Below are 57,230 nucleotides of genomic sequence, written 5' to 3' on the forward strand. Positions count from 1 at the left end.
CACGCTGATCTCCGTGGAGGGCGACCACTGGCTGCTGCACCTGGACCCGGCCCACAGCGCGCTGTTCAACGCCACGCAGCAGCGCCGCCTCAACGATGCGTTGAACCAGTATCACCAGCGCACCCTGACGCTGAGCATCGAGCTGATCAAGCCTGAGCAGGAGACGCCGGCCCAGGCTGCGTCCCGCCGCCGTGCCGACCGTCAGCGCGAAGCCGAGGAGTCGATCCACGGTGATCCGTTCATCCAGCAAATGATGCAACAGTTCGGCGCCGTGGTCCGTCACGATACTATCGAACCTGTCGAGGCCCCGGTGACCCAGGGCTCATAACTGAAAGCGCCAGGCCGAACGGGCCGGGCGCGGTGTTTATCCAAGTACTTTCGAGGTGATTCCCATGATGAAAGGTGGCATGGCCGGCCTGATGAAGCAGGCGCAGCAGATGCAGGAAAAAATGGCCAAGATGCAGGAAGAACTGGCCAACGCCGAAGTCACCGGCAAGTCCGGCGGCGACATGGTGACCGTGGTCATGACCGGTCGCCACGACATCAAGCGTGTCAGCATCGACCCGAGCGTGGTCGAAGGCCTGAGCGAAGACGACAAGGAAATGCTCGAAGCCCTGTTCGCCGCCGCCGTCAATGACGCAGTGCGCAAGATCGAAGCCAACAGCCAGGACAAAATGTCCGGCATGACCGCTGGCATGCAACTGCCGCCGGGCATGAAACTGCCGTTCTGACTCGCCATCCCGGTCGGGATGGGCTACACACAATGCCAGGCATCGCGCCTGGCATTTTTGTTTGTGCTCGGGAAATGTGGCGTCTGTACGATTGCTTTCGCGAGCAAGCCCGCTCCCACAGGGCACTGTGGTGGACATAGATATTGATGTCCCCCCGGAACAGTGTGGGAGCGGGCTTGCTCGCGAAAGCGGCGCCGCGGTCCAACGGCAAAAACATCGAACACACCCCCTTCAAAAGAGTCTGCTTCCTATAGGTCCCACTCAACGATCAAGGAGACGCTTCCATGTCACAAGCATCGACCACCCACCAGCGCATCGTCCTCGCCTCCCGCCCCACAGGTGCCCCCACCCCGGACAACTTCCGTCTGGAGCAGGTGACGTTGCCGGAGCTGGAGGAGGGGCAGATCCTGCTCAAGACGTTGTTTCTCTCATTAGACCCTTACATGCGTGGGCGCATGAGTGATGCACCTTCCTACGCCGCGCCGGTGGAAATCGATGAGGTGATGACCGGTGGTGCTGTCAGCCGGGTCGAGCGTTCGATGCATCCGAAGTTTCAGGAGGGGGATCTGGTGGTGGGCGCGACGGGGTGGCAGAGCCACACGGTCAGCGATGGCCGCAATGTCATTCCGATCCCATCCGGGCTGCCCAGCCCGTCGATGGCGCTGGGGGTGCTGGGCATGCCGGGCATGACCGCGTACATGGGCTTGATGGAGATCGGACAGCCCAAGGCCGGGGAAACCCTGGTAGTCGCAGCGGCCTCGGGTGCAGTCGGCTCGGTGGTCGGCCAGGTGGCGAAAATCAAGGGCCTGCGGGTGGTCGGTGTGGCCGGTGGCCCCGAGAAATGCAAGTACGTGGTCGATGAGTTGGGGTTCGACGCCTGTGTCGATCATAAGCGCGATGACTTTGCCGACGCACTGGCCCGGGCTTGCGACCAGGGCATCGACATCTATTACGAAAACGTCGGTGGCAAGGTGTTCGACGCCGTGGTGCCGCTGCTCAACGCCAAGGCGCGCATTCCCCTCTGTGGCCTGATCGCGTCCTACAACGAGCATGAAGCCCCCAGCGGCCCGGATCGCTTGCCGCAATTGCAGCGCACCTTGCTGACCAAGCGTGTGCGGATCCAGGGGTTTATCGTGTTCGACGACTTCAGTGGCCGTCAGCCGGAGTTCATCAGCGCCATGGCGCCTTGGGTGCGTGACGGCAAGGTCAAGTTCCGCGAAGACGTGGTCGATGGCCTTGAGAATGCACCACAGGCCTTTATCGGCCTGCTGGAAGGGCGCAACTTCGGCAAGCTGGTGGTGCGGGTGGCGCAGGATTGAGTATTTGACGCTAATCGGAGGCGCGGGTATAAACCGCGTCTCGTTGTTATGTCGGACATTTCCTCCATGAGCTTCAGCCCTTTGATTCGCCAACTGATCGACGCCCTGCGAACTTTGCCGGGTGTGGGTCAGAAAACTGCTCAGCGCATGGCGTTGCAATTGCTTGAGCGTGATCGCAGCGGCGGTTCGCGTCTGGCTCTGGCCCTGAGCCAGGCCATGGAAGGGGTAGGGCATTGCCGCTTATGCCGCACCCTCACGGAAGACGACCTTTGCCCGCAATGCGCCGACCCGCGTCGGGACGACAGCCTGCTGTGCGTCGTGGAAGGTCCCATGGATGTGTACGCCGTGGAGCAGACCGGTTTTCGCGGCCGTTATTTCGTGCTCAAGGGGCATTTGTCTCCGCTCGACGGCCTGGGGCCGGAAGCCATTGGCATTCCGCAACTGATGGCGCGGATCGAAGAGGCCGGGACTTTCACCGAAGTCATCCTCGCCACCAATCCGACGGTCGAAGGCGAAGCCACCGCCCACTACATTGCCCAACTGCTGAACAACAAGGGCCTGATCGCTTCACGCATCGCCCATGGTGTGCCGCTGGGTGGCGAGCTGGAACTGGTGGACGGCGGGACGCTGGCGCATTCGTTTGCCGGGCGCAAACCGATCGCGTTGTAACAGCCACCCAAAAGCCAGTGGGAGCGGGCTTGCTCGCGAAGGCAGTGTGTCAGTCAACATAAGTGTCAGCTGATCCACCGCTTTCGCGAGCAAGCCCGCTCCCACAGGTTTGAGCGCGGTGTGCCGGTTATCTTTCGCTCAGCGAAAACTGCGTCAGGCAGAACGTCGGTATCCCCATGTCTTCCAGACGCTGAGAGCCAAGCAACTCCGGCAGGTCGATGATCGCCGCTGCCTCGTGGACCTTGGCGCCCATGCGGCGGATCAGGTTGGCGGCGGCGATCAGCGTGCCGCCGGTGGCGATCAGGTCATCGAACATCACCACCGAATCACCCTCGCACAGGCTGTCGGCGTGGACTTCAAGAAAGGCTTCGCCGTATTCGGTCTGGTAAGCCTCGGCCAGCACATCCGCCGGCAGCTTGCCTTGTTTGCGGAACAGCACCAGGGGCTTGTTCAACTGATAAGCCAGGATTGAGCCGATCAAGAAGCCTCGTGCATCCATCGCGCCGATGTGAGTGAACTCGGCCTCGACATAACGGTGGGCGAAGCTGTCCATCACCAGCCGCAGCGCGGTGGGGGACTGGAACAGTGGGGTAATGTCGCGAAAGATCACGCCCGGCTTGGGGAAATCGATCACGGGGCGGATCAGGGATTTGATGTCGAAGGAGTCGAAGACCATCGTCTAGGTGTCCTGGCAGGCTGCAAACGCCGGAGTATAGCGCGGCAAGGCGAACCCTGGGCCGCGCCTGCTCATCAGCCTTCGATCGAGCCACCCGCCAGGGCGCAGAGCTGGATCGGGTCGAGAATATGGATCTCCTTGCCTTCGGCGGCGATCAGCTCGTTCTGCTGGAAACGGGTGAATACCCGGGACACGGTTTCCACCGCCAGGCCCAGGTAGTTGCCGATTTCGTTACGCGACATGCTCAGGCGGAACTGGTTGGCCGAAAACCCGCGGGCGCGGAAACGTGCCGAGAGGTTGACCAGGAACGTGGCGATGCGTTCGTCGGCGGTTTTCTTCGAGAGCAGCAGCATCATTTGCTGATCGTCGCGGATCTCCCGACTCATGACCCGCATCAACTGACGGCGCAGTTGCGGCAGTTGCAAGGCCAGCTCGTCCAGGCGATCAAACGGGATCTCGCACACCGAAGTGGTTTCCAGCGCCTGGGCCGAGACCGGATGGCTCTCGGTGTCCATGCCCGACAGACCCACCAGCTCGCTGGGCAGGTGGAAGCCGGTGAGCTGCTCTTCGCCGCCATCGCTCAGATTGAAGGTTTTCAAGGCGCCCGAGCGCACGGCATAGACGGAATCGAAGGTGTCGCCCTGGCGAAACAGGAATTCACCTTTTTTCAACGGTCGGCCCCGTTTAACGATGTCGTCCAGCGCGTCCATATCCTCCAGATTCAATGAAAGTGGCAGGCAGAGGGGAGCCAGGCTGCAATCCTTGCAATGGGCCTGGTTGTGAGCGCGCAATTTGACTGGCTCGGACATTACTTAAATCCTTGTGGGAAACACACATAAGCCGTAAGGGTAACCCAGCGCAGGTACTCCGGCCAGTGGCGTTTCGTCGTCAAATTGTCGCGCTCAGATGACTCGGGAGAAGCGCTGTCGATTATGTCCTTCCAGATAGGCATCAAAGACCATGCATACCGAGCGCACCAGCAGGCGCCCAGCGGGCAGGACCTTGATGTGGGTGCTGTCTAATTCGATCAGGCCGTCTTCGGCCATCCCCTGCAATTGCGGCCACAATGGTGCGAAGTAGCCGCGAAAATCGATGTTGAACGTTTGTTCGATGTCGCTGAATAGCAGATTGAAATGGCAGATCAACTGCTGGATCACCGCGCGCCGCAGCCGATCGTCGGCATCGCACAGCAGCCCGCGACTGGTCGCCAGTTGGCCGTCGGCCAGGGTGTTCTGGTAATGGTTCAGGTCGCTGCTGTTCTGGCAGTACAAATCGCCGATCTGGCTGATGGCTGACACGCCAAGGCCGATCAGGTCGCAGTGTCCATGGGTGGTATAGCCCTGAAAGTTGCGTTGCAGGGTGGCGTCTTCCTGGGCAATCGCCAGTTCGTCGTCGGGCAGGGCGAAGTGGTCCATGCCGATATAGCGATAACCCGCCGCGGTCAGCTGTTCGATGGTGCCTTGCAGCATCGCCAGTTTCTGCGCCGGGCTGGGCAGATCCTGGCTGTTGATACGGCGCTGGGGCATGAAGCGTTCCGGCAAGTGGGCGTAGTTGAACACCGAAAGCCGGTCCGGCTGCAGATGGATGACTTCCTGGACCGTGCGGGCGAAGTTTTCCGGGGTCTGTTTGGGCAGCCCGTAGATCAGGTCGATGTTGATCGAACGGAACTGCAAGGTCCGGGCGGCTTCGATCACCGCGCGGGTTTCTTCCAGGCTTTGCAGGCGATTGACGGCGCGTTGCACGGCCGGGTCAAGGTCTTGCAGGCCAATGCTGACCCGGTTGAAACCCAGTTCCCGCAGTAGGCCCATGGTGGACCAGTCGGCTTCCCGGGGATCGATTTCGATACTGTAGTCGCCGCCATTGTCCTCCAGCAGGTTGAAGTGTTGGCGCAGCGTGGCCATCAACTGGCGCAATTCGTCATGGTTGAGGAACGTCGGGGTGCCGCCGCCCAGGTGCAACTGCTCAACGCGCTGAGAAGGGTCCAAATGGCAGCCGATCAGTTGGATCTCTTGCTCCAGGCGTTGCAGATAGGCATGGGCGCGGCTGCGGTCCTTGGTGATGACTTTGTTGCAGGCGCAGTAGTAGCAAATGTTCGCGCAGAACGGCACATGCACATACAGCGACAGTGGCCTCAGGGCTTTGCGGCTTTCGCGCAGGGCGTGGAGCAGGTCGAAGGTCCCCACCTGGCTGCCGAACTGCGCTGCGGTCGGGTACGAGGTGTAGCGGGGCCCCGCCAGATCGTAACGGCGGATCAGGTTTGAGTCCCAATGAATGGCGTCGAGCATGCGGGCGTTCCCCGGATAGGCAGGCATGGGCGTGAGTCTAGGGAAGTGGGCGCTGGGGCGTGTTGATTTGCGTCAACGGGCATGGGGCTGGGGGTGGTGGGGGACTCATCGCGAGCAGGCTCGCTCCCACAGGGATTTGCGCTGTTCATGAGGTTTTGGGGCTGCCGCGATCCAGTGTGTGAGCGAGCCTGCTCGCGATGGCGGCGACTCGGTCAATGCCCCATGAGCCAATGCTGATGCGGCCCTGGCAGGGTCCAGATGCCAAAGACAATCACCAGTAAGCCACCAGCCATGCGCACGCTACGTTTGCGCAACAGGGCGGTGATGCGTTCGGCGGCCATGCCGGTGGCGAGCAACACCGGCCAGGTGCCGAGACCGAAGGCGAGCATCAGCAATGCGCTGTCCAGTGCATCGCCCTGGCTGGCTGACCAGAGCAGGGTGCTGTAGACCAACCCGCACGGCAACCAGCCCCAGAGCGCGCCGAGCAGCAAGGCCCGGGGCAGGCTCGACACCGGCAGCAAGCGGTTGGCGATGGGCTGGATATGCCGCCACAGGCCACGACCGACGCCTTCGATGCGGGTCAGGCCGCTCCACCAGCCCGCCAGGTACAGGCCCATGGCGATCAACAGCAGGCCGGCCAACACGCGCATCACCATCGCCGCCGGGCTATTGGCTACGGCCCAACCCGCCAGGCCGATCAGCAACCCTGCGCTGGCGTAGCTCAGAATCCGCCCCAGGTTGTAGGCCAGAAGCAACCGAAAGCGTCGGCTGCGCTGTTCCTTGGGGATTGCCAGGGTCAGGGCGCCCATCAGGCCGCCGCACATCCCCAGGCAATGCCCGCCGCCCAATAAACCCAGGATGAGCGCCGAGACCAACAGTGGCGCCAGATCAAGCATGGGGCGGGGCCTTGTCGTCCGGTTTGCGGGGCTCGCCGCTGGCTTCGTCCACCGCCGCCTTGTGGTTCGGATCCTGATCGTCGAACAGAATGCTGTGGGCCGGACCGTCGAGGTCGTCGTACTGCCCGCTGTCCACGGCCCAGAAGAAGATGTAGACGGCGATGGCCACGATCAGCAGTGCGGCCGGGATCATCACGTAAAGAGCTGGCATGTCGGAACTCCATGCCCACACGGCTCAGGCCGGCAGCGGGCGGGTATCGGGCGAGGCATCGAAAACCTGCGTCTTGGGCTGGCGAGTCAGCCTCAGCGCATTCAACACCACGGTCAGCGAACTGATGGACATGCCGATCGCGGCCCACACCGGCGTAATCCAGCCGAGGGCGGCGAACGGCAACATGAGGCCATTGTACAGTGCTGCCCACACCAGGTTCTCGATGATCACCCGCCGTGTGCGCCGGGCCAGGCTGAAGGCGTGGATCAGGGCGTCGAGACGGTTGGACAGCAGCACCGCATCGGCGCTGGTCTTGGCAAGATCGGTGGCCGAGCCCATGGCGACACTGATGTCTGCCGCTGCCAGCACCGGTACGTCATTCACCCCGTCGCCGAGCATGAGCACCTTGCGGCCCTGTTGGTGCAACTGTTGCAACACGGCCAGTTTATCGTCCGGGCGCAAACCGCCGCGGGCTTCATCGATGCCCAGTTCGGCGGCGACACTGGCAACCATGGGCGAACTGTCGCCCGACAGCAACAGTGTGCGCCAGCCCCGCGCTTTGCAGGCGGCCAGCAATGCCGGGGCGTCGGCGCGCAAGCGGTCGTCGAGGACGAACCAGGCCAACGGACCGATATCATCACCCAGCAGCAACCATTGTCCGGGCTCATCCGGCATCACCGGCACCGCCGCGCCACTGAGTTCGCAGACGAAACCGGGTTGGCCGATGCGCAGGCGCTGGTCACCCACCAGCCCTTCCAGACCCAGCCCCGGGGTGCTTTGCACATGCTCGGCGGCCAGTGGCGCGCGGCCAAAGGCACGGGCGATGGGGTGTTCGGAGCGGTTTTCCAGGGCAGCGGCCAGGCCCAGGCATTGATCACTGTCCAGGGCTGTCAGCGTTCGAATGGCGCGCAACGCCAGACGCCCTTCGGTGAGGGTGCCGGTCTTGTCGAAAATCACCGTGTCGACCTGGTTCAGGCCCTCCAGCACATGGCCTCGAGTCAGCAGCAGGCCAAGCTTGTGCAGCGTGCCGGTGGCGGCGGTCAGCGCGGTGGGCGTGGCCAGGGACAGCGCGCAAGGGCAGGTGGCGACCAGCATCGCCAGTACGATCCAGAAGGCGCGAGAGGCATCCAGTTGCCACCACAGCACACCGATGGCCGCTGCGGCGACCAGGGAGAACAGCAGGAACCATTGCGCGGCGCGGTCGGCGATTTCCGCCAGCCGCGGCTTCTCGGCCTGGGCTCGTTCCAGTAACCGGACGATGGCCGACAGTCGGGTGTCTTGCCCCAATGCCAGGACCTGGACCGTCAACGCGCCCTCCACGTTAAGCGTGCCAGCGGTCACCGTGTCGCCCACTTGACGAGGTTGTGGCAGGTATTCGCCGGTCAGCAGCGATTCGTCGACGCTGGACTGGCCTTCGAGGATTCTGCCGTCGGCCGGCAGAACCGCGCCGGGATGCACCAGCACGCGGTCACCCGTGCGCAACTCGCTGAGCAGGATACGTTCACTCTGGCCGTTGTCCTCCAGGCGCAGGCACGAGGCCGGCAGCAGGTTGACCAGTTGTGCGGTGGCGGCTGCGGTGCGCTCCCGGGCGCGGCGTTCCAAGTAGCGACCGGCCAGAAGGAACAGCGCGAACATGCCCACGGCATCGAAATACAGCTCGCCCACCCCGGTGACGGACGTCCAGATCCCTGCCACGTAGGCACCGCCAATGGCCAGGGACACCGAAACGTCCATGGTCAGGTGTCGGGTGCGCAGGTCGCGCATCGCGCCCTTGAAGAACGGCGCGCAGCTATAGAAGACGATAGGTGTGGTGAGGAACAGCGCGACCCAGCGCAGGATGGTGTGCATCTCCGGGCTCAGGTCGATGTTGAATTCCGGCCAGGTGGCCATGGTCGCCATCATCGCCTGGAACCAGAGCAAACCGGCCACGCCCAGTTGGCGCAGGGCCAGGCGATTTTGTGCGGCCAGTTGTTCGCTGGCCTGGTCGGCCTGGTAGGGATGGGCGACGTAGCCGATCTGGCGCAGTTCGGCCAGCAAGGTGCTCAGCGGCAATTGAGCGTCGGCCCAGCTCACGTGCAGGCGGTGATTGGACAGGTTCAGCCGCGCCTCGGCCACGGCGGGCAGGCTGCGCAGTTGTTTTTCGATCAGCCAGCCGCAGGCGGCGCAACTGATGCCTTCGATCAGCAGCGTGGCTTCGGCCAGCTCGCCTTCATGGCGCACGAACGCCTGCTGCACGTCCGGGCGGTCGTACAGCGCAAGCTCATCGGTCAACTGGACCGGCAGGGTTTCGGGGTTGGCCGATGCTTCGCTGCGATGCTGGTAATAGCTTTCCAGGCCTCCGGCGACAATGGCCTCGGCCACCGCCTGGCAGCCCGGGCAGCACAGCTCACGGGTTTTACCCAGGACAACGGCGGTGAAGCGACTGCCCGGGGGGACGGGCAGGGCGCAGTGATAGCAAGGCTGTGGAGTGGTCATGATTGTCGCTATGAAGGCCTGGCTTGGATGGGCTTGCGCAAGGTGCGAAAACTGTAGGAGCTGCCGAAGGCTCGGGCCGCGTTCGGACGATCTTTCCCCGGGCACTTGAGTCTCAAGCGAAAGATCAAAAGATCGTCCGAACGCGGCCCGAGCCTTCGGCAGCTCCTACAGTGATTGGCTTATTTCTTCAGGTCTTCAGCGCCTTGCAGCGGTTCATCGCCGAGCAGGATGGCCTGGTCATGGTTGATCTGCTCTTCTTCGAACAGACGCCAGGTCTTGTCGTTCTCCACACCCAGCAATTCGACAAAGCGCCGGCCTTCGATCTTGTCCGTCAATTGACCGACATACCGTCCCGGTTCGCTGTCGTTGCGCGTCAGGACGATCTTGCGATCCTTCTCTGGCTGGGTGGGCGAGATCAGGCTCAGTTCCAGGGTCTGGGGCCGGCTATCGCCGCTCAGGCGCAGGTTCACTTCGCCGGTGACGTCATCCAGTTGCACGTTGGCATGCAGTTGCAGGGTCTGGCCCAGCAGTTCGCGCTCCAGGGAGCGGTTGATGCCTTTGCCGGCTTCGTAGTAGTTGTCGTTGACCAGATTGTCCGGGTTGTTCACGGCGATGGTCACCATGGTCAGGCTCAGCGTCACCGAGCAGGCCAGGATCGCAATGATGATCCACGGCCAGAGATGCTTGTACCAAGGGCTGGTGGCGGTTGCTGCAGGCATGTTCAGTTCTCTCAACGAATTTGTGGGCCGATGAACCGGCTCTTGGCTTCAACATGAACGCTGTCGTCATCGGCATCCTTGAGGATGAACATCACCTCGTTGGTGCTCGACGGCAGTTGGTCCGGTGCGCTGGACAGTTCTACCGGCTGGGTGAAGATCTCACCGGCCGCGACCTTGATTTCCCGGCGTCCCTGGAGCTTGAGATCCGGCAGGCCGGAGGCCTCCAGCACGTACGTATGGTCGTGCTGGTCCTTGTTCATGATCTTGAGGCTGTAGACGTTCTCGATCCGGCCTTCGGCGTTCTCGCGGTACAGCACACGGTCCTTGCTGACGTCGAAACCCACCAGCGAACGCATGAAGAACGCGGTCACCAGCAGGCTGATCATTGCCAGCAGCACCAGGGCATAACCGATCAGGCGTGGGCGCAGTTTATGGGTTTTCTGCCCCGAGAGGTTATGTTCGGTGGTGTAACTGATCAGACCGCGCGGGTAATCCATCTTGTCCATGATGTTGTCGCAGGCGTCGATGCACGCCGCGCAGCCGATGCATTCGATCTGCAGGCCGTCGCGAATGTCGATACCGGTGGGGCAGACCTGGACGCACATGGTGCAGTCGATGCAGTCCCCCAGGCCCAGGGCCTTGTAGTCAACGCCCTTCTTGCGCGGGCCACGGCTTTCGCCGCGACGCGGGTCGTAGGAAACGATCAGAGTGTCCTTGTCGAACATCACGCTTTGGAAGCGGGCGTAAGGGCACATGTAGATGCACACCTGCTCGCGCAGCCAGCCGGCGTTGCCATAGGTGGCGAGGGTGAAGAAGCCGACCCAGAAATACGACCAGCCATCGGCCTGGCCGGTAAAGAATTCGAACACCAGTTCGCGAATCGGCGTGAAATAACCGACGAAGGTCATGCCGGTCACAAAACCGATCAGCAGCCACAGGCTGTGCTTGGCCAGCTTGCGCAGGAACTTGTTCCCGCTCATGGGCGCCTTGTCGAGCTTGATGCGTTGGTTGCGGTCGCCTTCGGTGACCTTCTCGCACCACATGAAAATCCAGGTCCACACGCTTTGCGGACAGGTGTAGCCGCACCAGACCCGCCCGGCATAGACCGTAATGAAAAACAGGCCGAAGGCGGCAATGATCAGCAGTCCGGACAGGAGGATGAAGTCCTGGGGCCAGAAGGTCGCACCGAAAATGAAGAATTTGCGTTCCGGCAGGTTCCACCAGACGGCCTGATGCCCGCCCCAGTTCAGCCAGACCGTACCGAAATACAGCAGGAATAACACGCCACCGCCGACCATCCGCAGATTGCGGAACAGACCGGTGAAGGCACGGGTGTAGATTTTTTCCCGAGAGGCATACAAGTCAACGCTTTTACTCGCGTCTTTGGCAGGCGGGGTGACGTCATGTACCGGAATCTGGTTACTCATCAGAATGCATCCCACGGCAGTGGAAAAGTGCCGGGGTCAGTACGTGCCGACCACGGTCAGAAAGGGTATTGCAGTGGCGCAATGATACGCCTGTAGGTCTAGCCCAAGGGTGCGACCTTTGGTCGCGTTGGGGCTCTGCATAGAATGGTGTAGCGGATGTAACAAGTCATGACCCAGATCAATTGACTATAGACATTCCATGGCGTTGGCGAAAAAACCAAGGGCCTGGCGACTCGTTCGACAGGCCAGTCTGGTTGCTTTGTGCCGCTATTTTTGGGCGGCTTCGCCACCCAGCGGGAGCTAGCTCCCTCGCCACGGGGAGATCGGTGTTCTTAACGACGTCTCCACCCATATCACGAGGTGGAGTGGACGGAAAACCTGATAAAGATTTTTTATTAAACAGGGCTACCAACCTGACTGCTCACCGTCCTCATCATCGATAGAAATTCTGGTGCATGATCTGATCCACTCAAAAAGAGCAGAAAGGTCACGTTCGATACTTTTTGGATGAGCGCTAATCTCCAAAAAAATGCGTTCTTTTTCTAAAAACAACCGTATATCGTAGTTCCAGTCATTTGAGCTTCTGGGCTCGGTGCCCACCAAGTGGAATTCGTTCTCCTCAAAAGATGCGGAAAACGTTTCAAGGGCGGTGATTTTCTGCATGACCTCTTTGAGGTGCGTCGCATACCAGTTTTTATCTTCAAAGGACAATATGAATTCTGCTGACATCATCGTTACCTTCTAACTGCCGTGAGGCCGGCCCGATACCGTTGGGTAGTCTGGCGGGTTTTTCATTCCGATGTGCGCTGGCGCGGAATGAGTGCTGACAGCTGTTTTTCCGTCATTGGCTAATTCTGTAGTGCCAGGGTTTCCATGCCTACCCAACGATTTGTGGCTGTGGGCATTGTTCGATCCCTTGAACGGTGTGGGGTTTGTATTCCCATAGGCATGAATCTGGACCTCTGAACCATCAGCGTGTACCCAGCGCTGGTTCCTGGTATTTGCCGGGTTCGTTCGGGTGTAGCCGTTTTGGCGGAGAATTTTTTCCACCTGCTGCACGGATTTCCCTTTAAACGATGGCAGCTTGGCGACATTCGGTTTGTTGGCAAATCTGCCCCTGGCATCGATCCATCTTCCTTTTGAGTTTTGCCGGGTAGCCGGACCACAGGCTAGCCCCAACGGGTCTATCCAGGCGAAGGGGTTAGGCGCGTAGACATAGAGATTAAATCCCCCCGCCAACCCAATCGGATCCGGCGTCGTAAACCGCCCCACATCCGGATCATAAAACCTGAACGTATTGAAATGCAGCCCCGTTTCCCGGTCCAGGTACTGCCCCTGGAACCGCAGGTTCTGCTCCTCGATGTAATACGGCTCGCGCACCTCTTCCAGCGTGTTGCCCCACACCCGATACGTTGCCCGCCACACGTCATGGCCGTCGGCTTCGGTGAGTTGTTCCGGCAGGCCGTTGAGGTCGTTGTGGTAGTAGCGGATTTTTTGCAGCGGGCCGCTGCCGTCGACGCGGGCCAGGGGTTCGTAGCCGTCGTCTTCGTAGAGGTACAGGCTGGTTTGCTGGTGGCGGTGTTCCTGCAACAGGCGCAGGCCGTCCCAGGTGAAACGGGTTTCGCCCAGTGGGTAGCCATGGCTGTCGTGTTCGGTTTTTTCGATGCGCCGGCCCAGCGGATCGTAGGTCATCCTGACCACGCTGCCATTGTCGTTGCGCACTTCAATCAGGCGGCTTTCGGCGTCGTAGGCGAAGCGTTGCAGGCCGCGCGCGGCGCTGCGTTTTTCGATCATCCGGCCAAAGGCATCGTACCGATAACGCTTGTCCTGGTAGGTCAGCAGTTTGTTGTGCACCACCAGCCCGGCGCCGGCTTGCGGGCCGTCCAGCAGGTTGGCGGCGGCGTCGTAGGCGAAGGTTTCGCGTTGGCCGTGCAGGTTGTCCTGGCTGGCGATGATGCGGCCGGTGGCGTCGTAGTGCAGCAGTTGGCGGTGCTGCGCGGCAGGTTGTTGGTCGAGTTTGCCGATCAGGTTGTCGGCGGGGTCGTATTCGAAGTGTTTTTGCACCGCCGCCGGCAGCAGCGAAGGTTGGCTGCTGTGGCGGCGTTGGCGCGCGCGCAGGCGGCCGCTGCGGTCGTATTCGCTGCGGGTGCTGATCTGGCCTTGGGTGCGCAGCACTTCGCGGTGCAGGCGGTCGCGTTCGAAGTCGCTGATGACCTGGCCGTCGAGGTTGATCTGGTGCAGGTGGCCGCTGCCGTAGTACAGACGGTTGACCCAGCGACCATCGGGCAACTGGGTCTGGATCAGGTTGCCGAGTTCGTCGTAGTGGTGTTGCAGGCTGCCGGTGGCGCTGTTTTCGGCGAGCAACTGGCCGGTGGCGTCGTAGGCGAAGCTCAGGGTTTGCGCGTTGCCTTGCAGGTCGGTGAAGGTGACGACGGTGAGCTGGTCCAGCGGGTCGTAGGTGTACTCGGTACGGCCATCGTCAGTAACTTTCGCAATCAGCCGGCCCACGGCGTCGCGCTCCAGGCGATGGACGATGGGCGCCGGCGGTGCTTCAGGAATGACCGCCAAGCCCGTGCCGTACGGCGCCGTCACCGCCGCGACGTTGTCGAGTACGTCGTAGGTGTAACGCTTGGCGCTGCCATCGAGGTCCTGTTGTTCGATCAGCCGATCCCCGGCATCCCAGGCAAACCGATAACTTTCACCGTTCTCATTGACCAGCGCTTGCAGCCGTCCGTAGCTGTCGTAGGCGAACTGCACCTGCCGACCGTGGGCATCGGTGCGTTGGCGGACCTGACCGCGACGGTTGTGTTGGTAGTGCGTGGTGTGCCCGGCCGGGTCGGTGTAGCCGGTCAACTGACCGGCGAGGTTGCGCTGGTACTGTTCGGTGCGGCCGTCCGGCAACTGGCTGCTGAGCAAACGGCCTTGGGCGTCGTAGCTGAACTGGGTGCGCTCGCCGAGGGCGTCGGTGATGGTCTGCAGGTAGCCGCGCTGGTCGTAGCTGAAGCGTGTCGGGTACCCCGAACAATCCACATGCTCCACCAATTGCCCGAACGGATTCCAGCGCAGCTTTTTGCTTTTGCCGGTGGCGTCGATGATTTCCACCATCTGACCGTGGGCGTCGTAGCGGTAGCGGGTGACGTGGCCCAGGGGATCGGTTTCGGCGGTGCAGTTGCCGCGTTGATCGTAGCGGTATTTCCAACTGTGGCCGGCGGCGTCGGTGTCCACCAGCGGCAGCGCCCAATGCTCGAGCCATAAGGTCGAATCGCTGCGGCCCAAGGGATCGGTTTCGCCGATCAGGTTGCCGGCCTCGTCATAGCTGTATTCATAGCGCCCGCCCTGTGGGTCGGTGGCGCTGAGCAGTTGGCGTTCGTCGTTCCACTCGAACAGCCAGGTTTGGCCGAGGTTGTCGCTGTATCGGGTGATCTGGTGCTGGCGGTTCCACTGCCGAATGCTGACGCGCTGCAAGCCGTCGGTGATGCGGGTGACACCGGCCTTGAGGTCATAGTCGAACTGATAAGTGTCGCCGTCGTCGGTCCAGTGCCGAACCACGCGCCATTCCTGGTCTTCGACCAGAGCCCATTCGTAGAAGCAACGCAACCCGGTGGGCAGTTGGTGTTCCACCATTCGCTGGCCGGCGTCGTAGTTGAAACGCCGTTGCACCTGGCCGCTGGCGTCGCGCACTTCGCTCAGGTTGTTCGCCGTGTCGTAGGCGTAGCTGACCAGCACTTCGCGCTGCTGGTCGGGGTAGAGGCGTTCTATCCGGGTGACGCGTTCGCGCTCGCGGATCAGCTCCACTTGCACCAGATCGAAGGTGTCGCGCAGGCGTATCAGCCGTCCGGCGTCGTCGTAGTCGAGGAAGATGCGGTTGTCGTTGCGGTCACCGAGTTGGCTCAGGCGCAGCAACGATGGGTTGGTCGGTGTGGGTTCGAACAAACGGTACAGGCCGTTGTCGCTTTCAATCAGCAACTGCCCGTTGAGATGACGTCGCACGGCCAGGCCTTCGCCTGCACTGAACACCGCGCCGCCCAACGGGATCGAGCCCATGTCGATGGGCCGGGCCTGTTCGTCGGTGTAGAGCAGGGTTTCGCCGCCGTCCGGGTGAGGCAGGATTTTGACCTGCACCTCATAGGCTACGCTCCAGCCGGCGCCGAAGATTCCGCTACGCCGCTCGTCGCGGCTGTTGTAGAAGCGTTGCCAGTCGATCGGCAGAACACCGGGCAAAACGAAGTCCAGCTCTTCATCGCGGCCCAGCACTTTGGCGCCGGTGGCGGCGTGCACCGGGTTCGACGAGCCCATGGTGGCGTTGGCCGCGGCGCCCATGGCGCTGCTGACCGCCATCGACGCCGCGCCACCGGCCAGCATGCACGGCAGTTTGCTGAAGAACTTGCCCTTGCCACCCTTGAGCATCAGTAACGCGGTGACCGCCAGCCCCACGCCCGGGGTCTTGCCGCTGCGAATCTCACGCACCACCACTGAGCCACCGCCAATGGTCACGTCCGGGGAAATCAATCCGGCCGACACCACCGTCGCATCGCAGGTGCTGCGGTCGCCGCTGCGCACGGCGGGCTGGCCGTTGATGGTGACTTTGTCCGAGCCTTCGGCCATGAACTGCGGCGGCATCGGTGGGTGCTTGGTGCAGATCACCAGGTCTTCCGGCCGGGTCTCTGTGCCGGGGGCGGGCGTGGCGACGGTGGGGCGCCACATCTGCGAGAAGAAATTGCCGGCCATGTCCAGGTAGCTGGCCTCGGCTTCTTCTTCCGGTTCGGGCATGTCCAGTTCGGTGCCGGCCGGCGCGACCTGGGAAACAACCGCCCCGGCGGCGCGGGCCGAGGGGATGTTGTTGGTAAAGGTGTCCTTGGAGCCGGTGAGGATGTTGGCCTGCACCGTGGGCGGAAAGAGCGCGTTGCCGATGCCTTCGCAGATATTACTCAGGCCTTCGTCGGCCCCGGTCTTGCTCATGGCAAGGCCCACGACCGCGCCCACCACCGCGCCGAGCAGGAAACAACCCAGGCCACCCGTGGCGACGGTGATGCCGGTGGCGGCCACCACGGCAGCGGTCGCCAGGGCGGTGATGGCGATGTTCGCCGCCACTTCCAGTACGCCACCGAGAATGTCGGCCATCATCGAGGTGTGGTTCAGTGCATCGCCCAGGCGAGCGGCCCAGAGCGCGTCAGACATGCCGGGGGCTCATCGTTGCGCGCTGAAGTGTTTCGATGTCCATTGCGCCTATCTCCTTGGCGGTAATTGATGGTCCGTCGCGACGTTATATTAGCTTGACCATGGATTGAGCAAGGCCACGCCGCTGCTTTGGAAATCAGTCACATTGCGGGTGACCACGGTCAGGCCATGGACCAGTGCGGTGGCGGCAATCAGTACATCGCATTCATTGCTGCGATCCGGTACGTGCAGGCGAGCGCAGCGCAGCGCCACGGCGCGGTCGACCGACAGGATTCGTCCGGCGAATGCGGGCATGACGTGGTTATCCAGCCATGCGCGCAGGTGGCTGCCTTGCGCCGGGTCTTTGCGTTCGAAGCGCAACACGCCGGTTTCCAATTCCAATACGGTAATCGCCGAGACGTAAAGGCTGGGGGCGGGCACGCTACGCGCCCAGGCCTGTACGTTTTTATCGGCATGAGGCTTGCGCAGTTCCGAGATGACGTTGGTGTCGAGCAGGTACATCAGGACAGGTCCACCGGTCGAGGGGAGATGACGGCACGTTCGGTATCGAAATCAATAGCTGGCGTGTCGGGCATGACCAGCAACTCGACAATGCTGGTGCCGATGCCGGTCAGTTTCTGGTACTCCTCAATGCTTAGCAGCACATGGGCCGGCTTGCCACGGTCGGTGATGATGACCGGCCCCTGGCGGGTGGCTTTTTTGGCACCACTTGTGTCGTGGTTGAATTCGCGGCTGGAAATAGTGGTGATGGACATGGCGGCGTCCTCAATAGAACTGAATGTAGGCACGTTACTACCGCTGCTGATTGTGGGCAAGATAAAACAATTTCGTCCTATCGCACCGGCAAACAAAAGGCCCCGTCAACGTTGGTTGACGGGGCCTTTGGTACATCAGGCGTGGGCGTTACTGGGCGTCAGCCGCTGGCGCTTTTTCACCGTGAGACAGGCTGTAGACGTACGCAGCCAGCAGGTGGACCTTGTCGTTACCCTGCAGATCGGCCTGGGCAGGCATCTGGCCCTGGCGACCGTAACGGACGGTCTGCTGCAGTTGAGCGAAGCTCGAACCGTAGATGAAACCTGCCGGGTGGGTCAGGTCAGGTGCGCCCATGGCAGGTGTGCCCTTGCCGGCTGGACCGTGGCAGGCCACGCAGTTGGCCGCGAACAGCTTCTGGCCGTTGGCCGGATCGGCCTTGGCGCCTTCCGGCAGTTTACGGCCGTGCAGACTGGTCACCACGTAGGCGGAGACGTCGGCAACACCTTGCTCGCCAACCACGGCAGCCCAGCCCGGCATCACCGCATGACGACCGCCCATGATGGTGGTCTTGATGGTTTCCGGCTCACCACCCCAGCGCCAGTCGGCGTCGGTCAGGTTCGGGAAGCCATAGGCACCCTTGGCGTCGGAACCGTGGCAGACCGAGCAGTTGGAGGCGAACAGGCGGCCACCCATCTTCAGGGCTTGCGGGTCCTTGGCGACTTCTTCAATCGGCATGGAAGCGAACTTGGCGAAGATCGGGCCGAACTTGGCGTCCGAACGAGCCATTTCCTTTTCCCACTCGTGAACGCCGGTCCAGCCGGTCTGGCCATTGGCGAAAGGGGTCTGCTTTTCGGTGTCCAGGTAGTTATACCCTGGCAGCAGGCCTTTCCAGTTGCCCAGGCCCGGGTAGAGCACCAGATAACCCAAGGCGAAGATAATGGTGCCCACGAACAACATGAACCACCATTTAGGCAGTGGGTTGTCGTACTCTTCGATGCCATCGAACGAGTGACCAACAGTCTCGTCCGTTTGTTCGGCGCGCTGGCCCTTACGGGTCGACAGCAGCAGCCAGGTCAGGGCGAAGATCGTACCCAGACTGAGGACTGTGACGTACAGACTCCAGAACGTAGTCATTCTTTGTTACTCCTAGAAGCTTGCTCGACGTGCTTGATGGCTTCGGGATCATCCGCGAACGGCAGCAAGGTCGCGTCGTCAAACTCCGACTTGCGCTTGGGGCTGAACACCCACAACGCCAGACCGATAAAGGCCACCATCACGACGACGGTGCCCAGGCCACGAATCATCCCGATATCCATCTAAATCACCGTTTGCTTTTGATGATGGTGCCCAGGCCTTGCAGATAGGCCACCAGCGCGTCCATTTCAGTCTTGCCCTTCACGGCATCCTTGGCACCGGCGATGTCTTCATCGGTGTAAGGCACGCCCAGGGTCCGCAAGACTTCCATTTTCTTGGCGGTGTCTTTGCCGTCGAGCTTGTTTTCTACGAGGAACGGGTAAGCCGGCATTTTCGATTCAGGCACTACGTTGCGCGGGTTGTACAGGTGCGCACGCTGCCAATCGTCGGAGTAGCGGCCGCCAACACGGGCCAGGTCCGGGCCGGTACGCTTGGAACCCCACAGGAATGGGTGGTCCCAGACGCTTTCACCGGCGACCGAGTAGTGGCCGTAGCGTTCGGTTTCGGCGCGAAACGGACGGATCATCTGCGAGTGGCAGCCGACACAGCCGTTGGCGATGTAGACGTCGCGACCTTCCAGTTCAAGAGCGGTGCGCGGCTTCATGCCTTCGACCGGCTTGTTGGTCACGTCCTGGAAAAACAGCGGAACGATCTGGGTCAGGCCGCCGATGCTGACGGCGATGACCATGAAGAAGGCCAGCAGGCCGATATTCTTCTCTACTGTTTCGTGCTTCATCAGTGAGCTCCAACTACGGCGATCTTGGCGGCGGCTTCAGCTTCGGCCGGGTCAGAGGCACGAACGGTGCGATACACGTTGTAGGCCATGAACAGCATGCCGCTGGCGAAGAACGCGCCGCCCAGGGCACGGACGATGAAGCCGGGGTGGCTGGCTTGCAGCGCTTCGACGAACGAGTAGGTCAGGGTGCCGTCGTCGTTGATTGCACGCCACATCAGGCCCTGGGTGATGCCGTTGACCCACATCGAGGCGATGTAGAGCACGGTGCCAATGGTGGCGAGCCAGAAGTGAGTGTTGATCAGGCCGGTGCTGTGCATCTGCGCACGACCGAACAGTTTAGGGATCATGTGGTAGATCGCGCCGATGGAAATCATCGCAACCCAGCCCAAGGCACCGGCGTGTACGTGGCCGATGGTCCAGTCGGTGTAGTGGCTCAGGGAGTTGACAGTCTTGATGGCCATCATCGGGCCTTCGAAAGTCGACATGCCGTAGAACGCCAGGGAAACCACCAGGAACCGCAGGATCGGGTCGGTGCGCAGCTTATGCCAGGCACCCGAGAGGGTCATCATGCCGTTGATCATGCCGCCCCAGCTCGGAGCCAGCAGGATGATCGACATCGCCATGCCCAGGGACTGTGCCCAGTCCGGCAGCGCGGTGTAGTGCAGGTGGTGCGGGCCGGCCCAGATGTACAGGGTGATCAGCGCCCAGAAGTGGACAATGGACAGGCGATAGGAATAGATCGGACGCTCGGCCTGTTTCGGCACGAAGTAATACATCATCCCCAGGAAGCCGGTGGTCAGGAAGAAGCCCACGGCGTTGTGGCCGTACCACCACTGGATCATCGCGTCGGTGGCGCCCGAGTAGGCCGAGTAAGACTTGAAGAAGCTGACCGGCAGGGACGCGTGGTTGACGATGTGCAGCATGGCGGTCACGACGATGAAGGCACCGTAGAACCAGTTACCGACATAGATGTGCTTGGTCTTGCGCTTGACGATAGTGCCGAAGAACACCAGACCGTAGGTCACCCAGACGATGGCCAGCAGAATAGCCAGGGGCCATTCCAGCTCTGCGTATTCCTTGGTGGTGGTGAAACCCATCGGCAAGGTCACGATCGCACCAACGATGACCGCTTGCCAACCCCAGAAGGTGAAGGCGGCGAGGCTGTCGGAAATCAGTCGCGTTTGGCAGGTTCGCTGCACGACGTAATAGGAAGTGGCAAACAACGCACAACCACCGAAGGCGAAGATCACCAGGTTGGTGTGCAGCGGGCGCAGGCGTCCAAACGTCGTCCATGGCAGATCGAAGTTCAACTCCGGCCAGACCAGTTGCGAGGCGATGAATACACCGAGCCCCATGCCAAGGATCCCCCAGACCACCGTCATGATGGCGAACTGGCGGACTACCTTATAGTTATAAGCAGTCGGACTGATTGCTGTGCTCATTCTAAGGTTCCACGGTTTGGGTGTTTTATTAGGATAAAAATCGGTCGCAAGTATGGAGAAAGCGGGGGGTCATTGCAACGCGCCATGACCTGGGTCAATGCTTTCCAAAGCAGATTCTGCGGCCTTTCCATGCGTGACGTAGGGACAAAATCGGGCCCCGGCAAATTGTCGCGGCGAAGGAAAGAGGCGAGGGGGTCGGGTCGGTTGTAACGGGGTGTGTTCCAACACGGCGTTCGGGTCATGGGAGACCCTGGGCGCAATAGCCGGTATCTACCGGCCTTTGCGGCCATTTTATCGAACGGATTGTGGGACACATCGGCTCGGATCGACCTGAAACCGGCAATCGCCAGTGCATGCTCGGGCAAGCTTAGACCCGATTGCAGGTAACCGAAAGGCGCGAAGAGAAGGGGTGCGACAATGAGTCGCGCAGGGGCACGGAACAGCCGCATCCAGATGGATGCGGCTGTTCGTGTGGTCAGGATTTATTCGCTTTTGCGTTCAGCTTGCAGGCGCTCGGTGCCCGCCGCGTGGGACAGGCTGTAGACGTAAGCCGCAAGCAGTTGCACCTTGTCATTGCCGAGCAGCTCATTCTGCGCCGGCATATGGCCCTGGCGGCCATGACGGATGGTCTGTTGCAGTTGCGCCAGGCTGGTGCCGTAGATGAAGCCGGCCGGCAAGGTCAGGTCTGGCGCGCCCATAGCTTCGGTGCCTTTACCGTTGGCACCGTGGCAGGCGACGCAGGTGGTGTTGAACGCCTGCTGGCCTGCTTGCAGGTCGGCGCCGCTGTCTGCCGGCAGCGGCAGGCCCGCCAGATCATGGCGCACATACGCGGCCACGTTCTTGACGCCGGCTTCGCCCAGCACTTCGCCCCAGGCCGGCATCGCGGCCATGCGACCGCCCATGATGGTGGCCTTGATGGTTTCGGCACTGCCGCCCCAGCGCCAGTGGCTGTCGGCCAGGTTCGGGAAGCCGAAGGCACCCTTGGCGTCCGAGCCGTGGCAGACCGAGCAGTTGGAGGCGAACAAGCGGCCACCCATCTTCAATGCCTGCGGGTCCTTGGCGACTTCTTCCAGCGGCATGGCCGCGAACTTGGCGAAGATCGGCCCGAATTTGGCGTCGGCCCTGGCCATTTCCTTTTCCCATTCATGGGCGCCGGTCCAGCCATTTTCGTAGCCGGGCAAGATGCCTTTCCAGTTGCCCAGGCCCGGGTAGAGCACCAGGTAGCCGACGGAAAACACCAGGGTGCCGGCGAACAACAGGAACCACCACTGCGGCAACGGGTTGTCGTACTCTTCGATGCCGTCGAAGCTGTGGCCCATGGTCTGGTCGACGCTGCCCTTGGTCTCGCCCTTGCGGGTGCCGATCAGCAGCCAGGTCAGACCGATCAGGCTGCCGATGGTCAGTACGCTGATCCACGTACTCCAGAAGGTGGTCATGGCCGGGTGCTCCTTGTTGCGGGGTCTTGGGGGTTGGCGAGGTCGGTGGGCGGCTCGTCGGCGAACGGCAGCAGGCGTGCTTCGGCAAATTCCGGGCTGCGCTTGCTGCTGAACACCCACAGGGTCAGGCCGATGAAGGCCACGAACACCACGACCGTGCCCAGGCCGCGGATCATTCCAGTGCTCATTTCAAGGAACATAGGCTCACCTCTTGCTCTTGATGGCAGTGCCGAGCACTTGCAGGTAGGCCACCAGGGCGTCCATCTCGGTCTTGCCGTTGAGGGAGGCCACGCTGGCGCTGATGTCGTCGTCGGTGTACGGCACACCCAGGGTGCGCATCGTGCGCAGCTTGGTTTCGGTGTGGCTGCTGTCTACCGCCTGAGTTACCAGCCATGGATAGGCCGGCATCTTCGACTCGGGCACCACGTTGCGCGGGTTGTACAGGTGGGCGCGATGCCAGTCATCGGAGTAGCGCGCGCCGACCCGGGCCAGGTCCGGCCCGGTGCGCTTGGAGCCCCACAGGAACGGGTGGTCCCAAACGCTTTCACCGGCTACCGAGTAGTGGCCGTAGCGCTCGGTCTCGGCGCGGAACGGACGGATCATCTGCGAGTGGCAGCCGACGCAGCCTTCGCGGATATAGATGTCACGGCCTTCCAGTTGCAGCGCGGTGTAGGGCTTCATGCCGTCCACCGGTTTGTTGGTCACGTCCTGGAAGAACAGCGGCACGATCTGGGTCAGGCCGCCAATACTCACGGCCAGGACCATCAGCAGCATCAACAGGCCGACGTTTTTTTCGATTGTTTCGTGTTTCATGGCGGACTCCTCAAGCCATCTGCGCGGCAGCGGCGGCTTCGTCAGGCTGGTAGGCCCGCACGGTGCGCCAGGTGTTGTAGGCCATCAGCAACATGCCGAAGAGGAAGATTGCCCCGCCCGCCAACCGCACGACGAAGCCGGGGTGGCTGGCCACCAGGGTTTCGACGAAGGAGTAGGTCAGGGTGCCGTCCTCGTTCACCGCACGCCACATCAGGCCCTGGGCGATGCCGTTGACCCACATGGAGGCGATGTACAGCACGGTGCCGATGGTCGCGAGCCAGAAGTGCGCGTTGATCAGGCCAATGCTGTGCATTTGGGGGCGGCCGAAGACTTTCGGGATCATGTGATACAGCGCGCCGATGGAAATCATCGCCACCCAGCCCAAGGCGCCGGCGTGAACGTGGCCGATGGTCCAGTCGGTGTAGTGGGAGAGGGCGTTGACGGTCTTGATGGCCATCATCGGGCCTTCGAAGGTTGACATGCCGTAGAACGCCAGGGATACCACCAGGAACCGCAGGATCGGGTCGCTGCGCAATTTATGCCAGGCACCCGAGAGGGTCATCATGCCGTTGATCATGCCGCCCCAGCTCGGCGCCAGCAGGATCAGCGACATCACCATGCCCAGCGACTGGGCCCAGTCCGGCAGCGCGGTGTAGTGCAGGTGGTGCGGGCCGGCCCAGATGTACAGGGTGATCAGCGCCCAGAAGTGCACGATGGACAAGCGATAGGAATACACCGGACGCTCGGCCTGCTTGGGCACGAAGTAATACATCATCCCCAGGAAGCCTGCGGTGAGGAAGAAGCCCACGGCGTTGTGGCCGTACCACCATTGCACCATCGCATCGGTGGCCCCGGCATACACCGAGTAGGATTTGGTGAAGCTCACCGGCAGTTCCAGGTTGTTGACGATGTGCAGGATCGCCACGGTCAGGATGAACCCGCCGAAGAACCAGTTACCGACATAGATGTGTTTGGTGTTGCGCTTGGCCACGGTGCCGAAGAACACGATGGCGTAGGCGACCCAGACGATGGTGATCAGAATGTCGATCGGCCATTCCAGTTCGGCGTATTCCTTGGAGCTGGTGTAGCCCAGCGGCAGGCTGATGGCCGCCAGTAGAATCACCAACTGCCAGCCCCAGAAGCAGAACGCGGCCAGTTTCGGGGCGAACAATTGAGTCTGGCAGGTGCGTTGCACCGAATAGAACGAACTGGCGAACAGGGCGCAGCCGCCGAAGGCGAAGATCACCGCGTTGGTATGCAACGGGCGCAGGCGGCCGAAGCTGGTCCACGGCAAATCGAAGTTGAGCTGTGGCCAGACCAATTGGGCCGCGAGAAAAACCCCGAGCCCCATGCCGACGATGCCCCACACCACCGTCATAATGGCGAATTGGCGGACCACCTTGTAGTTGTAGGCGGTACTGATAGATGTGTTCATGGTTCCCCATCCACGGTTCAGCCGAAGTGAGCGCCTGCGCAAGGCAGTGCGGCGTTCTTCGCCTGGAGTTATAGGCAGACTAAAAGCGAGGCAAGCATGGACAAACAGCACAAGGCCAGTATTGATAGAGATCAATGGGCGCGATGTGTGGCCGAACACGGCTGGCTATGGACAGCGGCGCAAACGGGTGTCAGCGCCGAGCCACCGACCCTGATCCTCGCCCATGGCGCCGGAGCGCCGATGGATAGCGGGTTCATGAACGAAATGGCCGCGCGCCTTGCCGGGCATGGCATCAACGTGTTGCGCTTCGAGTTTCCCTACATGGCTCAACGACGCCTGGACGGCGGTAAACGTCCGCCGAACCCGGCTCCCAGGTTGCTGGAGTGCTGGCGCGAGGTGTACGCCACGGTGCGGCCTTATGTCGCTGGGCGGCTGGCCATTGGCGGCAAGTCCATGGGCGGGCGCATGGCGAGCCTGCTGGCCGATGAGCTGGAAGCTGATGCCCTGGTGTGCCTGGGGTATCCCTTCTACGCGGTGGGCAAACCGCAGAAGCCGCGGGTCGAGCACTTGGCAGAACTGAAGACCCGGACCTTGATCGTCCAAGGCGAGCGTGATGCGTTGGGTAACCGCGAGGCAGTGCAGGGTTACGTGCTGTCACCGAGTATCGAGGTGATGTGGCTGGAGGCGGGGGATCATGATCTGAAACCGCTCAAGGCCTCGGGGTTTAGCCATGAGCAGCATTTGGAGGCGGCGGCGGGCAGGGTGGCCGGGTTTCTTCAGTAGGTTCCTTGCTGGCTATCAAGGCCTCATCGCGAGCAGGCTCGCTCCCACATTGGAATACCTTTGAATGAGCAACCTTGACCCCCTGTGGGAGCGAGCCTGCTCGCGATAGCGGCCTGTCAGGCAACAAAAAACCCGGAAGCTTGCGCTGTCCGGGTTTCTCATGAGGCAGGCCTCTGTCAGCGGTTAAACCGCTCCACCAACGAATACTGCGTATTGGCCGTACGGGTCAGTTCTTCGCTGAGCAGCGCCGAGCTATGGGCCTGGCCCGAGGTCTGGTCGGCCAGTTCCGAGATGTTGCTGATGTTGCGGCTGATCTCCTCGGCCACCGCGCTTTGTTCCTCGGTAGCGGCAGCGATCTGCGTGGTCATGTCGGTGATGTTGGCCACCGCCTCACTGATGCCCACCAGCGCCGCGTCCGCTTCCATGACCCGAGCCACGCCTTCTTCGGCCTGGCGGTGGCCGGCATCCATGGTCTGCACGGCATTGGTGGCAGTTTGCTGGAGTTTGGCGATCAGGGCGTGGATCTGCCCGGTGGACTCACTGGTACGTTGCGCCAGTTGGCGCACTTCGTCCGCCACCACGGCAAAGCCGCGGCCCATTTCCCCGGCACGTGCCGCTTCGATGGCGGCGTTGAGGGCCAGCAGGTTGGTCTGGTCGGCAATGCCTTTGATCACGTCTACCACGCCACCGATCTCGTCGCTGTCCTTGGCCAACTGGGTCACGGTCTGCCCGGTCTCGCCCACCACCACCGACAAACGCTCGATGGCTTCACGGGTTTCCCCGGCGATGTCGCGTCCACGACTGGTCAGGCGATTGGCTTCCTGAGTGGCGTCGGCGGTGCGTTGCACGTGGCTGGCGACTTCCTGGGTCGTCGCGGCCATCTCGTTGACGGCGGTGGCCACCTGTTCGGTCTCCACTCGCTGGCGTTCCAGCCCACTGGAGCTGTTATGGGCCAGCGAGTTCGACTGCCGCGCCTGCTCGTTGAGGTGTTCGGCAGTGTCCTGCAATCGGGTCAGGCAGGTTTTCAGGCGAGCTTCCTGGCTGAGGATCGACATCTCCAGACGCGCCTGGACGCCACGGCTGTCGGTGTACATCCGGGCGATCAACGGGTCGGAGGTGGTTTGCTCGGCCAGGCGCAGCAGGCGCTTGATCCCGCGCTGCTGCCATTGCAAGCCCATCAGGCCCAGCGGCACCGAGAGCGCGGCAGCCAGGGCAAAGCCCCAGGAGGAATTGAGAAACGCACCAACGACGAAGCTCAACTGGCTGACCAGGATAAACGGCAGCCAGTCCTGCAGGATCGGTAACCATTTGTCGCTGGGCGGGATCGCCGGCTTACCCTGGTTGATACGTTGATAGAGCGCTTCGGCCCGAGTGATCTGCTCGGCACTGGGCTTGACCCGCACCGACTCGTAGCCGATCACCTGGTTGCCTTCGAACACGGGAGTGACGTAGGCGTTGACCCAGTAGTGGTCGCCGCTCTTGCAGCGATTCTTGACGATGCCCATCCATGGCAAGCCTTGTTTCAGCGTGTCCCACATATGGGCGAACACGGCCGACGGCACATCGGGATGGCGTACCAGGTTGTGGGGCGCGCGGATCAGTTCCTCTTTGGAAAACCCGCTGATTTCAACGAATGCGTCGTTGCAATAGGTGATCACACCTTTGGCATCGGTAGTGGAAATCAGTCGTTGTTGGGCCGGGAAGGTCCTTTCGCGTTGTGTGACGGGCTGGTTGTTACGCATGGTGTGTGTAGATCCGCAAGGCTTTGAAAGGTTGTCGGCGCCGTCAGGTTTTTATTGAAGTTATTTTTCCGGTCGGTATCACGCCAGCATCGGGTAGGTAAATAGGGCGAAATGAAGCAGATTGAGGCCAAAGTGGGCGGCAATCGCCGCCCCCAGCCCACCAAAACGATAAGCGAGGCCGTAACCGACCCCCGCCATGCCTGACAGCAGCACCCATTGCCATCCCGCCCCGGCATGCACCAGGCCGAACAGCAACGAGGCCAGGAGCAGCGCCAGGTTGTCGCCATAGCTCAGATGCTTGAAGCGCCGGCTCAGGCCTCCCTGAATGTAGCCACGAAACAGCGCTTCCTCCACCAGCGTCACCAATAAAAGATTATTGAGTACCCATATCCAGGCCGGTTCCGGCCACTTCGGTGCCCAATGGATCATTCCCAGCAGCATCGCCCCGCCCAGCGCCAGCACGGCGCTGAGGGTCAGGCCCAGGGCCGTGGCCTGTACCGACAGGCGAAACGTGCGCCTGCCGACGATCCAGGGACACGCCAGCAGCAACCAGAAGCCGATCAGCGGCTTGTCCTGATTCAGGTACATGGCAAATGGCACGGCATCATCGGTGAAGCGTTGCGGCGGGATCGCCCGACCGTTGAAGAAGCCAGGCATCCAGTGCAAGGCCAGCGCCAGGGCCATCACCACAAACAGGCCATGGCCGAGAAACTGGCCAACCGGCGTCTGCTGCTGGCGCACCGCATACCCGGCGAACAGCAACAGCGCGACCGAGATCGCAGCAGTCCAGGCCAGTTGGCCGAAGGCCAGGGCAAGGGCATAGCCGATGGAAAGAAAGGCCAGGTATGGCCAGGGCAGGGCAGGCATAGCACATCCTTGGAGATTGGAAGCGGTTGAGCTGGCAAGACGGGCGGGATTATAGGCAGACCCATACAAAAACACCGCCCATAAAAGGCGGTGTTTTTGTAAGACGCTTCTTTTTATCCCGCAATTAATTGCCGTAGGACGTAGTGCAAAATCCCCCCAGCCTTGAAGTACTCCACCTCATTAAGGGTATCGATCCGGCACAACACTTCGATCCGCTCCTGACGGCCGTCTTCGCGGGTGATGACCAGCGGCAGGTTCATGCGGGGCGTCAGTTCGACGTCGCTCAGGCCCAGGATGTCCAGGGTTTCCTTGCCAGTGAGGTTCAGGCTCTTGCGATTCTGATCGAGCTTGAACTGCAACGGCAGCACGCCCATGCCCACCAGGTTGGAGCGGTGGATGCGCTCGAAGCTCTCGGCGATCACCGCCTTGACCCCCAACAGGTTGGTGCCCTTGGCTGCCCAGTCCCGGCTCGAACCAGTGCCGTATTCCTGCCCGGCGATCACGACCAGGGGCGTGCCGCTGGCCTGATACGACATGGCGGCGTCGTAGATCGGCATTTTCTCGCCACTGGGGATGTAGATCGTATTGCCGCCTTCTTCGCCGCCGAGCATTTCGTTGCGGATGCGGATATTGGCGAAGGTGCCGCGCATCATGACCTGATGGTTACCGCGCCTTGAACCGTAGGAGTTGAAGTCCCGGGGCTCTACGCCCTGTTCGCGCAGATAGCGGCCGGCCGGGCTGTCGGTCTTGATGTTGCCGGCCGGGGAGATGTGGTCGGTGGTCACCGAGTCGCCGAGCAAAGCCAGGATTTTTGCACCTTCGATATTTTTGATGACCGGTGGCGGCCCACTGATGTTCTCGAAGAACGGCGGGTGCTGGATATAGGTCGAATCCGATTGCCAGACGTAAGTCGCCGCTTGCGGCACCTCGATAGCCTGCCATTGCTCATCACCGGCAAACACGGCGGCGTATTCCTTGTGGAACATGCTGGTGTTCACCTGGGCCACCGCGTTGGCGACTTCCTGGCTGCTGGGCCAGATGTCACGCAGGTACACCGGGTTACCGTCGCGGTCGTTGCCCAGCGGTTCACTGCTGATGTCGATGCGCACCGTGCCGGCCAGGGCATAGGCAACCACCAGGGGCGGTGACGCCAGCCAGTTGGTTTTGACCAACGGGTGCACGCGGCCTTCGAAATTACGATTACCCGACAGCACCGAGGCCACCGTCAGGTCGGCGCTCTGGATGGCTTTTTCGATGGGCTCGGGCAATGGCCCCGAGTTGCCGATGCAGGTCGTGCAGCCGTAACCCACCAGATCGAAACCCAGTTTGTCCAGGTACTCGGTCAGCCCGGCGGCCTTGTAGTAATCGGTGACCACCTTGGAACCCGGCGCCAGGGAACTCTTGACCCACGGCTTACGGGTCAGGCCTTTCTCCACGGCTTTTTTCGCCAGCAGCCCGGCGGCCATCATCACGCTGGGGTTGGAGGTGTTGGTGCAGGAGGTAATGGCTGCAATCACCACCGCGCCGTTTTTCAGGCGATGGGTCTGGCCCTCGAATTCGTACTCGCTTTCCCCCACCTGATCGGCGTTGCCTACCGCGACCCCACCACCACCTTCGCTTTCCAGGCGGCCTTCTTCTTTGCTGGTGGGTTTGACGTTCAGGCCCAGGAAGTCACTGAACGCCTGGCCGACATTCGGCAGCGAGACCCGGTCTTGAGGACGCTTTGGCCCGGCGAGACTGGCCTCGACGCTACCCATGTCCAGTTCCAGTGTGTCGGTGAATACCGGTTCCTGGCCGGGCAGCCGCCACAGGCCCTGGGCCTTGCAATAGGCTTCCACCAGCTTCACGGTTTCGGTCGGACGTCCGGACAGGCGCAAGTAGTCCAGGGTCACGTCGTCCACCGGGAAGAAGCCGCAGGTGGCGCCGTATTCCGGGGCCATGTTGGCGATGGTAGCGCGATCGGCCAACGGCAGGTCGGCAAGGCCGTCGCCATAGAACTCGACGAATTTTCCCACCACACCTTTTTTGCGCAGCATTTGCGTGACCGTCAGCACCAGGTCGGTGGCGGTGATGCCTTCGCGCAGCTTGCCGATGAGCTTGAAGCCAATGACTTCTGGAATCAGCATCGACACCGGCTGGCCGAGCATGGCCGCTTCGGCCTCGATCCCACCGACGCCCCAGCCCAGTACACCGAGGCCATTGATCATGGTGGTGTGGGAGTCGGTGCCCACCAAGGTGTCCGGGAACGCGTAGGTCCGTCCGTCTTCCTCTTTTGTCCACACGGTGCGGCCCAGGTATTCGAGATTGACCTGGTGGCAGATGCCGGTGCCCGGCGGCACCACGCTGAAGTTGTCGAAGGCGCTCTGGCCCCAACGCAGGAAAGCATAACGCTCCCCGTTGCGCTGCATTTCGATATCGACGTTCCGTTCGAACGCCTGGCTGCTGGCGAAATTGTCCACCATCACTGAATGGTCGATCACCAGGTCCACGGGTGAGAGCGGGTTGATCCGCTGCGGATCGCCACCGGCCTTTTCCATGGCGGCGCGCATGGCGGCCAGATCGACCACGGCCGGGACGCCAGTGAAGTCTTGCATCAGTACCCGAGCAGGACGGTATTGAATTTCCCGGTCGGAACGACGCTCCTTCAGCCAGCCGGCGAGGGCCTTGAGATCGGTGCCGGTGACCGTTTTTTCATCTTCCCAGCGCAGCAGGTTCTCCAGCAGTACCTTGAGGGACATGGGCAACCGGTCCAGGTCTCCCAGGCTTCGGGCGGCGTCCGGCAGGCTGAAATAGTGGTAAATCCTGGCGTCGACTTGCAGCGTTTTAAGGGTTTTCAGGCTATCGAGGGACGGCATTGAAATGACTCCTTTGAGTCCGCACGGCTACGGACTGACGGGACGGACAGAGCCTTTAACCTAGCCCTGTTTTGAACGTATGACTAATCACTGGACTCTACGAGCAGGTTTGGGGTTCCGAACTCCGCTATCATGCGCCGGTTTTCGTGACAGGCTTTGCTACGGAGTTTCAATGAACACGCTTTTCATGCACTGCCGACCAGGTTTCGAAGGCGAGGTCTGTTCCGAGATCGCCGAACACGCCGCACGGCTGAACGTGGCCGGCTACGCCAAGGCCAAGCCGGCCAGCGCCTGCGCCGAATTTGTCTGCACCGAAGACGACGGCGCCGAGCGACTGATGCGCGGCCAGCGTTTCGCCGAGCTGATTTTTCCGCGTCAGTGGGCGCGCGGCACCTTCATCGATCTGCCGGAAACCGACCGCATCAGTGTCATCCTGGCCCACATGGCCGATTTCCCGACCTGCGGCAGCCTGTGGCTGGAGGTGGTGGACACCAATGACGGTAAGGAACTGTCGAACTTCTGCAAAAAATTCGAAGGGCCGCTGCGCAAGGCGCTGACCGGCGCCGGCAAACTGGTGGATGACCCGCACAAGCCGCGCCTGCTGTTGACCTTCAAGAGCGGTCGCGAAGTGTTCCTGGGCCTGGCGCAGCCCGATAATTCGGCCATGTGGCCGATGGGCATTCCACGCCTGAAATTTCCTCGCGAGGCACCGAGCCGGTCCACCCTCAAGCTGGAAGAGGCCTGGCACCACTTTATTCCTCGGGATCAGTGGGACGAGCGCCTGCACAGCGACATGACCGGTGTGGACCTCGGCGCCGCGCCGGGCGGCTGGACCTGGCAACTGGTCAACCGCGGCATGCTGGTGACGGCCATCGACAACGGGCCGATGGCCGAAAGCCTGATGGACACCGGTCTTGTACAGCACCTGATGGCGGACGGCTTTACCTTCAAGCCCAAGCAGCCGGTGGACTGGATGGTCTGTGACATCGTCGAGAAGCCGGCGCGTAATGCGGCGATGCTGGAAGAGTGGATCGGCGAAGGGCACTGCCGCGAGGCGGTGGTCAACCTCAAGCTGCCGATGAAGCAGCGTTACGCCGAAGTGAAACGCCTGCTCGAACGTATCGCCGACGGCTTCAAGGCCCGGGGCATCAAGGTCGAGATCGGCTGCAAGCAGCTATACCATGACCGTGAGGAAGTGACGTGTCATCTGCGGCGGCTGGACACGAAAAAGTCCAAGTCTCGCTAATCCCCTAAGGACAATGAAATCCCCTGTGGGAGCGAGCCTGCTCGCGATAGCGGTGTATCAGTGGACATCAATGTTGGTTGGCCCGACGCTATCGCGAGCAGGCTCGCTCCCACAGGGGACGGCGTTAAGCCAGGGGTGACCGCGAACCGACATTGCGCGACAATGCCCGCCAGTTTCAGGAGTAGAACATGAGTGAAATGAACGATACGCCGGTCGACGGCACGCTGGATGCCACGGGCCTCAATTGCCCGGAGCCGGTGATGATGCTGCACCAGCATATCCGCGACCTGGCCCCCGGCGGATTGCTGAAGGTGATCGCCACCGACCCGTCGACCCGCCGTGACATCCCCAAGTTTTGCGTGTTTCTCGATCACGAGCTGGTGGCCCAGCATGAGGAGGCTGGCACGTACCTCTACTGGATCCGCAAGAAGCTCGCTTAGTCCGCCGAACGACTGATGCGGATCTGCTTGCGTGCGCTGCGGGCCAGGCGAATCGACAGCATCAGCGCCGCGCAGCTCAAGCCCACGATCAGGCCCTGCCACAAGCCACTCGGGCCGCTGGCCGCGCCGAGCCAGTCGGTCAGGCCCAGGATGTAACCCACGGGCAGGCCAATGCCCCAATAGGCGAACAGCGTCAGGATCATCGTCACCCGGGTGTCCTGGTAGCCGCGCAATGCGCCTGCCGCTGTGACCTGAATCGCATCGGAAAACTGAAACAACGCCGCATAGACGATCAGCATTGACGCCACTTCGATCACCACCGGATCGCCGGTATAGATCGCCGCGATGGGCCCGCGCAGCCAGAACATCAGGCTCGCCGACAAGCAGGCATACGCCAGCGCCGTTCCCATGCCGACCCCGGCGGCGAAGCGCGCTTCGCGAGGCTGGCGCCGGCCCAGGGCCTGGCCGACCCGCACCGTCACAGCCATGCCCAACGAATAGGGAATCATGAACACCAGGGAGCTGAAGTTCAGGGCGATCTGGTGCCCGGCCACCACGGTGGCGCCGAGGCTGCCGATCAGCAGGGCAATCACCGCAAAAATGCTCGATTCGGCAAACACCGCGATGCCAATCGGCAGGCCGATGCCCAGCAGGCGCTTGATGACGGTCCATTGTGGCCAGTCGAAGCGGTTGAATAGCCGGCTCGACTGGTAGGCCGGCGCCCAGCGCGCCCAACCGGCCATGCCCAGGGCCATGAACCACATCACCAGAGCCGTGGCCCAGCCGCAACCGACGCCGCCCATGGCGGGCAGGCCCAGATGCCCGTAAATGAAGATGTAATTGAGCGGAATGTTCAGCGCCAGCCCGCACAAACCCAGCACCATCGCCGGTCGCGTTCGGCCCAGGCCGTCGCTGAAGCAGCGAAGCACGTGATACAGGGCCACCGCCGGCAGGCCGGTGGCGATGCCTTGCAGGTACTCCATGCAAGGTCCGATCAGTTCGGGATCCACGTTCATGATGTGCAGGATCGGTTCGGCGCCGAGCAGCGCCAGCGTCGCGATCAATCCCACCACCAGCGCAAGCCACAACGCCTGGCGCACCAGCGGACCAATTTCGTCGAACGTGCCGGCGCCGAAGCGCTGGGCGACTTTCGGCGTGGTGGCCAACAGTGTGCCGGTCATCAACAGGAACACCGGCACCCAGATCGAATTGCCCAGGGCCACCGCCGCCAGGTCCCGTGGCCCGACCCGCCCGGCCATCACCGCGTCGACAAAGCCCATGGCAGTGGTCGCCAACTGCGCCACCATGATCGGCAATGCCAGGGCCAGCAGCGTCTTGAGCTCCAGACGAACCCGGGCCGGGCGGGAGAGGGGGGTGGTGTAGTCGATCACAGGATTCACAGGCCAAACGTCCGAAAAAAGAGAAGCGCGAGGCGGCGCATTCTACGCCTTGACACAGTGGTCAGGAAAAAACCTGTGTTGTGGATTTGTAATCGTTCGCTCAGCCATGCGAATGCTGTTGTGGCGAGGGAGCTTGCTCCCGCTCGGCTGTACTGTAGGAGCCGCCGAAGGCTGCGATCTTTTGATTTTTCACTTGAGATTTAAGTGTAAGAAAAAGATCGCAGCCTTCGGCAGCTCCTACAGGTCCAGCGGGAGCAAGCTCCCTTGCCACAACATCATTCGCTTCGGGTAATGCACAGGCCTAACGGAACGCCTACACTGCCCGTCCCGCCAAAGGAGCTCTGCCATGCTGATCGTCGCCGACGAAAATATTCCCCTGCTCGATGCGTTTTTCCAAGGTTTGGGTGAAATCCGCCGGGTCCCGGGGCGGGGCATCGACCGGGGGATGGTCGAGCAGGCCGATGTGTTGCTGGTGCGCTCCGTCACCCAGGTCAATCGCACGCTGCTGGAAGGCAGCAAGGTGCGTTTCGTCGGCACCTGCACCATTGGCACCGATCACCTGGATCTGGATTACTTCACCGAGGCCGGTATTCGCTGGGCCAGCGCACCGGGTTGTAACGCCCGTGGCGTGGTGGACTACGTGCTGGGCAGTCTGATGACCCTGGCTGAAATCGAAGGCGCGAACCTCAAGCAGCGCACCTTTGGTGTGGTCGGTGCCGGGCAGGTGGGCGGGCGGTTGATTGAGGTGCTCAAGGGCCTGGGTTGGACGGTGAAAGTCTGCGACCCACCCCGTCAGGCTGCCGAAGGCGGCGATTATGTGAGTCTGGAGCAGATCATCGAACAGTGCGATGTGATCAGCCTGCACACACCGTTGACTCGCGACGGCGCGCAACCGACCTGGCACCTGTTCGATGAGCAACGCCTGCGCCGGCTCCAGCCCGGTACCTGGCTGATTAATGCGGCCCGTGGACCGGTGATCGACAACACAGCGCTGCGCGAGGTGTTGCTGGAGCGCGAAGACCTGCAAGCGGTGCTGGATGTCTGGGAGCATGAGCCGACTGTCGATGCGGATCTGGCTGACCTGTGTGTGATCGCCACCCCGCACATTGCCGGCTACAGCCTCGATGGTCGCCAGCGTGGTACGGCGCAGATCTACGAATCCTTGTGCGCATTCCTCGAGCAACCGGTTGCGGTCCGGTTGAGCGATCTGCTGCCCCGACCATGGCTGGGTGGCATCACGCTGGACGCTGAGACGGATCCTGCCTGGGCACTGGCGATGCTGTGCCGTGGCGTGTACGACCCACGCCGCGACGATGCGGATTTTCGTCGCAGTCTGGTGGGAACCGTCAGCGAACAACGCAGCGCTTTTGATGCCCTGCGCAAGCATTATCCGCCGCGTCGGGAAATCGACGGCTTGAAGGTTTGCATCGAGGGGCAGTCGCCGGCGTTGCAACAGATCGTGAGCGCTCTGGGTGCCACCACCCTTTAATCGTCTTGTGGCGAGGGAGCTTGCTCCCGCTCGGCTGCGCTGTGTAGGAGCTGTCGAGCGAAGCGAGGCTGCGATCTTTCCAAAGCAGTTGAGTATCAAGCGAAAGATCAAAAGATCAAAAGATCGCAGCCTTCGGCAGCTCCTACACAGCGCAGTCCAGCGGGAGCAAGAGCCAACCCTCAAGAGTCCGCAGAGGCTGCGGGCATAAAAAACCCGACATCAAGGTCGGGTTCAATGAAGACGGGCTGTATCACTTTTGTTCGGCAGGTTTGACCAGTCGTTTTTCCAGCTCGCTGCAGGCTTTCTGGATCATGTCTTCGGTGATCGGTACTTCGCGCCCTTGGGCGTCGATGAACGAGCAGCCCAGAGACTGGTCCGGTTGCGTGCGGATCACTTGAATCTTGTCGTCGCTGCTGTGTTGCAAGGACATGGCCTGTCTCCTCATCAGGTTGTGTGCCTATTTTAGTGTCGCCAGGTGACCGAGCCATGACACTCCTTGTAGGTTCAAGGCGACAGCTCCACTCAATCAGAAACACAGACGCGTTTCCAGCCAGACTTTAGACCGATAACATCTAGCCTCTAGTCGCTACGGTCATATTTAACCTGACTCATTCTGATTCAACCAAGTTCCGCTGCGCCTCGGTGCCGTCGGACGGTCCATTTCCTGCTGCATTATCGGGTGCTTTCTGATGCTCTCTTCCCAACAACGCCGTGCCATACGCCTGGCCAGTGGCTTCATTGCGCCCTATCGCAAGCAGGTGGCGGGCGCCTTGCTGGCGCTTATCGTCACCGCTGGTATCACCTTGTCCATGGGACAGGGCATCCGGTTGCTGGTGGACCAGGGTTTCATGACGCGCTCCCCGCACCTGCTCAATCAGTCCATTGGCCTGTTCATGGTGCTTGTGGTGGGATTGGCGATCGGCACTTTTTCCCGTTTCTACCTGGTGTCCTGGATTGGCGAGCGAGTGGTGGCCGATATCCGCCGGCAGGTCTTCAACCATCTGGTGTATTTGCACCCGGGCTTTTACGAGAACAACCGCAGCTCGGAAATCCAGTCGCGTCTGACCGCCGATACGACGTTGTTGCAGTCAGTGATCGGCTCGTCGTTGTCGCTATTTTTGCGCAACGCCTTGATGGTGGTCGGCGGCATTGTGTTGTTGTTCATCACCAACCCCAAACTCACCAGTATCGTGGTGATCGCACTGCCGTTGGTCTTGGCGCCGATCCTGATATTCGGGCGGCGAGTGCGCAGCCTGTCGCGCCAGAGTCAGGACCGCATTGCCGATGTCGGCAGCTACGTCTCCGAGACGCTCGGCCAGATCAAAACCGTGCAGGCCTACAACCATCAGGTCCAGGATGAACGACGCTTTGCCGTGACCGTGGAGCAGGCCTTCGACACCGCCCGCAAGCGCATCGCCCAGCGGGCCTGGCTGATCACACTGGTGATCGTGCTGGTGCTGGGGGCGGTGGGGGTGATGCTCTGGGTCGGGGGCATGGACGTGATCGCCGGGCGAATTTCCGGTGGTGAGCTGGCGGCGTTTGTGTTCTACAGCCTGATTGTCGGCAGCGCCTTCGGCACCCTGAGCGAAGTCATCGGAGAGTTGCAACGGGCGGCCGGCGCGGCTGAGCGCATCGCCGAATTGCTACGCTCGGAAAATATCATCCAGCCGCCGGTTTCTGGCCTGATGACCTTGCCTGAGCGGGTACGGGGTGATCTGCGTCTCGAAGGCGTGCGCTTCTCTTATCCTTCCCGGCCGGACAGCTATGCGGTCGACGGCCTGGACCTGAGCGTCCAGGCTGGCGAGACCCTGGCCCTGGTCGGGCCGTCCGGTGCCGGGAAATCCACGGTGTATGACCTGCTGCTGCGTTTCTACGACCCTGCGCAAGGGCAGATCCTCATTGACGATGTACCGCTGACCCAACTTGATCCGCTGGACCTGCGTCGTCATTTCGCCCTGGTTTCGCAGAACCCGGCCCTGTTTTTCGGCACGGTTGAAGAGAACATCCGCTACGGCAACCCCGAGGCGACGGCCGAGCAGGTGCGCGAAGCCGCGCAGATCGCCCACGCCCACGATTTCATCGAAAAAATGCCGGAGGGTTACCAGACCCACCTGGGTGACGGCGGTATGGGGTTATCCGGGGGGCAACGCCAACGCCTGGCCATCGCCCGGGCGCTGCTGGTGGACGCGCCGATCCTGCTATTGGACGAAGCCACCAGTGCCCTCGACGCGCAAAGCGAACACTTGATCCAGCAAGCGCTGCCCAGCCTGATGAAAAATCGCACCACCCTGGTCATCGCCCACCGCCTGGCCACAGTGAAAAATGCCGACCGGATCGCAGTGATGGACCAGGGCAAGGTGGTTGCCGTGGGCACCCATCAGGAACTGGTCGCCAGCAATGTCCTGTATGCAAGGCTGGCGGCGTTGCAGTTCAATCAGCAAGGCGAGCCAGCTCAATGAATGCTGACACCGGCGTGTTTGAGGCATTATGTCGACCTGTATGTCTGCCTGGATGAGGGTATGAGTCGTTACACGCCACCGTTGACCCTGACGACCCGAATACTGGGATTGATTGCCGATATCAGCGAGCAGATCGGTCAGCTATCGGCTGTCGGCGATAATCGACAGACACCGCAACTGCGTCGAGGGAATCGTATTCGCACGATCCAGGCGTCCTTGGCGATCGAGAACAATACCCTGAGCATCGAGCAGGTAACCGCTGTTCTTGCCGGACAAAGGGTGTTGGGTTTGCCCCGTGAAATCCAGGAGGTTCGCAATGCTTTTGCCGCCTACGAAGCAATGCCTGGATGGCAGCCTGATTGTCGGATCGACCTGCTCAGGGCGCATGAACTATTGATGCAGGGTTTGATTGATGATGCCGGACAGCTACGTCGTGCTGGTGTAGGCATTTATCGGGGCGATCAGTTGGTGCACATGGCACCACCTCCCAGTCGCGTGACGCATTTGATTGACGATCTGCTGGAATGGGCCGGATCGAGCGATTGGCATCCATTGATAATCAGCTGTGTTTTCCATTATGAATTCGAGTTCATTCACCCTTTTGCAGACGGGAATGGGCGAATGGGGCGTCTTTGGCAAACCTTGATTCTCAGCCGTTGGAGAGCGGTCCTGGCTTATCTGCCGGTTGAGGCGGTCATCCGCGAGCAGCAAGACGCCTACTACGCTGCACTATCGGCTGCCGATCGTTTGGCTGAGGCGACACCTTTTGTGGAGTTCATGCTGCAAGCACTGTGTGTGGCCCTCGGGGAAGCCATTCGTAACGAACCACTGACCGACCCAGTAACCGACCCAGTAACCGACCAAGTAGCACGGCTGCTTCTGGCGTTGCGTGGCGGCGCTTCACTTAAGATCAGTGAGTTGATGGGGCAGTTGGGACTGGCACACAAGGCCACTTTCAGGGGGAACTATCTCAAGCCGGCATTAGCCGCCGGCTTGGTCGAAATGACTGACCCCGAATCCCCCAACAGCCCAGCACAGCGGTATCGCCTTACTCAGTCGGGTAAGCGGGCTTGCGTGCAGGCTGGTTGAATTCTGCCCGCACACAAGCACTGTGGGAGCGAGCAAGCCCGCTCCCACAAGTCCCCGCAACCAACCAAAAAAATGCCCGCATCTTTCGATACGGGCATTTTTTGCTGTTCAGGAACAGCTTGCCGCTTGAGGCTTAACGCCTGTCGCTAACGCCTACTGATCATCAAAATACCGCTCATGCCAGTCCACCAGCGGTTGCGGCGAGTTGAGTTTCTGGCCGTAGATCACCGAGTACGACAACACGTTCTGCACGTATTGCCGGGTTTCGTCGAAGGGGATGCTTTCCACCCAGACATCGAAGCTCAGGTGGTCGGCACCGCGCAGCCACTGACGCACCCGACCGGGGCCGGCGTTGTAGGCGGCGGAGGCCAGGACGCGGTTGCCGTTGAACTGGCTGTGAACCTGACTCAGGTACGCCGCGCCCAGCTGGATGTTTTTGTCCGGGTTCAGCACTTGCTTGGGCGAGGCCAGCGGGATGTTGAACTTGCGCGCGGTTTCCTTGGCGGTGGCCGGCATCAACTGCATCAGGCCGCTGGCGCCGACACCGGAGCGCGCATCTTCCATGAAGGCACTTTCCTGTCGAGTGATGGCGAACACCCAGCTTGAATGCAGGCCGCGCACCTTGGCTTCACGCACCAGGGTGTCGCGGTAGGCCATTGGGAAGCGAATATCCAGGTCGTCCCAATACTTGGCCTGGCTGATGGTGCGGATCGCCGGGAAGTACCATTTCAGGTCGTAGGCCAGTTTCGCCTGGGCGACCATCTCGTCCCGGTTGAAATGGCGAGTGACGTGATACCACTCGCGGCGACCGTCGACGATCTGACCTCGGGCATGAAACTCCAGGGCGCGACGAATACCCGGCGTGTTGCGCACTTTATTGATCAGCGCCTGGCTCATCACCAGCGGCTTGTTGTTGAGCGAGTAGGGTGATTGGGAGCGGTCGGCGGCGAGGAAACCGTAGAAGTCCCGCTCACGGGCCAGATGCTTGTAAAGCGTCAGTGCCTCGGGATTCTGAGGCTGCGCCAGCTCCAGGCTGCGGGCCTGCCAGTAACGCCAGCGACTGGTGCTGGCCAGCGTCTCGGGCAGGCGGCGGGTCAACTCATAGGCGTCGTCCCAGCGGGCCAGGCGCAACAGCAGGCGCAAGCGCCATTCCGAGACGGTATCGTCGCGCAGTTCCGGGTCATATTTTGTCATCACGCCCAGGGCGCGACTGTCGAAGCGCTTGGCCAGGGTCAGGCCTATTTCCCGGGCGATGGCTACTTTTTCGTTCTTGGAAAAGTGCATGGAACTGGCGTAGCCGTCCAGCAGCGCCATGGCTTTCTCTGGATCCTGGCGAGCCAGGCGCCGCAAGCCGAGGCTGACGATATCGGCCATCGGCTCATCGGCCGGGCTGAAGCGCGATGGTTGATTGAGCAGTTCCGGTTTTTGCGCCACGTCCAGCAGCAGTTGGCCGCGAGGGGCAAGGGTAGTCAGGCCGCTGATCAGGCTTTTGGCCAGTGGGTAATTGCGGGCCTGGGCGGCCAGTTTGGCGCGCTCCCAGCGCTTCTGTTCAGTCAGCTGGCCCTGGGTCGCCCACAGGCCGAACAGCGCATCGCATGCGGCCGGTTGGGATTTGCCGGTGAGCCAAAGCTTTTCGGTGTTGGCGTAGCCTTCGGCCTTGAGACCATGACTGAGCTGATATTGGGCGTTGAGACAGTCCAGTTCGGTGAAGTTGAGCTTGGAGTCGTAGTACTTGACGAAGGTCGCCCAATCGCCACGGTCGGCCAGCCAGCGCAACCAGCGCAATTTCATCCAGTTGGCCTGGGGCAGGTCGCCATGCTCGGCGAGAAATTTCTCGATTTCGGCATTGCTGGCGCTCTTGAGGCGAGCGGTCAGTTCGTCGTAGGCCAGGTAGGGTTCCAGCGGGTAATCACGCAGGGCCTGGCTGTAGCGAAAATAGGGGCCGGAATCACCTTTGGCCAAGGCGCGCTTGGCTTCATCGTAATACTGGCGCTGGGTGGAAATATCCACCGCCTCGGCGGTTTGAACGGCAGTGGCACATACAAACAAGCAAGATAAAACACTGAAAAGGCGACTGCGCATGATACGTCCGGGCAGAAAAAACATGACAAGCCCAAGGTTTGACCCAGGGTAACTGTCTGTAGCTTAGCCTTTTGCCAGCAATGGGCGAAAGCTTTGCGGGGGCATCCGCACAAGTTCGCAACATTTGTTATGCAGAGTGCTTCAGTGGCGAAATTGGCGGACTTCTGGGGCCTCATCTCAGGTAGAATGCGCGCCCGGTTTTTGGAGAAGCTCATGACCCTGCTCAAATTCAGCGATGTGTCCCTTGCTTTCGGCGCTATGCCGTTGTTGGACAAGGTGTCCTGGCAGATCGCCCGTGGTGAGCGGGTGTGCATCATCGGCCGCAACGGCACTGGCAAGTCCAGCATGATGAAGCTGGTCAAGGGCGATCAGAAGCCCGATGACGGCTCGGTCTGGCGCGCACCAGGCCTGAAAATCGGCGAATTGCCCCAGGAACTGCCGGTGGCCGACGAGCGGACGGTGTTCGACGTGGTCGCCGAGGGTCTGGACGGTGTCGGCGCGTTGCTGGCCGAGTATCATCACCTGAGCCAGAACATCGTCACCGATGCCGACCTGGACAAGTTGATGCATGTGCAGCACGACCTCGAGGCCCGCGATGGTTGGCGCCTGCAGCAGTTGGTGGACAGCACCCTGAGCCGTCTGCAACTGCCGGCCGACAAGACCCTGGCCGAGTTGTCCGGTGGCTGGCGTCGCCGGGTGTTGTTGGCCCAGGCCTTGGTGTCCGAGCCGGACCTGCTGCTGCTCGACGAACCCACCAACCACCTGGACATCGGCGCCATCGCCTGGCTTGAAGAGGCCCTGAAGGATTTCCAGGGCGCGGTGCTGTTTATCACGCACGACCGTTCTTTCCTGCAAAACCTGGCGACCCGTATCCTCGAACTGGATCGCGGCGGCCTGATCGACTGGAACGGCGACTACGCCAGCTTCCTGGTGCACAAGGAAGCGGCGCTGGCGGCAGAAGAAACCGCGAACGCGCTGTTCGACAAGAAGCTGGCCCAGGAAGAAGTCTGGATTCGCCAGGGTATCAAGGCCCGTCGCACCCGCAACGAAGGCCGCGTACGGGCGCTCAAGGCGCTGCGCATGGAACGCAGTGAGCGTCGCGAACGCACCGGCAAGGCCAATATTCAGCTGGATACCGCCGACAAGTCCGGCAAGCAGGTGATGGTGCTTGAGAACGTGAGTTTTGCGCACCCTGGCGGCCCGTTCCTGATCAAGGACTTTTCCATGGTGCTGCAGCGTGGTGACCGCATTGGCCTGCTGGGCGCCAACGGCACCGGCAAGACCACCTTGCTCAAGCTGATGCTCGGCGGCCTCGTACCGACCAATGGCAAGGTGGAGGAGGGCACGAAGATCGACGTCGCCTACTTCGACCAGTTGCGCCATCAGTTGGACCTTGAAAAAACCGTCATCGACAACGTTGCCGAAGGCCGCGATTTCATCGACATCGATGGCCAGAGCCGCCATGTGTTGAGCTATCTGGGCGACTTCCTGTTCAGCCCCCAGCGTGCCCGTACCCCGGTCAAGGCGCTGTCCGGCGGTGAGCGTGCCCGTCTGCTGCTGGCCAAACTGTTCAGCAAACCGGCGAACCTGCTGGTGCTCGACGAACCGACCAACGACCTGGACGTGGAAACCCTCGAGTTGCTGGAAGAGGTGCTGCTGACCTTCAACGGCACAGTGCTGATGGTCAGCCACGACCGGGCATTCCTCGACAACGTGGTCACCAGCACCCTGGTGTTCGAAGGCGAAGGCCTGGTACGTGAATACGTCGGTGGTTATCAGGACTGGCTGCGCCAGGGCGGTTCGCCACGTCTGTTGGGCGTGACGGAGAGCAAGTCCGGCAAGGCCGACCTGAATTCGGCGGTGGTCAAGGCCGAGCCTGCTCCGGTGGCTGCCACAGCGGCCCCGGCCCCGGCGAAAAAGAAGCTCAGCTACAAGTTGCAGCGTGAGCTGGAAGCATTGCCGGGTGATATCGACGCGAAGGAACAGCAGATCGCAGCGGTGGAAGCTGAAATGGCCGAGGCCGGCTTCTACCAGCGACCTGCCACCGAAACTGCCAAGGTGATCGCGCATCTGGAGCAGTTGCAGGCCGAGCTGGACGCATTGGTCGAACGCTGGGCTGAACTGGACGCTTGATCCCGTACGCTCAATGACTGTGGCGAGGGAGCTTGCTCCCGCTTGAGTGCGAAGCACTCACCGCTAGGGGCCGCTACGCAGCCCAGCGGGAGCAAGCTCCCTCGCCACAGGTTCAGTGAACTTCCTTGGATGAATCAGCTGCGCTTGACCAGATGCACGGCCAGCACGTCGCAAGGCGCGCCATGCAGTACGTCGTTGGCTGTAGAGCCCAACAGCAGTGCCAGGCCATGACGACCATGGCTGCCCACGACGATCAGGTCGCAACCCTGTTCCTTGGCCAGGTGATGGATTTCCTGGCGCGGCTGGCCGTAGGTCAGGTGGCTGTATTCCTTTTTCAGGGCTGGGTATTTCACGATCAGCCGGTCAAGGCGTTCCTTGGCTTGATCGAATTGTTGTTGTTGCAACTGGGAAAGGTCCATCGGCACATCACCACCGAAGGCCATGGCCATGGGTTCGACGATGTGAACCAGCGACAGTTTGGTGTCTCGACCTTCGCAAAGGGCCAGAGCACGCTTGACGACGGGATCACATTCTTCAGTGAGGTCGACGGCGACCAGGGCGTGTGCGTAGTACATGGAAGGTACTCCAGAGAATTGCGATACGGTAAGTATGGCTGGTTTCAAGCGCATTGACGGCGACGTGGGTCAATCGTCAAAGGGCTCATCAGAATTCGGGGAGTACGAATATGACGGTCTGGATAGTGCTGTCAATCCTGTTGGTGGTATTAAGCCCCCTGGCATGGTTGCGCCCGTCCCGTGTTCAGAACGGTCGCATGGCGTTGCGCATGGAGGCGCGGCGCCTTGGCCTGGCCATGCAACTGGCGCGTCAGGAGTGGCCTCACTGGCTCGGGCAACAGGCGCCAAACCCCTGCGCTCAGTACCATCGGCCCCGACGGGGCAAGCAGCCGGCTATCTGGACCTACTGGCAAACCGCGCCGGGCGTATGGGTCAATCAGTGGCGCGAAGTCTGCCAGGATGAGTCGTTGCTCAATCATTTCGAAAAATTGCCAGCCAACGTCTACAAAATTGAAGCCGACGGGCAAATGATCGCCTTGTATTGGGGCGAGAAGGGTGAGGCGAGTGTTTTGCAGGAGATTTCCTCGGTGCTGAAGGCGCTGGCCTGAAACGCTGTAGGAGCTGTCGAGCGAAGCGAGGCTGCGATCTTTCCCCAAGCGATTGAGCCCTGGGCGACCAAAAGATCGCAGGTTCCGACAGCGTCTATGCCCATAAAAAAGCCCGACAGTCTCATCGGGCGGGTTGGCCAGGCAGGCCGGTAATCGAAGCTGTTTGCGGGGCGTTCGTTCGAAACGTCCTTCTCCAAAGATTTAAAAGCGTTCCCGCCAGCTTAGCCGGTTGAGTCCGACGTGCATGGAATTAGGGCGACTTTTCTAAATATTGATTCTATGAATGGCCCTGTATGCAGCGCCGTGTTGCGGATCCGTGCGGTACGCAAATGACCGGGAAGTCGCGTTCAAGCCCCTGTTTAGGGCGATTGACAATTGTCGGAAATTCCGTGAAGGTGGCGTACCCAAATCAAACGGGCGTATGAATTGAGCGTTTGTATTTTCCGAACGTTCCTACAGAACCCCGACTATCGCGTTGACGGGTGTGCCTGGCGGATTGGCGTAGCATCGGCGGTAACGTCAATGCCGAACCAGCAGTCAGCGTTCAACGTGTACTGTTCAGCTTCCATATCGTGGAGATCAGTTGATGATTTACGAAGGTAAAGCCATCACGGTTAAGGCTCTTGAAAGTGGCATCGTCGAACTGAAGTTCGATCTCAAGGGTGAGTCCGTCAACAAGTTCAACCGTCTAACCCTGAATGAACTGCGTCAGGCCGTGGACACTATCAAGGCAGATGCTTCGATCAAGGGTGTGATCGTCAGCAGTGGCAAGGACGTCTTCATCGTCGGCGCCGACATCACCGAATTCGTCGATAACTTCAAGCTGCCCGATGCCGAACTGATCGCTGGCAACCTCGAAGCGAACCGTATTTTCAGCGACTTCGAAGACCTCAACGTACCGACCGTCGCGGCCATCAACGGCATCGCCCTGGGTGGCGGCCTCGAGATGTGCCTGGCAGCGGATTACCGCGTCATGTCCAGCACGGCCAAGATCGGCCTGCCGGAAGTCAAGCTGGGCATCTACCCGGGCTTTGGCGGTACCGTGCGTCTGCCGCGCCTCATCGGTGCCGACAACGCCATCGAGTGGATTGCCGCCGGCAAGGAAAACCGTGCTGAAGACGCGCTGAAAGTCGGCGCCGTGGATGCCGTGGTCGAGCCTGGCAAACTCCAGGAAGCGGCCCTTGAAACGCTCAAGCGCGCCATCAGTGGCGAGTTCGATTACAAGGCCAAGCGCCAGCCGAAGCTGGAAAAGCTCAAGCTCAACGCCATCGAGCAAATGATGGCTTTCGAAACCGCCAAGGGTTTCGTCGCCGGTCAAGCTGGCCCGAACTACCCGGCGCCGGTCGAAGCGATCAAGACCATCCAGAAAGCCGCGAACTTCGGTCGCGACAAGGCCCTGGAAGTCGAAGCCGCCGGCTTCGTCAAACTGGCCAAGACCTCGGCTGCACAAAGCCTGATCGGTCTGTTCCTCAATGACCAGGAACTGAAGAAAAAGGCCAAGGCCTACGACGAAATTGCCCGTGACGTGAAGCAGGCCGCCGTACTCGGCGCCGGTATCATGGGTGGCGGTATCGCCTACCAGTCGGCGTCCAAAGGCACGCCGATCCTGATGAAAGACATCAACGAACACGGTATCGAACAAGGCCTGGCCGAGGCGGCCAAGCTGCTGGTTGGCCGCGTCGATAAAGGTCGCATGACCGCGGCGAAGATGGCCGAAGTGCTCAACGGCATTCGTCCAACCCTGTCCTACGGCGATTTCGGCCATGTCGACCTGGTGGTCGAAGCCGTTGTCGAGAACCCGAAGGTCAAGCAGGCGGTACTGGCTGAAGTCGAAGACAAGGTCAAAGAGGACACCATCCTCGCTTCGAACACCTCGACCATCTCCATCTCGCTGCTGGCCAAGGCCCTCAAGCGTCCGGAAAACTTCGTCGGCATGCACTTCTTCAACCCGGTGCACATGATGCCGCTGGTGGAAGTGATCCGAGGCGAGAAGTCCAGCGAACAAGCGATCGCCACCACCGTCGCCTACGCCAAGAAAATGGGCAAGAACCCGATCGTCGTCAATGACTGCCCAGGCTTTTTGGTCAACCGCGTACTGTTCCCGTACTTCGGCGGTTTCGCCAAGCTGGTCAGCGCCGGTGTGGACTTTGTGCGCATCGACAAGATCATGGAAAAATTCGGCTGGCCAATGGGTCCGGCGTACCTGATGGACGTGGTCGGCATCGACACCGGCCACCATGGTCGTGACGTCATGGCTGAAGGCTTCCCGGACCGCATGAAAGACGACCGCCGGTCGGCCGTCGACGTGCTCTACGAAGCCAAGCGCCTGGGCCAGAAGAACGGCAAGGGTTTCTACGCCTACGAAACCGACAAGCGCGGCAAGCAGAAGAAAGTGGCCGATTCGTCGGTGCTGGAAGTGCTCAAGCCGATCGTCTACGAGCAGCGCGAAGTCACCGACGAAGACATCATCAACTGGATGATGATCCCGCTGTGCCTCGAAACCGTGCGTTGCCTGGAGGACGGCATTGTTGAAACCGCCGCCGAAGCCGACATGGGTCTGGTCTACGGTATCGGTTTCCCTCCATTCCGTGGCGGCGCGCTGCGCTACATCGATTCGATCGGTGTAGCCCAGTTCGTTGCCCTGGCAGACCAGTACGCTGATTTGGGCGCGCTGTACCACCCGACCGCGAAGCTGCGTGAAATGGCCAAGAACGGCCAGAGCTTCTTCGGTTAAGCGCCCAACGACTAGAGCGAGAGAACATTTATGAGCTTGAATCCTAGAGACGTCGTGATTGTCGACTTCGGTCGTACGCCGATGGGCCGCTCCAAGGGCGGCATGCACCGCAACACCCGCGCCGAAGACATGTCGGCGCACCTGATCAGCAAGCTGCTGGAACGCAACGTCAAGGTCGACCCCAACGAAGTCGAAGACGTGATCTGGGGCTGTGTGAACCAGACCCTGGAGCAGGGCTGGAACATTGCCCGCATGGCCTCGCTGATGACCCAGATCCCTCACACCGCGGCCGGCCAGACCGTCAGCCGTCTGTGCGGTTCGTCCATGAGCGCGCTGCATACCGCTGCTCAGGCGATCATGACCGGCAACGGTGATGTGTTCGTCGTCGGCGGTGTCGAGCACATGGGCCACGTAAGCATGATGCACGGCGTCGATCCGAACCCGCATATGTCGCTGTACGCGGCAAAAGCCTCGGGCATGATGGGCCTGACCGCGGAAATGCTCGGCAAAATGCACGGCATCACCCGCGAACAGCAGGACGCCTTTGGCGTGCGCTCCCACCAACTCGCCCACAAGGCGACCGTGGAAGGCAAGTTCAAGGACGAAATCATCCCGATGCAGGGCTATGACGAGAACGGTTTCCTGAAACTGTTCGACTACGACGAAACCATTCGTCCGGAAACCACCCTGGAAAGCCTGGCGGCCCTCAAGCCGGCCTTCAATCCAAAGGGCGGCACCGTGACTGCCGGTACGTCTTCGCAGATCACCGACGGTGCTTCGTGCATGATCGTGATGTCGGCCCAGCGTGCCCAGGACCTGGGCATCCAGCCGATGGCGGTGATTCGTTCGATGGCCGTGGCCGGTGTTGACCCGGCAATCATGGGCTATGGTCCAGTACCGGCGACGCAGAAAGCCTTGAAGCGTGCAGGTCTGAGCATTTCCGATATCGACTTCTTCGAGCTCAACGAAGCTTTCGCCGCACAGGCCCTGCCAGTGCTGAAAGATCTGAAAGTGCTCGACAAGATGAACGAGAAGGTTAACCTGCACGGCGGCGCGATCGCCCTGGGTCACCCGTTCGGTTGCTCCGGTGCGCGTATCTCCGGCACGCTGCTCAACGTCATGAAGCAGAACGGCGGCACCTTTGGGGTGTCCACTATGTGCATTGGTCTCGGCCAGGGCATCGCCACTGTCTTCGAACGCGTCTAAGCGTTACGTCGATGGAAGCCGGGGCCAAGTGCCCCGGTTTTTGTTTTTCCCGGGTTTAGTAAAAAATTTTGTTTTTATTTTGAAAAAATTTGAGAGAGGGCCAAGACATGCCGATACAACCTGGGCTCTACCAACATTACAAAGGTCCGCAGTACCGCGTATTCAGCATTGCGCGGCATTCCGAGACCGAGGAAGAAGTGGTCTTCTATCAAGCCCTGTATGGCGATTACGGCTTTTGGGTGCGGCCGTTGAGCATGTTCCAGGAGTCTGTCGAAGTTGACGGCGAGCAGGTGCCACGCTTTGCTTTGGTGCAGGCCGAAGAGAGCCTTTTTTCCAAGCCTTGAGGCCGATACCGCGGCAACCCTGCGCTTGACCTCACCTTGCAGCCACTATATATAGCGGTGCCGCGTCAGGCGCCAACCGCCTTTCACTTTTTAGAATTCAGGAATTTTCTGATCCATGGGCAAATCGCTGGTCATTGTGGAATCCCCGGCTAAGGCCAAGACCATCAACAAGTATCTGGGCAACCAATACGTGGTGAAGTCGAGTATCGGCCATATCCGAGACCTGCCCACCAGCGGTTCGGCTAGCGCCAGCAAGGAGCCAGCCGCCAAACGCGGCAAGGCTGTTGCCGGTGAAGCGCCGGCGCTGTCGCCCAAAGACAAGGCGCGCAAGCAGCTGGTCTCACGCATGGGGGTTGATCCGGAACACGGCTGGAAAGCCAAGTACGAGATCCTCCCGGGCAAGGAAAAGGTCATCGAAGAACTGCGTCGGCTCGCCAAGGATGCCGACACCATCTATCTGGCGACGGACTTGGACCGCGAAGGGGAAGCCATTGCCTGGCACCTGCGCGAAGCCATCGGTGGGGATGACAGCCGCTACAAGCGCGTGGTGTTCAACGAAATCACCAAGAAGGCCATCCAGGAGGCCTTCTCCCAGCCGGGCGAGCTGGACATCGATCGGGTCAACGCCCAACAGGCGCGGCGCTTCCTTGACCGCGTGGTGGGCTACATGGTCTCGCCGCTGCTATGGGCCAAGATCGCCCGTGGCCTGTCGGCCGGTCGCGTGCAGTCGGTCGCCGTGAAGCTGGTGGTTGAGCGCGAGCGGGAAATCCGTGCGTTCATCCCTGAAGAGTACTGGGAAGTTCACGCCGACCTCGGCACCGCCAAGGGCGCCACCGTGCGCTTCGATGTGGCTCGCGAGAAGGGCGAAGCCTTCAAGCCGCTCAACGAAGCCCAAGCCATGGCTGCGCTGGAGAAGCTCAAGGCTTCCAGCTACAGCATCGTCAAGCGTGAAGACAAGCCGACCAGCAGCAAGCCGTCGGCACCGTTCATCACCTCCACGTTGCAACAGGCCGCGAGCAACCGCCTGGGTTTCGGCGTGAAGAAAACCATGATGATGGCCCAGCGTTTGTACGAAGCGGGCTACATCACGTATATGCGTACCGACTCGACCAACCTCTCGGCCGATGCCGTGACAATGGCGCGCACTTATATAGAAAGCGAGTTCGGCAAGAAATACCTGCCGGAGACGCCGAACGTCTACAGCAGCAAGGAGGGCGCACAAGAGGCTCACGAAGCGATTCGTCCCTCCGATGCCAACACCGAGCCAAGCAAGCTGTCGGGGATGGAGCGCGATGCCGAGCGCCTCTACGAGCTGATCTGGCGCCAGTTCCTGGCCTGCCAGATGCTGCCGGCGCAATACCTGTCGACCACGGTCACCGTTGGTGCCGGCGACTTCGAGCTGCGCGCCAAGGGCCGCATCCTGAAGTTTGACGGCTACACCCGCGTCATGCCGCAAATCACCAAGCCGGGTGACGACGACGTCCTGCCAGACATGGCTCAGGGCGATGTGATGAAGCTGATCAAGCTCGATCCGACCCAGCACTTCACCAAGCCGCCGGCCCGTTATTCGGAAGCCAGTCTGGTCAAGGAAATGGAAAAGCGTGGCATCGGTCGTCCTTCGACCTACGCGGCGATCATTTCCACCATCCAGGACCGCGGTTACGTGGCGCTGCACAACCGTCGGTTCTATTCGGAAAAGATGGGAGACATCGTCACCGAACGTTTGTCCGAGAGCTTCTCCAACCTGATGGACTACGGCTTCACCGCCGGCATGGAAGAGAACCTCGACGATGTGGCCCAGGGCGAACGGGACTGGAAAAACGTCCTCGACGAGTTTTATGGCGATTTCAAGAAAAAACTCGAAGTAGCCGAAAGTGCCGAGAACGGCATGCGGGCCAACCAGCCTGTGATGACCGACATCCCATGCCTGACGTGTGGTCGTCCGATGCAGATCCGTACCGCCTCGACAGGCGTGTTCCTGGGATGCTCGGGCTACAGTCTGCCTCCCAAGGAGCGCTGCAAGGCGACCGTCAACCTGGTGCCGGGTGACGAAATCGCCGCGGACGACGAGGGTGAATCGGAATCCCTGGTGCTGCGCGGCAAGCACCGCTGCCCGATCTGCAGCACGGCGATGGATGCCTATCTGTTGGATGAGAAGCGCAAGCTGCACATCTGCGGTAACAATCCCGATTGCGCCGGTTATGAGATCGAAGAGGGCACCTATCGCATCAAGGGCTATGAAGGCCCGAGCCTTGAATGCGACAAGTGTGGCAGTGAGATGCAGCTCAAGACCGGCCGTTTCGGCAAGTTCTTCGGCTGCACCAATCCGACCTGCAAGAACACCCGCAAACTGCTCAAGAGCGGTGATGCGGCGCCGCCGAAGATGGACCCGGTGAAGATGCCTGAACTCAAGTGCGAGAAGGTCAACGACACCTACATCCTGCGCGACGGCGCGTCTGGCCTGTTCCTGGCGGCCAGCCAGTTCCCGAAAAACCGCGAGACTCGTGCGCCGCTGGTGCTGGAGATCGTGCCGCACAAGGACGAAATCGATCCGAAGTACCATTTCCTCTGCGAAGCTCCGCAGAAGGATCCTGAGGGTCGGCCGGCGGTTATTCGTTACAGCCGCAAGACCAAGGAGCAGTACGTGCAGACCGAGGTGGACGGCAAGCCAACCGGCTGGAAGGCGTACTACGACGGCGGCAAATGGACCGTCGAGGACAAGCGCTGAATAGCCTCAAGTAAACAAAAGGCCGCATGACAACCTATAGGTTTTCATGCGGCCTTTTTGTTTTTGCCTTGCAGTGGCCTCGGTTGTTCCATGACACTGTCGCCCTTGCGTGAAGCTTTTATTTCGTTGGGGAGAATGCCGCCATGGCCCACGAACTCTACACCCGCACCAATCAGAAAATTTATTTCGCCGGCCTGTCGCTCGAAGCGCTCGCCAGGGCAGAGGATGGGCGTGCGATGAATTCTCCCGCGCTGACCCAAGCCGGGCGCGAATCAGCGCTGTTTCATCTGTACGGCGCGTTGTTGGGGCTTTGCCACGAAATTGCCGGTTTCTACCGTCTGCCACAGGCAAATGCGCCCCGGGCCGAACTGTTGTTGACACCGGATGTGTTGGAAACCATCGCCATTCCGGAACTGGCCGAAATGGTCGAGCTGGCGCACAACCCGCAAACCTGGCTGGCTCAACTGTTGGCGGCACACGCGGCACTGTTTGAGCCGCCCCGGGCTCCTCGCAAGCCTAAGGGTGACGTGACTCAGCCTTTGATCATGGCGGTCAATCTGGACGAAGAAGAGCCCGAGCAGGCGTTGAGCCGGGAGGAGTTGGAAAGCTGGCGTCAGAACCTCAAGAACCTGGCCATCCGCTTTCGTGAAGGGCTGAACGAGTGCTGAGTTTTCCCCCAATCCGTAATATTCGCCCATAACGCTTGGTCAAGATCCCGAGCGAAGCCTGGCCGATGACTATATAATCCTCGCCTTTCGTGGAGAACAGACTTTTATGCCAACGTCCTTTCTAGAAATTGTCGAACTTCCTGATGGCCGCATCGAGCTGCGCAGGGCCGAGGACGAGGGTTCTCTGGTTACCTTGAACTTCTCCGAAGACGCCAAGGCCTTCCTGCAAGGCCAGCACGTCGAAGTCGCCAAGGCGATGTTGAGTGTGGGCGTGCAGATGGCAGGTCGTCTGGTTGAAGGCGAATTCAATAAGGAAGAGGGGCCGCGGGTTCTTCATTGATCCCGCCTGTCGGCTTTTGGACGATACTGTTCCTGGCCGGCTTCTCTGTCCTGGAGAAGCCCTGTGTTTTTTAGCCCAATCGAATATTCAGGCTTTGTGCGTCCCCGGTGCGCGCGGCGCTGATCAACTGTTGCCGTGCGGTCGTGGTCAACGGATTGAGCCAGCTGACCACCGTATGGCTGCGGCCCAGGCGCAACGCTTCGCAGGTCAGTTGCTGGGCGCTTTGAGTGCCCCGCGGCTGTAGCAGCAGGATGCGCTCACGGTTCAAGCCCGCATCTCGCAGCCAGGCCTGGGTGACACTGGCCGGTGGTGCGATCAGCGTCAGCCAGCGAGCGTCCTGGTCCTGGCTCAGCTCGCGCAGAATCGGCGCCAGCAGGTTCAGGCAGTTCCCGGCGGCACCACGTAACGACAGTTCGCTGAAGGCCTCGGGCTCGGCGCCCCAAGGTGACTCGATCACCTCTTTGAGGGCGGGAACCAGCGGTTGGGCCATGAACGCCTCGAACAGCGGAAGTTGAGTGTGTTGTGGTGTGTGTGGGAACTGCATAAAGCCTCCTTTAGCGGCGGATAACGCCGACACTCAAGCCTTCGATGACCAGATCCTGATCTTTAAGATCGACTTCGATGGGGGCGAACTCGGGATTCTCGGCAATCAGCCAGACCTTGCTACCGTCGCGCTTGAAGCGCTTGACGGTCACTTCATCACCGATTCGCGCCACCACGATCTGGCCGTTGCGGGCTTCGCGAGTGGTGTGGACCGCAAGAAGGTCACCGTCGAAAATGCCGATGTCCTTCATGCTCATGCCGTGCACGCGAAGAAGGTAGTCCGCCCGTGGATGGAAGAACGATGGGTTGATGTTGCAGGACTCTTCGACATGCTGCTCGGCGAGGATCGGAGCGCCTGCTGCTACCCGGCCGATGATCGGCAGGGTGGTTTCGTCGGCCTTGGCTTCAAAGCCAGGGATACGAATGCCGCGGGATGCGCCCGGGGTCATTTCGATAGCGCCCTTGCGAGCCAGCGCCTTGAGGTGCTCTTCAGCCGCGTTAGGCGACTTGAAGCCCAGTTCCTGGGCGATTTCCGCGCGGGTCGGCGGGTAGCCGTTGTCTTCGAGGCAGCGTTTGATGAAGGCCAGAATCTCTGCTTGGCGTGGCGTCAGCTTTAGCATATTGATCGCTCTGTCTTTTTATACAGTGACTGGGATTATATACAGTGGGCGCGGCTTGGCAATCCTCCTTTTCTCGCAGGCCGCTGGACGGTCGGTCGGGCCGCAAAAACGTCATGGGCTACAGCGGGCCGTAGGTGTGGTTAAATATCTGACCGAGCGTTCGCAAAACGTCCCGGCAGGCTTGACAACCCCAAGGCTGAAACGTATGTTTCAAACAAGTGTTTGTCAGGCGGAGTAGCCATGGCCCAGTCGGAAACCGTAGAACGCATTCTCGATGCTGCCGAGCAATTGTTCGCGGAAAAAGGTTTCGCTGAAACCTCATTGCGTCTGATCACCAGCAAGGCCGGGGTGAACCTGGCGGCGGTGAATTATCACTTCGGTTCGAAGAAAGCGCTGATCCAGGCAGTGTTCTCGCGTTTCCTAGGGCCTTTCTGTGTCAGCCTGGATCGTGAGCTGGAGCGGCGTCAGGCCAAGCCTGACGTCAAGCCAACCCTGGAAGAGCTACTGGAGATCCTGGTCGAGCAAGCTCTTGTCGTGCAGCCACGCAGCGGTAACGACCTTTCCATTTTCATGCGCTTGCTGGGCCTGGCATTCAGCCAGAGCCAAGGCCACCTGCGACGTTATCTGGAAGACATGTACGGCAAGGTTTTCCGCCGCTATATGCTTCTGGTCAATGAGGCCGCGCCGCGCATTCCGCCGATCGAGTTGTTCTGGCGCGTGCATTTCATGCTCGGCGCTGCTGCCTTCAGCATGTCCGGCATCAAGGCGCTGCGGGCCATCGCAGAAACCGATTTCGGTGTGAATACATCGATTGAGCAAGTGATGCGTCTGATGGTGCCATTTCTGGCTGCAGGCATGCGCGCCGAAAGCGGCGTTACCGATGAGGCCATGGCTGCCGCGCAGTTGCGCCCGCGCAGCAAATCAGCCCCGGCGCTCGCCAAGGCCTGAGTGCACGGGTGGGCGCGGCTGCCTACATCCGCTAAGCTAGCGGCCCATGCCGACTCTCGTTTCGAACCCGCTTTATATTTCATTGCATAACCGTGATCTGCCGGGTCTGGAGCCCGGTGGCGCGGTCGTGCGTGCGTCGCTGTGCGGGTTCATTGTTATCAAGGAAATATTATGACTGCTGGCCTGCAAGGCTCGTTGATGGTGGACGTCGCCGGTACCTGGTTGACGGCCGAAGATCGCCACCTGTTGCGCCAGCCCGAAGTGGGTGGCCTGATCATTTTTGCTCGCAATATCGAGCATCCACGTCAGGTGCGCGAGCTGAGCGCCTCGATCCGCGCCATCCGTCCCGACCTGCTGCTGGCGGTCGATCAGGAAGGCGGGCGTGTGCAGCGCCTGCGCCAGGGGTTTGTGCGGTTGCCGGCCATGCGGGCGATTGCCGACAACCCGAATGCCGAATACCTGGCCGAGCAGTGCGGCTGGATCATGGCCACTGAAGTGCTGGCGGTCGGCCTCGATTTGAGTTTTGCCCCGGTGCTGGACCTCGATTATCAACGTAGCGCGGTGGTCGGCAGTCGTGCCTTCGAAGGCGACCCCGAGCGTGCAGCGCTGCTGGCAGGTGCCTTCATTCGGGGCATGAACGCGGCCGGTATGGCCGCCACCGGCAAGCATTTCCCCGGCCACGGCTGGGCCGAAGCCGATTCCCATGTGGCCATTCCCAACGATGAGCGCAGCCTTGAACAGATCCGCGCCCACGATCTGGTTCCGTTCGCCAAACTGAGCAAACAACTGGCGGCAGTCATGCCGGCCCATGTCATTTATCCGCAGGTCGATGCCAATCCAGCCGGTTTTTCCCGGCGTTGGCTGCAGGACATTCTGCGTGGCGAATTGCAGTTCGATGGCGTGATCTTCAGCGATGATCTGTCGATGGCGGGTGCTCATGTGGTGGGTGATGCCGCCAGTCGTATCGAGGCGGCGTTGTCGGCCGGTTGTGACATGGGGCTGGTGTGCAACGATCGCGCCGCCGCCGAACTGGCCTTGAGCGCTGCCCAGCGGTTGAAGGTCAAACCATCGGCGCGCATCGCACGCATGCACGGGCAGGCCTTCGCCTCCACCGAGTACCGCCAGGACCCACGCTGGCTGACGGCAATCAGCGCGCTGAAAGCCGCCCAACTGATCGATTAAGGACATTTGTCATGACCGTTTACGCAATTATCGGCGGCACTGGCCTGACCCAGCTCGAAGGTCTGACCATTCGCCAGTCCTTGGCAGTAGAAACGCCCTATGGTGCGCCATCGGCAGAGGTGCAGATCGGTGACTACGCCGGGCGCGAAGTGCTGTTTCTGGCCCGTCACGGCCATCCTCATCGCTTTCCACCTCATCAGGTGAACTATCGCGCCAACCTCTGGGCCCTGAAGCAGGCCGGCGCCGAGGCGATCCTGGCGGTCAACGCCGTGGGCGGGATTCACGCCGCGATGGGCACCGGGCATTTCTGCGTGCCTCACCAATTGATCGATTACACCAGCGGCCGTCAGCACACCTATTTTGCCGATGACCTGGAGGCGGTTACCCACATTGATTTCAGCTACCCCTACAGCGAGGCGCTGCGCCAGCAACTGATCGCCGCCCTGGCCGCCGAAGGCTGTGGCTACAGCAGCCATGGCGTCTACGCCTGCACCCAGGGCCCGCGCCTGGAAACCGTGGCCGAAATCGCCCGCCTGGAACGCGACGGTTGCGACATCGTCGGCATGACCGGCATGCCGGAAGCGGCGCTGGCGCGTGAACTGGACCTCGATTACGCCTGCCTGGCGCTGGTGGTGAATCCGGCGGCGGGCAAGTCCACGGCCGTGATCACCATGGCGGAAATCGAGCAGGCGCTGCATGACGGGATGGGGAAGGTGAAGTCGACGTTGGCGCGGGTATTGAAGGCTGGCTAGTGGAACAGGCAGTGAAAACGGATGCAAAGGTTTCCTGCTGTCGGTAAGGGCTATTCGTACAAAGCTCTCGGAAGGCTCCGATTTTCGGTTTCGTCATCCGCCATTAAAGTGCTGAGCCTATGATTAAATCGATTGCAGAGCTTCTTGAGACTGAGTGGGGGGAGTCGTTCGGTCACCGTACGCTTGCTCGTGGGTTCGACTACGCCGAGGAAGAACGCGTCCGGATACTGCAAGTCGATGGGCGATCGGTTCATGCTGAATGCGAGGGGGCTGAGGCTAATGTCTACCAGCAGGTGATCAAACTCATTCGTTATCAGGGTTACGACGAGGTTCGTTACGAATGCTCGTGCCCGGTTGGCGGCGATTGCAAGCACTGTGTCGCCGCCATGTTCCATCTGACGTGGAATGAGCAAGCCCTGCAAGCCGGTTCCGGCAGCGAACATCTGAGCCGCGATCTTGAAGCCTGGATCGAGCATATTCCTGCGCAAGGTTCCGATTCGACTGCCACCGCGAATAACTCCGATGTCCGGCTCTTTTACAAACTCAAGAGCACAGAGGCCGGCAGATGGGGGCTGGAGCTCTTCAAGGGCCGTCAGCTCAACGATGGTTCCCTACGGGATCTGAAAGCGTTTTATCAGCTTGGCGACATGCTGATTCGTTTGCCGAACTACATGTCTGACATTGACCAGCAGATCGGTCGGTTGCTGATCAGCAGTCAACATTTTCATGGTCAGATGAACAGCTATCCGTTGCAAGGGCGCAATGGCACCGATGTACTGGCGCTGGCATTGCAGTCTTCGCGCTTGTACTTCGAGCTGGACCCGCCGCAGCCGCTGAGCGCAGGGGCTCAGAAGCCCGCGCAGTTCACCTGGGCTGAGCAACCCAACGGCAACTACAGGCCTCAGTGGCAAAGTGCCGATCAACCTCCGGGTAAGATTCTGCCGCTCGAGCCGCTTCATTATCTGGATGTATCGCGCAGGGAGCTTGGCCGGCTGACCTATGAAATGGACGACAAACTGGCCTGCCATTTATGCCTCGCGCCAGAGATACCCGCGCGCCAGG

Annotated in this window: 51 protein-coding genes (2 of these 51 cut by a window edge); 22 read left to right on the forward strand and 29 right to left on the reverse strand. The window is 60.9% G+C overall.

Translation table 11 applies throughout. From position 1 onward, the window contains the following. From dnaX to recR, 4 genes are all read left to right on the forward strand, one after another. Positions 1–328, forward strand: partial view of a DNA polymerase III subunit gamma/tau gene (gene dnaX / locus BM132_RS23395; RefSeq protein ID WP_092459043.1) — the final stretch only. Its footprint begins 1,739 nt before the window's first position; only the last 328 of its 2,067 coding nucleotides appear in the window; the start codon falls outside the window, past its left edge; the stop codon is at positions 326–328. A 64-nt stretch (positions 329–392) separates the two neighbouring features. After that, entirely contained in the window at positions 393–731 is a 339-nt protein-coding gene (locus tag BM132_RS23400; protein ID WP_003183512.1) for a YbaB/EbfC family nucleoid-associated protein, read from the forward strand. 284 nt (positions 732–1,015) lie between these two features. Next, positions 1,016–2,050 (forward strand): NADP-dependent oxidoreductase, encoded by a 1,035-nt coding sequence (locus BM132_RS23405; protein WP_092459045.1) that lies wholly within the window; start codon positions 1,016–1,018, stop codon positions 2,048–2,050. 66 nt (positions 2,051–2,116) lie between these two features. After that, a complete protein-coding gene (gene recR, locus BM132_RS23410) occupies positions 2,117–2,719 on the forward strand; it encodes a recombination mediator RecR (protein WP_047227281.1) in 603 nt (200 codons plus the stop codon). A gap of 127 nt (positions 2,720–2,846) precedes the next feature. Here the strand turns inward: recR and BM132_RS23415 are convergent, their stop codons facing one another. The 20 genes from BM132_RS23415 to ccoN (BM132_RS23510) all read right to left on the reverse strand — a co-directional run bounded on the left by BM132_RS23415 (position 2,847) and on the right by ccoN (BM132_RS23510) (position 24,395). Continuing rightward, the gene (locus tag BM132_RS23415; RefSeq protein WP_092459047.1) at positions 2,847–3,395 is read right to left on the reverse strand and encodes an adenine phosphoribosyltransferase; all 549 of its coding nucleotides are present in this window, start codon (positions 3,393–3,395) and stop codon (positions 2,847–2,849) included. A gap of 74 nt (positions 3,396–3,469) precedes the next feature. Continuing rightward, on the reverse strand, positions 3,470–4,204 hold the full coding sequence (fnr, locus tag BM132_RS23420) for a fumarate/nitrate reduction transcriptional regulator Fnr (RefSeq protein ID WP_092401685.1): 735 nt from the start codon (positions 4,202–4,204) through the stop codon (positions 3,470–3,472). A gap of 93 nt (positions 4,205–4,297) precedes the next feature. Further along, positions 4,298–5,680, reverse strand: a complete 1,383-nt coding sequence (hemN, locus tag BM132_RS23425) for an oxygen-independent coproporphyrinogen III oxidase (protein ID WP_092459049.1) — start codon at positions 5,678–5,680, stop codon at positions 4,298–4,300. A 212-nt stretch (positions 5,681–5,892) separates the two neighbouring features. Beyond that, complete coding sequence (locus tag BM132_RS23430; RefSeq protein WP_092459051.1) at positions 5,893–6,576, reverse strand: sulfite exporter TauE/SafE family protein; 684 nt, start codon at positions 6,574–6,576, stop codon at positions 5,893–5,895. Further along, a complete protein-coding gene (gene ccoS / locus BM132_RS23435) occupies positions 6,569–6,787 on the reverse strand; it encodes a cbb3-type cytochrome oxidase assembly protein CcoS (protein WP_047227179.1) in 219 nt (72 codons plus the stop codon). The genes BM132_RS23430 and ccoS overlap by 8 nt, the downstream gene beginning before the upstream one ends. Positions 6,788–6,811: 24 nt before the next feature. Next, complete coding sequence (locus BM132_RS23440; RefSeq protein WP_092459053.1) at positions 6,812–9,262, reverse strand: heavy metal translocating P-type ATPase; 2,451 nt, start codon at positions 9,260–9,262, stop codon at positions 6,812–6,814. A gap of 179 nt (positions 9,263–9,441) precedes the next feature. Further along, a complete protein-coding gene (locus tag BM132_RS23445) occupies positions 9,442–9,981 on the reverse strand; it encodes a FixH family protein (protein WP_047227181.1) in 540 nt (179 codons plus the stop codon). Positions 9,982–9,992: 11 nt separating this feature from the next. Beyond that, complete coding sequence (gene ccoG / locus BM132_RS23450; protein WP_092459055.1) at positions 9,993–11,408, reverse strand: cytochrome c oxidase accessory protein CcoG; 1,416 nt, start codon at positions 11,406–11,408, stop codon at positions 9,993–9,995. A gap of 405 nt (positions 11,409–11,813) precedes the next feature. Further along, positions 11,814–12,137, reverse strand: coding sequence for a 3-hydroxydecyl-ACP dehydratase (locus tag BM132_RS23455; RefSeq protein ID WP_256244303.1), 324 nt, complete (start codon positions 12,135–12,137; stop codon positions 11,814–11,816). 12 nt (positions 12,138–12,149) lie between these two features. Then, a complete protein-coding gene (locus BM132_RS23460; RefSeq protein WP_256244304.1) occupies positions 12,150–16,586 on the reverse strand; it encodes an RHS repeat-associated core domain-containing protein in 4,437 nt (1,478 codons plus the stop codon). Positions 16,587–16,676: 90 nt separating this feature from the next. Beyond that, positions 16,677–17,087, reverse strand: a complete 411-nt coding sequence (locus tag BM132_RS23465; protein ID WP_092459059.1) for a type II toxin-antitoxin system VapC family toxin — start codon at positions 17,085–17,087, stop codon at positions 16,677–16,679. Further along, entirely contained in the window at positions 17,087–17,341 is a 255-nt protein-coding gene (locus BM132_RS23470) for a type II toxin-antitoxin system Phd/YefM family antitoxin (RefSeq protein ID WP_092459061.1), read from the reverse strand. The genes BM132_RS23465 and BM132_RS23470 overlap by 1 nt, the downstream gene beginning before the upstream one ends. Positions 17,342–17,489: 148 nt before the next feature. Further along, positions 17,490–18,473, reverse strand: a complete 984-nt coding sequence (gene ccoP / locus BM132_RS23475; RefSeq protein WP_092459063.1) for a cytochrome-c oxidase, cbb3-type subunit III — start codon at positions 18,471–18,473, stop codon at positions 17,490–17,492. Next, entirely contained in the window at positions 18,470–18,655 is a 186-nt protein-coding gene (locus BM132_RS23480; protein ID WP_003183474.1) for a CcoQ/FixQ family Cbb3-type cytochrome c oxidase assembly chaperone, read from the reverse strand. Before BM132_RS23480 ends, ccoP (BM132_RS23475) begins: the two co-directional genes overlap by 4 nt. Positions 18,656–18,660: 5 nt before the next feature. After that, positions 18,661–19,269: a cytochrome-c oxidase, cbb3-type subunit II gene (gene ccoO / locus BM132_RS23485; RefSeq protein ID WP_014339380.1), complete on the reverse strand. Its 609-nt coding sequence runs from the start codon at positions 19,267–19,269 to the stop codon at positions 18,661–18,663. Next, entirely contained in the window at positions 19,269–20,711 is a 1,443-nt protein-coding gene (gene ccoN / locus BM132_RS23490) for a cytochrome-c oxidase, cbb3-type subunit I (protein ID WP_047227187.1), read from the reverse strand. The genes ccoO (BM132_RS23485) and ccoN (BM132_RS23490) overlap by 1 nt, the downstream gene beginning before the upstream one ends. A 482-nt stretch (positions 20,712–21,193) precedes the next feature. After that, entirely contained in the window at positions 21,194–22,147 is a 954-nt protein-coding gene (gene ccoP / locus BM132_RS23495) for a cytochrome-c oxidase, cbb3-type subunit III (protein ID WP_092459065.1), read from the reverse strand. Continuing rightward, positions 22,144–22,347 carry a cbb3-type cytochrome oxidase subunit 3 gene (locus BM132_RS23500; protein WP_092459067.1) on the reverse strand — a complete coding sequence of 68 codons (204 nt, stop codon included), beginning with the start codon at positions 22,345–22,347 and terminating at the stop codon, positions 22,144–22,146. Before BM132_RS23500 ends, ccoP (BM132_RS23495) begins: the two co-directional genes overlap by 4 nt. A gap of 4 nt (positions 22,348–22,351) precedes the next feature. After that, on the reverse strand, positions 22,352–22,960 hold the full coding sequence (gene ccoO / locus BM132_RS23505) for a cytochrome-c oxidase, cbb3-type subunit II (RefSeq protein WP_092403071.1): 609 nt from the start codon (positions 22,958–22,960) through the stop codon (positions 22,352–22,354). A gap of 10 nt (positions 22,961–22,970) precedes the next feature. Continuing rightward, positions 22,971–24,395, reverse strand: a complete 1,425-nt coding sequence (ccoN, locus tag BM132_RS23510; protein ID WP_092403073.1) for a cytochrome-c oxidase, cbb3-type subunit I — start codon at positions 24,393–24,395, stop codon at positions 22,971–22,973. A 96-nt stretch (positions 24,396–24,491) separates the two neighbouring features. On the opposite strand from ccoN (BM132_RS23510), the gene BM132_RS23515 reads away from it, so the two are divergent. After that, positions 24,492–25,178: an alpha/beta family hydrolase gene (locus tag BM132_RS23515; RefSeq protein ID WP_092459069.1), complete on the forward strand. Its 687-nt coding sequence runs from the start codon at positions 24,492–24,494 to the stop codon at positions 25,176–25,178. A 176-nt stretch (positions 25,179–25,354) separates the two neighbouring features. Here BM132_RS23515 and BM132_RS23520 read toward each other — a convergent pair whose 3' ends face one another. The 3 genes from BM132_RS23520 to acnA all read right to left on the reverse strand — a co-directional run bounded on the left by BM132_RS23520 (position 25,355) and on the right by acnA (position 30,642). Continuing rightward, a complete protein-coding gene (locus BM132_RS23520; protein WP_092403077.1) occupies positions 25,355–26,920 on the reverse strand; it encodes a methyl-accepting chemotaxis protein in 1,566 nt (521 codons plus the stop codon). A gap of 78 nt (positions 26,921–26,998) precedes the next feature. After that, positions 26,999–27,787, reverse strand: coding sequence for a CPBP family intramembrane glutamic endopeptidase (locus BM132_RS23525; protein ID WP_092459071.1), 789 nt, complete (start codon positions 27,785–27,787; stop codon positions 26,999–27,001). Positions 27,788–27,900: 113 nt separating this feature from the next. Beyond that, positions 27,901–30,642: an aconitate hydratase AcnA gene (acnA, locus tag BM132_RS23530; protein ID WP_092459073.1), complete on the reverse strand. Its 2,742-nt coding sequence runs from the start codon at positions 30,640–30,642 to the stop codon at positions 27,901–27,903. 172 nt (positions 30,643–30,814) lie between these two features. Here acnA and rlmM point away from each other — a divergent pair, with 172 nt between their 5' ends. Continuing rightward, positions 30,815–31,888, forward strand: coding sequence for a 23S rRNA (cytidine(2498)-2'-O)-methyltransferase RlmM (gene rlmM / locus BM132_RS23535; protein WP_092459075.1), 1,074 nt, complete (start codon positions 30,815–30,817; stop codon positions 31,886–31,888). A gap of 188 nt (positions 31,889–32,076) precedes the next feature. After that, positions 32,077–32,328 carry a sulfurtransferase TusA gene (tusA, locus tag BM132_RS23545; protein WP_063322194.1) on the forward strand — a complete coding sequence of 84 codons (252 nt, stop codon included), beginning with the start codon at positions 32,077–32,079 and terminating at the stop codon, positions 32,326–32,328. Here the strand turns inward: tusA and BM132_RS23550 are convergent. Continuing rightward, positions 32,325–33,728: an MATE family efflux transporter gene (locus tag BM132_RS23550; RefSeq protein ID WP_092459079.1), complete on the reverse strand. Its 1,404-nt coding sequence runs from the start codon at positions 33,726–33,728 to the stop codon at positions 32,325–32,327. The two genes, tusA and BM132_RS23550, sit on opposite strands and share 4 nt — an antisense overlap. A gap of 346 nt (positions 33,729–34,074) precedes the next feature. On the opposite strand from BM132_RS23550, the gene pdxB reads away from it, so the two are divergent. After that, entirely contained in the window at positions 34,075–35,217 is a 1,143-nt protein-coding gene (gene pdxB / locus BM132_RS23555) for a 4-phosphoerythronate dehydrogenase PdxB (protein ID WP_092459081.1), read from the forward strand. Positions 35,218–35,467: 250 nt separating this feature from the next. On the opposite strand, the gene BM132_RS23560 is transcribed toward pdxB, so the two are convergent. Continuing rightward, positions 35,468–35,647, reverse strand: a complete 180-nt coding sequence (locus tag BM132_RS23560; RefSeq protein WP_003199629.1) for a PA1571 family protein — start codon at positions 35,645–35,647, stop codon at positions 35,468–35,470. Positions 35,648–35,906: 259 nt separating this feature from the next. Here BM132_RS23560 and BM132_RS23565 point away from each other — a divergent pair, with 259 nt between their 5' ends. Both BM132_RS23565 and BM132_RS23570 read left to right on the forward strand, forming a co-directional pair. Next, a complete protein-coding gene (locus BM132_RS23565; RefSeq protein ID WP_092459083.1) occupies positions 35,907–37,676 on the forward strand; it encodes an ABC transporter transmembrane domain-containing protein in 1,770 nt (589 codons plus the stop codon). A 60-nt stretch (positions 37,677–37,736) separates the two neighbouring features. After that, entirely contained in the window at positions 37,737–38,765 is a 1,029-nt protein-coding gene (locus BM132_RS23570) for a Fic family protein (RefSeq protein WP_092459136.1), read from the forward strand. A gap of 153 nt (positions 38,766–38,918) precedes the next feature. On the opposite strand, the gene BM132_RS23575 is transcribed toward BM132_RS23570, so the two are convergent. Next, complete coding sequence (locus BM132_RS23575; RefSeq protein WP_092459085.1) at positions 38,919–40,847, reverse strand: transglycosylase SLT domain-containing protein; 1,929 nt, start codon at positions 40,845–40,847, stop codon at positions 38,919–38,921. Between the two features lie 213 nt (positions 40,848–41,060). Between BM132_RS23575 and BM132_RS23580 the strand changes: the two genes are divergently transcribed. Continuing rightward, a complete protein-coding gene (locus BM132_RS23580) occupies positions 41,061–42,980 on the forward strand; it encodes an ATP-binding cassette domain-containing protein (RefSeq protein ID WP_092459087.1) in 1,920 nt (639 codons plus the stop codon). Between the two features lie 134 nt (positions 42,981–43,114). Here BM132_RS23580 and BM132_RS23585 read toward each other — a convergent pair whose 3' ends face one another. Further along, the gene (locus tag BM132_RS23585) at positions 43,115–43,555 is read right to left on the reverse strand and encodes a universal stress protein (protein WP_092459089.1); all 441 of its coding nucleotides are present in this window, start codon (positions 43,553–43,555) and stop codon (positions 43,115–43,117) included. 110 nt (positions 43,556–43,665) lie between these two features. Here BM132_RS23585 and BM132_RS23590 point away from each other — a divergent pair, with 110 nt between their 5' ends. From BM132_RS23590 to BM132_RS23620, 7 genes are all read left to right on the forward strand, one after another. After that, on the forward strand, positions 43,666–44,103 hold the full coding sequence (locus BM132_RS23590; RefSeq protein WP_092403109.1) for a hypothetical protein: 438 nt from the start codon (positions 43,666–43,668) through the stop codon (positions 44,101–44,103). Between the two features lie 586 nt (positions 44,104–44,689). Continuing rightward, the gene (fadB, locus tag BM132_RS23595) at positions 44,690–46,837 is read left to right on the forward strand and encodes a fatty acid oxidation complex subunit alpha FadB (protein WP_092459091.1); all 2,148 of its coding nucleotides are present in this window, start codon (positions 44,690–44,692) and stop codon (positions 46,835–46,837) included. Positions 46,838–46,867: 30 nt separating this feature from the next. Then, a complete protein-coding gene (fadA, locus tag BM132_RS23600; protein ID WP_025212747.1) occupies positions 46,868–48,043 on the forward strand; it encodes an acetyl-CoA C-acyltransferase FadA in 1,176 nt (391 codons plus the stop codon). A 107-nt stretch (positions 48,044–48,150) separates the two neighbouring features. Next, entirely contained in the window at positions 48,151–48,387 is a 237-nt protein-coding gene (locus BM132_RS23605) for a DUF1653 domain-containing protein (protein ID WP_047227205.1), read from the forward strand. Between the two features lie 115 nt (positions 48,388–48,502). Next, positions 48,503–51,115: a type I DNA topoisomerase gene (topA, locus tag BM132_RS23610; protein ID WP_092459093.1), complete on the forward strand. Its 2,613-nt coding sequence runs from the start codon at positions 48,503–48,505 to the stop codon at positions 51,113–51,115. Between the two features lie 143 nt (positions 51,116–51,258). Further along, positions 51,259–51,783 (forward strand): DUF6586 family protein, encoded by a 525-nt coding sequence (locus tag BM132_RS23615; RefSeq protein ID WP_092403118.1) that lies wholly within the window; start codon positions 51,259–51,261, stop codon positions 51,781–51,783. A 106-nt stretch (positions 51,784–51,889) separates the two neighbouring features. Further along, positions 51,890–52,123 carry a hypothetical protein gene (locus BM132_RS23620; protein WP_047227208.1) on the forward strand — a complete coding sequence of 78 codons (234 nt, stop codon included), beginning with the start codon at positions 51,890–51,892 and terminating at the stop codon, positions 52,121–52,123. Between the two features lie 70 nt (positions 52,124–52,193). On the opposite strand, the gene sulA is transcribed toward BM132_RS23620, so the two are convergent. Together sulA and lexA are read right to left on the reverse strand one after the other, a co-directional pair. Then, complete coding sequence (gene sulA / locus BM132_RS23625; protein ID WP_047227209.1) at positions 52,194–52,667, reverse strand: SOS-induced cell division inhibitor SulA; 474 nt, start codon at positions 52,665–52,667, stop codon at positions 52,194–52,196. Positions 52,668–52,677: 10 nt separating this feature from the next. Next, the gene (lexA, locus tag BM132_RS23630; protein ID WP_092403120.1) at positions 52,678–53,286 is read right to left on the reverse strand and encodes a transcriptional repressor LexA; all 609 of its coding nucleotides are present in this window, start codon (positions 53,284–53,286) and stop codon (positions 52,678–52,680) included. A gap of 240 nt (positions 53,287–53,526) precedes the next feature. Between lexA and BM132_RS23635 the strand changes: the two genes are divergently transcribed. From BM132_RS23635 to BM132_RS23650, 4 genes are all read left to right on the forward strand, one after another. Further along, complete coding sequence (locus BM132_RS23635) at positions 53,527–54,234, forward strand: TetR/AcrR family transcriptional regulator (RefSeq protein WP_092403122.1); 708 nt, start codon at positions 53,527–53,529, stop codon at positions 54,232–54,234. Positions 54,235–54,417: 183 nt separating this feature from the next. Beyond that, on the forward strand, positions 54,418–55,416 hold the full coding sequence (gene nagZ, locus BM132_RS23640) for a beta-N-acetylhexosaminidase (RefSeq protein ID WP_177193397.1): 999 nt from the start codon (positions 54,418–54,420) through the stop codon (positions 55,414–55,416). 11 nt (positions 55,417–55,427) lie between these two features. Further along, positions 55,428–56,168, forward strand: coding sequence for an S-methyl-5'-thioinosine phosphorylase (locus BM132_RS23645; protein WP_092459095.1), 741 nt, complete (start codon positions 55,428–55,430; stop codon positions 56,166–56,168). Positions 56,169–56,287: 119 nt separating this feature from the next. Beyond that, a protein-coding gene (locus tag BM132_RS23650) for a DEAD/DEAH box helicase (protein WP_092459097.1) crosses the window boundary here: on the forward strand, positions 56,288–57,230 show its 5' portion. 2,351 nt of this gene lie beyond the right edge of the window; only the first 943 of its 3,294 coding nucleotides appear in the window; its start codon is at positions 56,288–56,290; its stop codon lies off the right edge, out of view.

The organism is Pseudomonas sp. NFACC45, assembly GCF_900113505.1.
Lineage (GTDB): Bacteria > Pseudomonadota > Gammaproteobacteria > Pseudomonadales > Pseudomonadaceae > Aquipseudomonas > Aquipseudomonas tehranensis.

Coding starts and splice junctions, on each gene's coding strand:
- BM132_RS23605 (WP_047227205.1), top strand. CDS start 48,151: ATGCCGATACAACCTGGGCTCTACCAACATTACAAAGGTCCGCAGTAC.
- ccoP (WP_092459065.1), bottom strand. CDS start 22,147: ATGACCACCTTCTGGAGTACGTGGATCAGCGTACTGACCATCGGCAGC.
- fadA (WP_025212747.1), top strand. CDS start 46,868: ATGAGCTTGAATCCTAGAGACGTCGTGATTGTCGACTTCGGTCGTACG.
- pdxB (WP_092459081.1), top strand. CDS start 34,075: ATGCTGATCGTCGCCGACGAAAATATTCCCCTGCTCGATGCGTTTTTC.
- BM132_RS23400 (WP_003183512.1), top strand. CDS start 393: ATGATGAAAGGTGGCATGGCCGGCCTGATGAAGCAGGCGCAGCAGATG.
- sulA (WP_047227209.1), bottom strand. CDS start 52,667: ATGCAGTTCCCACACACACCACAACACACTCAACTTCCGCTGTTCGAG.
- ccoN (WP_047227187.1), bottom strand. CDS start 20,711: ATGAGCACAGCAATCAGTCCGACTGCTTATAACTATAAGGTAGTCCGC.
- BM132_RS23430 (WP_092459051.1), bottom strand. CDS start 6,576: ATGCTTGATCTGGCGCCACTGTTGGTCTCGGCGCTCATCCTGGGTTTA.
- topA (WP_092459093.1), top strand. CDS start 48,503: ATGGGCAAATCGCTGGTCATTGTGGAATCCCCGGCTAAGGCCAAGACC.
- BM132_RS23525 (WP_092459071.1), bottom strand. CDS start 27,787: ATGCCTGCCCTGCCCTGGCCATACCTGGCCTTTCTTTCCATCGGCTAT.
- ccoO (WP_092403071.1), bottom strand. CDS start 22,960: ATGAAACACGAAACAATCGAAAAAAACGTCGGCCTGTTGATGCTGCTG.
- BM132_RS23565 (WP_092459083.1), top strand. CDS start 35,907: ATGCTCTCTTCCCAACAACGCCGTGCCATACGCCTGGCCAGTGGCTTC.
- recR (WP_047227281.1), top strand. CDS start 2,117: ATGAGCTTCAGCCCTTTGATTCGCCAACTGATCGACGCCCTGCGAACT.
- fadB (WP_092459091.1), top strand. CDS start 44,690: ATGATTTACGAAGGTAAAGCCATCACGGTTAAGGCTCTTGAAAGTGGC.
- BM132_RS23465 (WP_092459059.1), bottom strand. CDS start 17,087: ATGTACCTGCTCGACACCAACGTCATCTCGGAACTGCGCAAGCCTCAT.
- BM132_RS23580 (WP_092459087.1), top strand. CDS start 41,061: ATGACCCTGCTCAAATTCAGCGATGTGTCCCTTGCTTTCGGCGCTATG.
- ccoO (WP_014339380.1), bottom strand. CDS start 19,269: ATGAAGCACGAAACAGTAGAGAAGAATATCGGCCTGCTGGCCTTCTTC.
- BM132_RS23415 (WP_092459047.1), bottom strand. CDS start 3,395: ATGGTCTTCGACTCCTTCGACATCAAATCCCTGATCCGCCCCGTGATC.
- BM132_RS23445 (WP_047227181.1), bottom strand. CDS start 9,981: ATGCCTGCAGCAACCGCCACCAGCCCTTGGTACAAGCATCTCTGGCCG.
- tusA (WP_063322194.1), top strand. CDS start 32,077: ATGAGTGAAATGAACGATACGCCGGTCGACGGCACGCTGGATGCCACG.
- BM132_RS23615 (WP_092403118.1), top strand. CDS start 51,259: ATGGCCCACGAACTCTACACCCGCACCAATCAGAAAATTTATTTCGCC.
- BM132_RS23585 (WP_092459089.1), bottom strand. CDS start 43,555: ATGTACTACGCACACGCCCTGGTCGCCGTCGACCTCACTGAAGAATGT.
- BM132_RS23635 (WP_092403122.1), top strand. CDS start 53,527: ATGGCCCAGTCGGAAACCGTAGAACGCATTCTCGATGCTGCCGAGCAA.
- ccoS (WP_047227179.1), bottom strand. CDS start 6,787: ATGCCAGCTCTTTACGTGATGATCCCGGCCGCACTGCTGATCGTGGCC.
- BM132_RS23500 (WP_092459067.1), bottom strand. CDS start 22,347: ATGTTCCTTGAAATGAGCACTGGAATGATCCGCGGCCTGGGCACGGTC.
- lexA (WP_092403120.1), bottom strand. CDS start 53,286: ATGCTAAAGCTGACGCCACGCCAAGCAGAGATTCTGGCCTTCATCAAA.
- fnr (WP_092401685.1), bottom strand. CDS start 4,204: ATGTCCGAGCCAGTCAAATTGCGCGCTCACAACCAGGCCCATTGCAAG.
- BM132_RS23570 (WP_092459136.1), top strand. CDS start 37,737: ATGAGTCGTTACACGCCACCGTTGACCCTGACGACCCGAATACTGGGA.
- ccoG (WP_092459055.1), bottom strand. CDS start 11,408: ATGAGTAACCAGATTCCGGTACATGACGTCACCCCGCCTGCCAAAGAC.
- BM132_RS23455 (WP_256244303.1), bottom strand. CDS start 12,137: ATGTCAGCAGAATTCATATTGTCCTTTGAAGATAAAAACTGGTATGCG.
- BM132_RS23470 (WP_092459061.1), bottom strand. CDS start 17,341: ATGTCCATCACCACTATTTCCAGCCGCGAATTCAACCACGACACAAGT.
- BM132_RS23405 (WP_092459045.1), top strand. CDS start 1,016: ATGTCACAAGCATCGACCACCCACCAGCGCATCGTCCTCGCCTCCCGC.
- BM132_RS23480 (WP_003183474.1), bottom strand. CDS start 18,655: ATGGATATCGGGATGATTCGTGGCCTGGGCACCGTCGTCGTGATGGTG.
- BM132_RS23575 (WP_092459085.1), bottom strand. CDS start 40,847: ATGCGCAGTCGCCTTTTCAGTGTTTTATCTTGCTTGTTTGTATGTGCC.
- acnA (WP_092459073.1), bottom strand. CDS start 30,642: ATGCCGTCCCTCGATAGCCTGAAAACCCTTAAAACGCTGCAAGTCGAC.
- BM132_RS23645 (WP_092459095.1), top strand. CDS start 55,428: ATGACCGTTTACGCAATTATCGGCGGCACTGGCCTGACCCAGCTCGAA.
- BM132_RS23515 (WP_092459069.1), top strand. CDS start 24,492: ATGGACAAACAGCACAAGGCCAGTATTGATAGAGATCAATGGGCGCGA.
- ccoN (WP_092403073.1), bottom strand. CDS start 24,395: ATGAACACATCTATCAGTACCGCCTACAACTACAAGGTGGTCCGCCAA.
- hemN (WP_092459049.1), bottom strand. CDS start 5,680: ATGCTCGACGCCATTCATTGGGACTCAAACCTGATCCGCCGTTACGAT.
- BM132_RS23620 (WP_047227208.1), top strand. CDS start 51,890: ATGCCAACGTCCTTTCTAGAAATTGTCGAACTTCCTGATGGCCGCATC.
- BM132_RS23520 (WP_092403077.1), bottom strand. CDS start 26,920: ATGCGTAACAACCAGCCCGTCACACAACGCGAAAGGACCTTCCCGGCC.
- BM132_RS23560 (WP_003199629.1), bottom strand. CDS start 35,647: ATGTCCTTGCAACACAGCAGCGACGACAAGATTCAAGTGATCCGCACG.
- BM132_RS23590 (WP_092403109.1), top strand. CDS start 43,666: ATGACGGTCTGGATAGTGCTGTCAATCCTGTTGGTGGTATTAAGCCCC.
- BM132_RS23460 (WP_256244304.1), bottom strand. CDS start 16,586: ATGTCTGACGCGCTCTGGGCCGCTCGCCTGGGCGATGCACTGAACCAC.
- ccoP (WP_092459063.1), bottom strand. CDS start 18,473: ATGACTACGTTCTGGAGTCTGTACGTCACAGTCCTCAGTCTGGGTACG.
- rlmM (WP_092459075.1), top strand. CDS start 30,815: ATGAACACGCTTTTCATGCACTGCCGACCAGGTTTCGAAGGCGAGGTC.
- BM132_RS23440 (WP_092459053.1), bottom strand. CDS start 9,262: ATGACCACTCCACAGCCTTGCTATCACTGCGCCCTGCCCGTCCCCCCG.